We start from the raw sequence: 57,671 nt of genomic DNA on the forward strand, positions 1-57,671 counted from the left end.
ATCAAGTTCGGCGATTCGATCAAGTTCTCGATCGCGGCGACGGCCGACGGCGACAAGTTCACCATCGACCCGACCAGCGGCGTGCTGAAGTTCCTCGCCGCGCCCGATTTCGAAAATCCGACCGACGCCAATCACGACAATATCTATTCGGTCACGGTCGTCGCCACCGACGCGCGCGGCGCGGTCGATACGCAGACCTTGTCGGTATCGGTCACCGACGTCGTCGGCATCACCAAGACCGGCACGATCATGTCGGAAACGATCAACGGCACCGGCGAACAGGACGTGCTCGACGGCAGCTGGGGCAACGACGTGCTGAACGGGCTGGGCGGGAACGATCGCCTGATCGGTGGCCTTGGCAACGATACGCTGAACGGCGGCGACGGGAACGACATCCTGATCGGTGGCGATGGCCGCGACGTGCTGACCGGCGGGGCGGGGAACGACGTGTTCCGCTTCGAGAAATCGGGCGACTCTTCCACGCTCGCCTCGCAGCGCGACATCATCACCGATTTCCGGTCGGGCGCGGACAAGATCGACCTGTCGGCGATCGATGCCAACACGTCGATGCTGGCCCGCGGCGACCAGGCGTTCAACCTGCTCGCCACGCCCGGCGCGAAGTTCACCGGCGCGGCACAGCTGCGCTTCAGCTTCCAGATGATCGACGGCAAGGAATATACCGTCGTCGAGGGGAACACCGGGGCCGGCACCATCGCCGACTTCTCGATCGCGCTGCTCGGCCACCACAATCTGACGACGAACGACTTCTTCCTGTAAGGGACCGTTACGAAACCCGCGTTATAGGCCCTATTCCGACAGGCGGTCAGGGCCCGCATCCGGGGTTTCGAGGGTAGTGATGGCGGGCATCGGGTTTCAACTGGCGCGGGTGGCGCGCGAAGGCGGCGTGGGCGGGATCGCCGCCGCCGCCGTGCATGGCGCGATCATCAGTTCGGGACCATGGCTGTTGACCGCCGCGGGCATGATCCTGCTCGAACGCTGGACGGCGCACCACCTGCAAGGCCAAGCCGCACATCTAGTGCAGACGGTGCTGATCTATGCGTTCAGCGTGTCGGCGCTGGCGGCCGCGCCGGTCGGAATCGTCGCGACCCGACTGGTCGCCGACCGCCTGTTCGCGCGCGACAGCGCGGCGATCCCGGGCATCCTGCTGACCGCGCTGGCGGCAGGCGGCGCGATCGGCCTGACGGTCGGCCTCATCCTCTACGCCGGGCTGGGCGGACTGCCGCCGGCGACCGCGCTGCTGTCGGCGGTGACGCTCGCATGGTTGACGCAGATCTGGATCGCGGCACCGATGCTGACGACGCTCGACCGGTTCCGCGCGGTGCCGGCGGCCTATCTGCTGGGTATCATGCTCGCGACCGGGGCGTTGCTGCTGTTGCCGCATGCCGGGGCGACCGGCGTGCTGGCCGCCGTGGGGCTGGGCGTCGGCGCGACGCTGGCCGCGATCCTGATGCTGCTGCGGCGGCATTTCACCGGCGACGCCGTGCTGCCCGCTGCCGGCGCGATGCCGCGCCGATTGGCGACGATCATCTCGCTCGCCGGAATCGCCGGGGTGATCGCGATCTGGATCGACAAGTGGATTTTGTGGTTCGGCCCGGAAAGCGGCCAGGCGCTGGGGCTGCTCCGGCTGAACCCGATCAACGACGAAGGCAGCTTCCTTGGCCTGCTGACGATCGTACCGGGGCTGACCCTGTTGCTGATCGTCACCGAAACCCGGTTCGACCGCGCGTTCGGCAGCATGCTGGCGCGCTGTACCGGCACATCGACGATGGAGCGGATCGAGGAGGCGCGCACCGATCTGGTCCGCGTGATGCTCAACGGCATCCGCCTGCTGATACTGGTCCAGTTGCTGGTGGCGGCGCTGGCGTGGGTGCTGGCGGTGCCGTTGTTCGACCTGATCGGCGCCGATGTTCGCGCAATTTTCGCCTTTCGCCAGACCTCGCTCGGCGTCGTGTTTCACCTCGCCGCGATCGCGACAACCGTGGTGCTCGCCTATTACGACCTGTTCGGCCGGATTCTCGCGACGTGGGCGGCATTCGCGATCGGCAGCGCGATCGCGACATGGTTGCAATTCGATGCGGGGCTGGCGGCGTTTGGCTGGGGCTATATGGCGGGCGCGGTGGTCGGTGCCTCGGTCGGTATCGCCATGGTGGCGGAGGCTAGCGTGAACCTGACCTATCTGTTGTTCGTCGGCAATAATCCGGCGGTGGTCGGCAATGGCGGACGCTGGCTGTGACGATGATCGGACGGCGGCGATTGATGGGCCTTGGCGCGGGCACGATGGCGCTGACCCTCGCGCTGCGCCGCCGCGCGGACGGCAGCCCGCCGCCGCGCACGCGCTGGGCGGTCGATTATGGCGCGGCGAGCGTACCGGCCATCGCCCGGACGTACGACCTGCTGGTCCTCGAACCGCATCATGCCCGCCCGATCGCGCCGCTGCGCGGTCCCGGCGCACGGCTGCTCGGCTATGTCAGCTTTGGCGAGGTCGAACGGCAGCGACCCTATTTCGCCGAACTGGAACGGGCAGGCGCGCTCGGGGCACCCAATCCCAACTGGCCCGATGCGCGGTTCGTCGACCTGCGCCATCCGGCATGGACCAGCGCGATCGTCGACACGATCGTCCCGCAAATTCTGGCAAAGGGCTATGACGGAATCTTCATCGATACGATGGATAACGCCGAAGCGATGGAACGGCAGAATCCGATCGGCAACAAGGGCATGGTGCAGGGCGGGGCGGCGCTGATCGCGGCGGTGCGCGCGCGGTTTCCCGCCATCCGCATCATGCTGAACCGGGGCTATGCGCTGCTCGACGCGGTGGCGCCCAGCATCGACCATGTGCTGGGCGAAGCGATGGCAAGCCGGTGGAACTTCACGACGAAGGCGTATGAGCCGCTGTCCGACAGCGATTGGCAGTGGCAGGCCGATCGGCTGCGCCACGCGCGGACGCTCCATCCCGCCCTCGCGCTGCATACGCTCGATTACTGGGACCCGGCCGATACCACGGCGGTCGCCGCGCTGTACGACCGCGAACGCGCTGCCGGCTTCCTGCCCTATGTCTCCACGCTCGCGCTCGACCGACTATGGCCGGAGCCGCGCCGATGAGGGCGGCCGCCTCCGAACGCTGGCTGGCGATCGGCGTGCCGGCGATCGTCGGCGGGGCGACGCTGGCCGCCGCGCTGATGCTCCTGCCGGGGCAGCTGGAGGTGCGCCATGCCGAACGGCGCGCGCATCCGCAGCTGTCGGGCGCATCGGTGGCCGTCCCGCCGCCGGCGGTTCCGCTGTCGGTGATCCCGGCGGATCGCCCGCCGCCCTTGCCCCAGATCGCCGCCCAAATCCGCACCGCCGATGCGGCGACGCTGGCCGCGCTGACCAAACAGCTGATCGACGCGGGGGAACGCGTCACGACGCTGCAGGTCGCCTATGACCTTGCCGCCGCCGGGCGCGGCCCCGTTGCCTTGGCCTTTCTGGCGGCGCGGCCCGATGGCGACAGCGCGGAAAGCTGGCCGCTCAGGATGGATTTGCTGGCCAAGACCGGACGTCGGGCGGAGGCGGCCGCGCTGCTGGCGCGCACCGTCGCCACGCCGGGCGGCGTGCCCGCGCCGGCGATCGTCGCGGCGGCCTATGCGCTCGACCGGCCGGACCTGCTGGTGACCGCCGCCGCGCGCGGTGCGATTCCCCGCCCCGATCCGGCGCTGACGCTCGATCTGGTCCGGCGACTGGCGGCGAAGGGGCAATATGACCTGATCGCGACGCTGGACCGGGTGGGCAGCGACTGGCGGCGCGGCGATCCATGGACCGCGATCCGCGTCGCACAGGCACGCGGCGACCGCGATGGCGCACTGGCGGCGGCGGCGCTGTTGCCGGCAGAACAGGTGGAGGCGGCGCGCGAAGCGATCCTGACGCAGGCGGGCGACACCGCCGGATTGCGGCGGCAACTCCTCGCCCGTGCGGAGGGTCCCGGTGCCGACCTGCCGACCCTTGCCGAACGGCTGATCGCGCTTGGCGCGCGCGACGACGCCGCCACGCTGCTCAAGCGCGCGGCGGCGCAGGGGGGGACCGACACCGCGCCCGCCCGCCGGCTGCTCTACCTGCTCGGTCCCCGGCCGGGGGAAGGCGATCTGGCCTGGCTGCGACAGCGCGCCACGTCGGGCAGTGCCGAGGAACAGCGCCAGTGGCTGACCGCCTATGCCGAACGCGACCGCCCGGCCACGGCGCTGGCGTTTCTCGGCCGTCACCCGCTGGCCGATCGGACCGAGACGCTGTTGACGCAATTGACGCTCGCCAATGCGGTGGGTGACGGCGCGGCGGGGCGGGGACTGCTCGCCCGGCTGCTCGACGGGCGGGCGCTGTCGGTCGAACAGCTGCGTGGCGTCAGCGCGGCGACTCCGCGGCGCGTCGATCCGGCACAGGCCGCCGCCCTTGCGCGCGCGCGGATCGCCGCCGGGATCGCGGCCCCGCGCGACCGGATGGACCTGGCGTGGAGCGCGTGGAACGGCGGCGATGCCCCCCGGACCATCGCGTTGCTGCGCGACCAGCTGGACGATGCGCCGGGCGATGTGGTCGCGCTGCGGCTGATGGCCGATGCGCAGGCAAAGGCGCATGGCGCGAGCGCCGCCCGGCCGTGGCTGGAACGCGCGCTGGCGGCGACGCCGGAGAATGGCCGCGACCGGGCCGAACTGCTCGACCGCCTCGGCCGGACGCGCGAGGCGGTGGCGATGGTCGAACGGCTGCGCGCGGCCGACCCCGGAGACCGGGCGCTCGCCAATTTGCAGACCCGCCTGCTGATCGCGCGCGGCGAACCGGGTCGCGCACGGGCGGTGCCGGCCCCGTGATCCTGCTCGCGCTCCTTGCCGCCGCCACGCCGACGCTGCGCGTGCCGCCCGACCTGCTCCACGATACGCAGATCGCGGGCGGTGCGACGCAGCTGGTCTGGCAACCGGGCACGACGATCACGGCCGAGGAACAGGACCGCGAGCTCGTCGTCCGGTTCGACCGGCCGATCGACGATGCGACGATCGACGCCTTTCGCCGGGCCGGTGGCGCGGCGATCGGCGACCTGCGCTGGAACGACGCCAGCCTCGTGCTGCGCCCGGCGATCGGGTGGGACATGGCATGGCGGCAGGACGGGGCGCTGATCGCGGTCGATTTCGCCGCGCATGGCGATGCCGTCGCTGCCGATGCGCCCGAACCGCCGGTCGACCTCGACACCCGGCTGCTCGCGATCGAGGCGGATGTGGCGGCGGGATATCCGGGGCAGGGCCGCCGCGCGGCCGAGGCGCTGGCCCGCGCGCAACCCGATGACCCGCGCGTCGGGCGCATCCTTGCCGATGCCCGGGGCGCCGATGGCGATGTGCGCGGCGCGGCGGCGGCGTATCGCCGGATCGGCGCGACCGATCCCGTCGCGCGCCGGGCGCGGGCCTTTGCCCCCGGTGTCGCCAGCATCGGAACGACGCTGCGCAGTGGCGGCGACCTGTCGCAGGTCGAAACGGCGGCGCGGGTCGATGCCGCGCTTAACGACCGTCTGACGCTGGGCGGCGGTGTGCGCGCGGTGGCGAGCCGGGTGGATGCGGACACGCGGACGCTTCGTCATACCGCCCCGGTGGTCGATGTCGCCGCGACGGTGCGGGTCAGCGACGACACCCGGATGCAGGCGGTGCTGTCCGGCGCGCTCGACAGCGGCGTGACCGGCGGCGGCGCACGCGTGGTCGCCGGATCGGCCGAGGCGCAATGGCGCGCCGCGCTGCTGCTGCACCAGCCCGATTATTCGACCGTCGAACAGGCGATCGGCGGCGGCTATCTGTCGCGCATCTCTGTCGGCGGCACCTATCGCATCGCGCCGGGTCTGGTCGGCCAGATCGATGTCGGCGGCAACCGCTACGGCCTTGCCGGGCTGGACCCGACCAGCGACACGCTGACGCTTTCCGGCGGGCTGGACTATATCCTCAGGCGGGGGGGGCTGGCGTTCGGGCTGACCTATCGTCTGGACGGCGAATATGTCCAACGGCTGCGGCGGACGGCGGTCGATCTCGTGAACCGCGAAAACCATACGCTGCAGGGGCTGGTCAGCGGGTCGATGGGGCGGGCGCAGCTGACCGGCCTCGCGGGCTGGACGGTCGATCGTTTCGGCGGTAACGGGCCCAGCGCCAGCCTGGGGCTCGACCTGCCGGTCGCGACGGCCTGGCGGATCGAGGCCAGCGGCGGGATCAGCTCGATCGCGCGGCCGGGCTTTCCGGGGCAACAGGTTTTCGCACGCGCGCTACTCAGCCGCGGCCTAGGGAGTGGACGATGACCGGGCGGATTCCCCGCATCGCGCGGGTCGCGGCCGAACTGGCGGTGGGGTTCGGGGCGCTGGTCGTAATCGACCGGGTTGTCGGCCATGGCAACGCCTTTGCCGATATTCAGCCCAATCCGCTGTGGCTGCCGGTGCTGGTCATGGCGCTGGCCTATGGCACACTGCCCGCGTTGGCGGCGGCGGCGATCGCATCGGGCCTGTGGCTGCTCCATGCCGGTTCGGGCGGCGGCGAGCGCGACTATCTCGACCACCTGCTGCACCTGTCGCTGCCGCCGCTGCTGTGGTTCGTCGCGGCGGTCATCATCGGCGAGGTGACGATCCTGCGCGTCGGGCGCTATCGCCTGCTCGACCGGCGCGCCGGGATCGCGCAGCGCAACGTTGCGCGCCTGACCGACGCGTTCCACCGCCTGGCGCGCACCAACCGCGCCTTGCAGGTCGAGGTCGCGACCGACGCCCGCACGCTGGGCCATATCGTCGCGACCGCCACCCGGCTGAGCGCGATCGAGCCGACCGAGCGTCGCGCCGCACTGGCCTCATTGATCGCGATGGCCGCCCGCAGTGAGGATTTCACCTGCTACCGCTTTGCCGGGGCGGAGGCCCGCGCGTGGCTGCGCGGTGCGACCGCGATGACCCGGCCCGACATCCTGCCCGACGCGCTAGCGATGCAGGTGCTGCGGCGGAGCGAGCCGATCCATGTCGGCCATCGTACCGATCGCGTCGTACTGGACGGGATGGGCGTAATCGCCATTCCGCTGATCGAACGGGACGGCGGATCGGTCGTCGGCTGCCTGGTGATCCACAGCCTGCCCTTCGCCGCGCTGGGCGCCAATGCCCTGGCGGAAATGGCCGAGATGGGGGGGTGGCTGGCCCCGTTGATCGCCGCACGCGAACGAAATGCTGCCACCATGGTCGCGCCGTCGGGCCGGGCGGCATGAAGCCGATGCTGCCGATCGCGGCGGCAATCGATGTCGCGGTCGTCGGCCTGGCCCTGAGCTCCGGCGAGGCGGTGCTGCTGTTCGTCCACGTGCCGCTCGTCGTACTGGGCTATGTGCTGTGGTTGCGACAGGGGCGCTCGATCGGATTTGCCGCCGCGATGGCCGGCATCTTCGGCCCGGCGGCGCTGATAGGGGTCGGCGGGATCGTCGCCCGCCTGCCACGCACGAGCCGCCCGCCGCTGCCGCTGCCCGACCGCGTGATCCGCGCGCGACCGGCGCGCCGGGGTGCCAGCCTCGCCGTTGCGCGGATGCTCGACGGGCGGGTCCTCCACGCCGAACCGGACACGCTCCATTCGCTGGTGACGGTGATGCGCCACGGCAAGGTCGCGGATCGGCGACGCGCGCTGGAAACGGTGGTCCGCTCGTTCCAGCCTGCGCTCTCGCCGCTGATCGCGCTGGCCCTTACTGACAGCGACCAGACGATTCGCGCACTGGCCGCCGCCGCGTCGGCGCGGGTGGTGCAGAACCTGTCCGATGGTCGCGCCATGCTGGAGGCGAAGGGCGCGGATGGCGAAGCGCGCGCGACGCTGATCGCGCTGCTGGCCGACCATGCGCGCGCCAACCTGCTGCTGTCGGATTCGCAGCGGGCGCATCTGCGCGACGACGCGCTGGCGCTGCTGGACGATGCCACCCCCCACGCGGTGCGGATCGAGGCGCTGTGGGCCGCCGGCGACTATGCCGCGATCGACGCGCTGGTCGCAGCGGCCGATCCGACTCCGGTGGAGGACGACCGGATGGTGCCGGCGACGGCGTGGTGGCGGAACAGCGCGGCTGCATGAGCGTACCCGACGACGCCGATATCTGCCTGATCGTCGAGGGGGCCTATCCCTATGTCGTCGGCGGCGTGTCGGGATGGTTGCAGGACCTGATCGCCAGCCTGCCCGACATTCGCTTTGCGATCGTCGCGATCAAGCCGTCGGCCAGCCCCCTGCCGTTCCAGCTGACGCCGCCGCCGAACGTTGTGCAGGTGGTCGAGATCGCGCTTGCCCCCGAAACCGCGATGCCGCGCGGGTTGCCGCGCGGACGCGCCACCGCGATCGCCGACGCGCTGGTCGATTTCGTCGCGGTCGGCGGCGGTGACGCGCTGGCACGGCTCATCGACCTGCTCGACGTCGATGGCCGGCGACCGACGCCGGGCGACATCCTTGCCCATCCGGCCTGTTTCGCCCGGCTGAAGCGGCATTATCAGGCGCTGCTGCCCAAGGCATCGTTCCACCATTATTTCTGGGCGATGCGGGTGCTGCTGGGCGGGTTGCTCGCGGTGCTGACCGCGCCGTTGCCCCGTGCCCGCGCCTATCACACGATCTCGACCGGGTTCGCCGGGTTGCTGGCGGCGCGCGCGGCGAAGGAAACCGGGCGACCGGCGTTCATCACCGAACATGGCATCTACCTGCTCGAACGGCAGATCGAGGTGATGATGGCCGAATGGATCGGCGATCAGGTCGATACCGGGCTGGAGATGGATCGCAGCGTCCGCGACCTGCGCGACCTGTGGGTGCGCGCCTTCACCAGCTATGCCACCGCCTGCTACGACGCGTGCGACCCGATCGTCGCGCTCTATGGCGAAAACAACGCGGTGCAGCGGCGACTGGGCGCGGCGGCCGACCGGGTACAGGTGATCCCCAACGGTATCGATGCGCGGCGCTTCGCGCACCTGGCCGACGCGCGCGACCCGGCGCACCCGCTGGTCGCGCTGCTCGGCCGGGTGGTGCCGATCAAGGATATCAAGACCTTCATCCGTGCCTGCGCCATCGCCCATGCGCAAAAGCCGCATCTGCGCTTCGTCGTGCTGGGTCCGGAGGACGAGGACCCGGAATATGCCGCCGAATGCACGCGCTTGGTCGCCGACCTGCAACTGGGCGACGTGCTGACCTTTGCCGGGCGGGTCAGAATCGAGGACTGGATGAACCGGATCGACCTGCTAGTGCTGACCAGCCTGTCGGAGGCGCAACCGCTGGTCATCCTCGAAGGGGGGGCGTGCGGCATCCCGGTCGTCGCCCCTGATGTCGGCAGCTGCCGCGAAATGATCGAGGGGCGCGGCCCCCATGATCCGGGCCATGGCGGGATCGTGACCCCGCTGGTCAATCCGCAGGCGACGGCGGCGGGCATCTGCGCGATCGCCGGCGAACCCGATGTCCGCCACGCGATGGGGGAGGCGATGCGCCGCCGGGTGCTGCGCGATTACGACCATCCGACCATCATCGGCGCGTATCGCGACCTCTACGGCGAGCTGGCGGCGCGGTAGCGGGCAGGCGCGCCGCCGCCGGCGCTGCTATCCGGTGACCATCGTATCGTTCAGGTCCGCGATGACCGGATTGGGCAGCAGCGGGAGCTTGTCGCCAAGGCTCCCTTGCGGCGGCGGAGTCGTTGCCGGGCGCAGGACCGGATCGACCGCAACCGACAGCGGCGGTTGCGGGGTGAAGCTGCTGGAGGGCAGCTGCGCGCGATCGATCGCCGCCATCACCGGATCGATCGGCCCGATCACCGCAGCCTTCGCCGCGCGCGCGGGCACGGCGGGGTCATAGGCCGGCACTCCTTGCGCCAGCAACGCTGCCTGCAACCGGCCCAGCGTCGCGAGCAACCGCGCCTGCGCCGCATAGGCCGAATAGGTGGCGTTGGTCAGCACCAGCTGCGCGTTCAGCAGGCGTTGCTCCGAATCGAGCACTTCGAAGTTCGAACGGAACCCCTCGGCGAACCCCCGCTGCACGCCGGTCAGCGCCTCTTGCGCCGATTGGGTCGCGATTCTCCCGGCCGCCGCCGCGCTGGTCGCCGCCAGCGACTGGTTCCACGCATCCTGCGTCTGGGCCAGTGCCTGTCGCCGGGCGCTTTCCACCTCGAAGCCGAGCCGTTCGCGGTCGGCCTGCGCCGCGCGGATGCGTGACCCGATCACCCCGCCGGCGATCAGCGGCATGGTGAGCGTCACCCCGCCGCTGGCCTGCGCACCTAGGTCGCGAGTCTGGAAACTGTTCGCGGTGCGATAGCCATAGCCGCCCGACAGCGCGACCACGGGCGCGCGTTCGGCCCGTTCGGCGGCGATCCGCGCATCCCCGGCGCGCGCCGACAGCAACGCTTCGCCGATCGCCGGGCTTTCCCGCTGGGCAATGGCGAAGGCGGCGTCCAGCGAGGGTGGCACGCCGTTGAGCACCGGCGGTTCGCCCAGCGTCCCCGGCATCCGCCCGACGACCGTGGCGAAACGGGCGCGGCTGACCTGCAGATTGGCCTGGCTCTGCGCCAGCTGCGCGCGGATGATCTCCGCCTGCGCGCGTGCCTGCGCGATGTCGGTACGGGTCAGGTCGCCGCCGCGTTCGCGGGCGATCGCCTGGGCCACCTGCCGGTCATAGCTGTCGAGCGAGCGGCCCTGGATCGCGACCAGATCGCTGTCGCGCCGGACGGCGACATAGGAATCGACCACTTCCAGCAGGATCGCATTTTCGACCAGGCGCAGCCGTTCGCGCGCGGCCAGAACCCGCGCCTCGGCGATCGACACCTGCGCGGCGGTGCGCCCGCCGTTCAACAGGATCTGCTGCGCGCTCAGCGTCGCGGCCATCGTCCGGCTGCGATTGGTGACCAAATCGTCGAGCACGTTGCGCTGATCGGCCGAGCGATATTGCAAGTCCATGTTCAGCCCGACCGTGGGGCGATACGGCGCGCCGGCCTGCACGATCGTTTCGTCGAGGCTGCGCAGTTCGGCGCGCTGCGCGTCGAGCGTCGGGTTGCTGCGATACGCATCGGCGATCGCCGCAACCAGCGCATCCTGCGCCTGTGCCGCGGGAGTGACGGACACTGCCGCCGCCACCGCCAGCGGCACGATACGAAGATCAGCGTTCATGGAGCGACCTCGAAAAGGCTTCGGTCAGCGGATCGAGCAAATATTGCAGCGCCGTGCGCGCGCGCAGCTTCACCGTCACCTGCACCGGCACGCCCGGCCGGATGCCGGTATCGCGCCCGCGCACCGCCTCGATCTGCGCGATCTGGCTGCGCGGCACGGTGATCTCCGCGCTGAAATAGCTGCGCCCGCTGGCCTCGTCGCGCAGCGCGTCGGCGGATACGGTGGCGACGGTGCCGAGCAGGATCGGCAGGTCGCGTTCGTGCAGCGACAGAAACTTCACCTCCGCCTCGCGCCCGGGCGCCACCCCGTCGATATCGGTCGGCAGGAACGTCGCGCGAATGACCAGCGGCGCGGCGTCGGGCACGATGTCGAGGATCGGCTGTCCCGCCTGGATGACGCCGCCGACCGAGAATACCCGCAGCCCGACCACCCGCCCGCTGACCGGCGCGCGGATGTCGGTGCGCGCCAGCTGTTCGCGCGCCGCCGCCCATTTGGGCAGCGCCTCGTTCAGCTGGAACTGGGTGTCGCGCAGCAGGGTCGCCGAATCCTCGACATAGCGGCGGCGCGTCTGCACCTGTTCGGCGCGCGCCTGCCCGATCTGTTCGCGCGCGGCCGCCACGCGGGACGAATAGTCGCCATCGGCCCCGTCGAGCTGCTGGATCGACCGCTCGATCGCTCGCACCGTATTGCGCGAGACATAGCCCTGGTCGGCCAGCTGGCGTGTACTTTCCAATTGCTGCTGGAGCGACTGGCGCTGGCGTTCGGTCGCGCGCGCCTGTGCCGCGAACCCGCCCGACTGGCGCGCGACGCCCGCCGCCTGCTGCTGCAACACCGCGCCATTGGCGGCGAGCGCGGCGGCGCGGGCGGTGGCCTGTGCGGTTTGCAGCGACTTGGCGCGTTCGACCAAACGCCGGTCGTCGCCGGTCGCACGGGCGAATTCGTCGGGCCAGCGGATCGCGCCGCCGCGCACATCCGCCTCTAGCCGGGCGCGTTGCGCCTGCAGGTCGATGACGCTGGCGGCCAGCGCGCGCTCGGTTGCGGCAACCTCCCCGCCGTCGAGCCGGAACAGGAGCTGACCGGCGGCGACATGCTGTCCGTCGCGCACGTGCATCGCCCGGACGATCCCGCCGTCGCGGTGCTGGACCGTTTGCCGGTTGCCGGCGACGACGACCTGGCCTTCGCCCGCCGCCGCCGCGTCCAACCGGGCAAATGCCGCCCAGCCCAGCGCCACGACGAAGAACAGGATCGCGACGATCGCGCCCATGCGGACGGCAGACCGGGGCGAATCGTCGAGCGCCAGCTCCCGCGCGATCCGCGCATGGACCGCGTCCTGCCGGCGATCGGCCGGAATGATCGTGCCGTCCATCAGCCAGCTCCCCCGGCGGTCATCGGCGGCGGCACGGCACCTTGCGCCGGGGCGGGGCCGCGGATCACGCGGTCGCGATCGTCGAACAACTGGATGCGTCCGTCCTTCAGCAGCAATATCTTGTCGACCGCCTGCAACAGCCCGGTGCGGTGGGTCGACACCACGACGGTCGCGCGGCGCGCGCGCAACGCTTCGATCGTCTGCACCAGTCGCGCCTCGCCTTCGCTGTCGAGATGGGCATTGGGTTCGTCGAGCAACAGGATCGCCGGATCGCCATACAGCGCGCGGGCCAGCGCCACCGCCTGCCCCTGACCCGCCGACAGCCCGGCCCCGTCCGCCATCGTCAGCATCGTGCCATAGCCCGCCGGCAGCCCCAGGATCAGGGGGTGCGCGCCCGCCTGCATCGCTGCCGCGACCACGCGGTCGTCGATGTCGGGACCATCGCCCGCCAATACCGCCTGAAATCGGGAAATATTGGCATGGACCGTCGTCGGGAACAGCGAGGGCGACTGCGGCATATAGCCCAGGTGCCGGCCCAGCTGTTCGTGGTTCCAGTCGGGCAGGCTGGCCCCGTCGATCCGCACGTCGCCGCTGTCGGGCGACAGCGCGCCGGCCAGCGCGCGCAGCAGCGTCGACTTGCCCGCCCCGCTCGGCCCCACCAGCGCGACGACCTGTCCCGGTTCGATCGAAAAGCTGATGTCGGACAGGATCTCGCGGTCGCTGTCGGGCGCGCGGACGGTCAGCGCGCGCACGTCGATCCGCCCCTCGGGCACCGGCAGCTTGGTCGCGGTAGTGCCGGGTTCGGGCAGGGCGCAGAACGCGCTGAGGTTGCCCCATGCCTGGCGCGCGCTGGCCAGCGGTTTCAGCGCGCCCAGTATCTGTTCGACCGGCTGCAACGCGCGGCCGAGCAGCAGCGAGGCGGCAAAGATCGCGCCGCCCGAAATCTCCTGCCGAATGGCCAGCAATGCCCCCAGCGCCAGCGCCAGCGATTGCAGCAACAGGCGCAGGAACTTGGTGATGCCGAGGAACCGCGATTGCGTCGCCGCGATGTCGGCCTGCCGCCGAACCAGGTCGGCCCGTTCCAGCAAATGCCGCGTGACCAGCGCGTTGCGCATCCCCAGGACGCGCGCGACCTCCGCCATCCGGATCGAAAAATCCTGTTCGCGGTTGGCCAGCATCGCGCGGCCATTGGCATCGCGCATCGCCGTGGCCGTCGTCCGGTCCCCGGCCCAGGCAAGGGCGGCGAGCAGCAGCGAACTGAGCAGCGCCAGCACCCCGATCCAGGGATGCAGCAGGAACGAGATCGCGATGTAGATCGGTGCCCACGGCGCATCGAACAGCGCGATCATGATCGGCCCGGCCATCGTGCCGCGCAGCGTGTCGAAATCGCGCAGCGCCTGCAACTGCCGGCCGGTGCTGCCGACATCGCTGCCCATGATCCGCATCAGGATGCCGGGGGCGGCGCTTCGTTCCAGACGCATCGACGCGCGCAGCAGCAGCCGCATCCGCACCGCATCCAGCACCGCGAACACCACCAGCGACACGCCCAAAATCAGCGTCAGCAGCAGCAGCGTCGCCTCGCCCCGCGTCGGCACCACCCGGTCATAGACCTGCAGCATGAAGATCGACGGCACGAGGTAGAGGATGTTCACCAGACCGGAAAACAGCGCCGCCGCCCACAAATGGCGACGGCACCGCCGCAGCGTGTCGTGCAGCAGATTGCCGGAAGGGGACGACGAAAGGGTAGGCGACATGCGTGGCGTTATGGCGGCGAAAGGTTAAAAGCTGCCTTGCAGGGGGGACATCGATCCGGTGCGGGGAAGCCGCAGTCCCGTCGCTATCCCTCGACGTCGCAGGCGAAGCGGAAACTATTGTCGAGCGCCTGCGCCAGCACCAGCGTGTGCAGCCCGGCCGCGCGGGACGCGGAACACAGCCGGTCGCGCGCACCGCCGCTATTGTTGCGATAATCGCCCTTATATTCGGCGACGAACACCGGCTTGGCGGCGGCGGTGAACGGCTTGAGCTGTCCGCATTCGTCGAACTCGTGGCATTGTTCGTTGACCGCGAAGTCGAACACCCCCTCCAGGTCCGCAATCTGGTCCAGATCGTTCTTCAACCCGATCGCCAGACCGCGCGCATGGGCCTCGCGCGCGAGGAAGCGGTTATAGTCGAGTTGCTGCGCGGCGGTGATGCCCAGACCGTTGCGGTTGGCATAGCCATCGACATTGTCGGGTTCGACGCCGTCGCACCCCTTCGACCGGGCAAGGTCGAGCCGGCCCTGCATCACGGCGCGCACCGTGGTCGACGTTACCGACAGCCAGCGTTCGCCGACCCAACCGTCCAGCGCCGAACCCCGGTCGGACGCGGCGAACTTGCCGTCGTCACTGCGCCAGTTTTCGGACGACCCGGCCGAGAAATAGCAGATCACCCGCCGCTTCGCCGCGTGCAGCTGGGCGATGGTGGTGACCGGCGTGTCGAACAGGTCGATGTCATAGGCGGTGACCGCATAGCGGGTATCGACGGTACCACTCAGCTGCCACTGCCACGTCGTCGCTGCGTCAGGACGCCACCAGCTGCCGGTCGTCGACGGGACGGGGGACGGGGTCGCGGTAGGGGTCGGGACGGGGGACGGGGTCGCGGTAGGGGTCGGGACGGGTGATGGCGTAGGGGTGGGGGTGGTCGTCACGATACCGTCGCCGTCATCCCCGCCGCCGCCGCATCCCGCCATGCCCAGCGCGACCATCATGCCCAGCACAGCCCGCCATCCGGCTCCCGATCGCATCGTCCATCCCCCTTGAGTCGCGACGCCGCTACGGCACGGCTCGGAGGATCGCAATCGATTCCACGAGACGCGGATCGGGCCTTCCCTGCCGGCCGGGTATTTGTAGGGCAATTCCACGGGTTAGCCGCGCGAGCGGACGGATCGCCGCGCGCCGGCTAGTACGCGGCGGGCAGGGCGGCGGCGTGCGCCGGCAGCGCCAGCGCGGTGCGGCGATAGGCGGCGCGCATGTCGGCCATCGCCGCCTCGACCGACGCGGCGTTCAGCCGGTCGACTGCCAGGTCATAGGCGGCGGGCCACCATTCCTGCCCGGTCAGCACCGCCGCCCAGCTCGGCACCTGAAAGACGTCGCCCTCTTGCGGGATCAGCCGCCCCTGCGCACGCCACAGCTCGATGCGGTGGGCCAGGCTGTCGGGCACGGTCATCGCCTGCACCATGCGCCAGAACGCGCTGTCGTCGCGCCGCGTCGCCTTGTAATGCAGCACCACGAAATCGCGCACGGCGGCAAACGCGCGGGCCATGTCGGCGTTATAGGCGTCGCGTTCGGCGGGATGCACCGCAGCACCCGGAAACAACGCCAGCAACCGCAGGATGCCGTGCTGGATCAGGTGGATGCTGGTCGATTCCAGCGGCTCGACGAACCCGGCGGCAAGGCCCAGCGCGACGACATTGTGCGACCATGCCCGCCGCCGCATCCCCGTGGTGAACGACAGCGACCGCACATCGCCGCACGGCGCGCCGGGGGCATGCGCGCGCAGCAGCGCCTCGGCCGCATCGGCGGTGGTGAAGGCGCTGGCAAACACATGGCCGTTGCCGGTGCGATGCTGCAACGGGATGCGCCATTGCCATCCGGCGGGATGCGCGGTGGCGCGGGTATAGGGGGGTAGCGGATCGATCCGTCCGGTCGGCATCGCCAGCGCGCGATCCATCGGCAGCCAGTGCGACCAGTCGTGATAGCCGGTGGCGAGCGCCCCTTCGATCAGCAGCCCGGCGAACCCCGAGCAATCGACGAATAGGTCGCCCGCGATCCGCCGTCCGTCCTCCAGCAACAGCGCGGTCACGTCGCCACGCTCGCCGTCGCGATCCACCCGGACGATGCGCCCTTCATGGCGCACGACGCCCTGCGCCTCGCTCACCCGGCGCAGCAGCGCGGCATAGAGCGTCGCGTCGAAGTGATAGGCATGGGCGATATGCGCGAGCGGGGTGCGATCCCCCGGCGCCGCAATGCCGAAACGCCCCTCGCGTGCGGCAACGGTACACATCGAATAGTCGGTCAGCCGGGTGGTACCGCCCCGCGCGCGGTGGCGCAGCCAGAGCTGGTGAAAGGGGACGCCGTGGAAATCCTGCCCCGCCGCGCCGAACGGATGGAAATAGCGCGCGCCGATCCGGCTCCAGTCGACGAATTCGATGCCCAGCTTGTAGCTGCCCATCGTCTCGCGCAGGAACCGGTCCTCGTCGATGTCGAGCATGGCGTTGAACGCGCGGATCGGCGGGATCGTCGCCTCGCCCACGCCGACCGTCCCGATCGCATCGGACTCGACCAGCGTAACGGTGCGGCCGATCGGTCCCAGCGCGCGCGACAGCGCCGCCGCGGCCATCCATCCGGCGGTGCCGCCACCGACGATGACGATCCGTCGTACCCCGCCCGGCGCTTCGTCGACCACGCGTACCCCCTCCGTCCTGCAATCCGCCTGCCGATGCCCTGTCCCGCTATCCAGGCTTAAGCGGCTAATATCGTTACTCGAAACAGGCACATACGCCCGAACCATGCAAATTACGGCCCATTCTTGATATATTATAACAGTTGCGTTTTTGCAACGGTCGATCCGAACCAGACATATATCGGCAACAAAAGCCTCTTGTAAGTATGACAAATCGCGCATAGCCATTTGTCAGACAGAAAAAGAATATCCATGGGGGAGGAATCATGCGTCGCTTCACGCTGATGGCGTCGGTCGCCATCGTGCCGTTCATGCTGTCCGCAGCACCGGCATTTGCCCAGACGTCGCCGACCGAAAAGCCCGCCGGCGCCGATGCCGGCGCGACGATCGAAGTGCCCGACGCCACGAAGAAGGACGAGGAGCAGGGCGAGATCCTGGTGCGCGGCCTGCGCCGCAGCCTTGCCAGTTCGCAGGCGATCAAGCGCAATTCGGACGCGATCGTCGACGTGATCGTCGCCGACGATATCGGCAAGCTGCCCGACTATACCGCCGCCGAAAGCCTTGCGCGCATCGCGGGCGTGCAGGTCGAACGCTTCAGCGACGAAGTGAACACCGTCCTGATCCGCGGCCTGCCCGACGTCGCGACGTCGGTGAACGGCCGCGAACTGTTCACCGCCGAGCTGCGACGGGTTCAGCTGCAGGATTTCCCGGCACAGGCGATCGCCAGCATGGAAGTCTACAAGTCGGGCACCGCCGATCTGGTCGAACCGGGCCTTGCCGGCCTCGTCAACGTGCGCACGCGGCGCCCGCTCGACTTCAACGGCCGGGTGATCGCGGGCGGCTTCCGGGGCACCTACAACGACCAGAGCCGCAAGTATGATCCGGGCGGCAACGTGCTGATCTCCGACCGGTGGAAGGTCGGCGATGGCGAAATGGGCATCCTCGCCAACATCACCTATGCGCAGTCGCAATATTATAACGGCGTCCGCTACAATGACGGCTATGTCCGCGACTCATTCTATTCGGATTATCTGACGCAGGGACGCAAGGTCCGCGAGAACCTGCCGAACGGCCTGTTCTATTTCCCGAACAATGTCGGCCTGTATAATGACGGCGGCAAGCGGTATCGCCCGTCAGGCAACTTCTCGCTGCAATATAAGCCGACGCCCGATATCGAACTGTATGTCGATGGCATCTATCAGGGCTATCGCGGGCGCGGCTATGCCGACAATTTCAACGTGCCCGTCGAAAACTGGGGGCCGAATTCGACGCCGCCGGTGTTCACCAATGTCGTACTGCTCGAAGGGCAGTCGTTCAGCGACATCAAGCTGCGTCCGGGGCAGAATCCCGGCTTCGATCCGGCAAGCGTGCCACAGGCCGCATCGCTGACCAAGTCATCGGGGTCCGAGGCGCAGGGGTATCGCAGCACCAAGGCGGACGAGACCAACACCTATCAGCTCGCGACCGGCGGCCGCTGGACGACGGATCGCGCAACGCTGTCGACCGACCTCGCCTATACCTGGAGCCGCTACAACTCCGACAGTTTCAGCCTCGATTTCCGTACCGTCGGCGCCAAGACCGTCGACATCAATTTCAATCGCGATGGTGGGGCGGCGTTCAATTTCCCGACCTGGGATCCGTTCAATCCCGCGAACTACATGTTCCGCGGCTATTACGAAGACACCTATGACGTGAAGGGCGACGGGTGGCAGTGGCGCGGCGACCTGGCGCTCGACACCGACTGGGCGGTGTTGCCCAAGCTGCAATTCGGCCTGCGCGCCACGCAGCGCCACAGCGAGCGGACCTTTCAGGGCAATCGCTACGCCGACCTGACCGACGCGATGATCCCCTATACCTCGCTGCCGGTCGGCGAACTGCAACGCACGATCGATCCGTTCCGGGGCAGTGCGCAAGGGTTCGTGTCGTACCTGCAACCCTCGCGCGCCGGCATTTTCGACAACCGCGAGGCGCTGCGTAAATACACCTACGACACGCTCGTCCGCCTCGTCGCGCAATTCCCGACCAGCCAGTATTTCAAGGACCGGCTGACCGAATGGTCGACCGAGGAGATTCAGGTGTCGCCGACCTCGGGCTGGTCGGCCGACGAGCGCAGCTATGCGGCCTATGTCCAGGGCAAGTATGATTTCGCGCTGGGCGGTATCGAGGTCGACGGCCTGCTCGGCCTGCGCGCGGTGATGACCAACGGCACCAGCACCGGCACCTCGTCGATCTGCACGCTGAACGATGGCGGCACGCCGACCGATCCGCGCGATGACACCTGCACCCGGTCGCTGTCGCAGCGTACCGAGAAGCAGGATTATCTCGACCTGCTGCCCAACCTCAGCGCGCGTATCCGCTTCACCCCGAAGCTCCAGCTTCGCCTGGGCTATACCAAGACGCGGACGAAGCCGAATTTCGGCGACCTCAATCCGGGGCTGAACATTCAGCCGGTGATCTATCAGCCGTGCCTCGATGCGACCTCGCCGAACTACAACCCGAACGATACGACGAGCTGCCGGATTCCGGGGCGGATCTATCCCAATTATTCGGGGTCGCAGGGCAATCCGTCGCTGAAGCCGTTCACCTCGACCAACTACGACGTCAGCCTCGAATGGTATTTCTCGCGCACCGGCTTCGTCAGCGTTGCGGTGTTCCAGCGGGATATCTTCGGCTTCACCACCAACGTCACGCGCTTCCGCGACGATCCGCAATACGGCATCCTGCAGCTGACGAACCCGATCAACGCGGCCGATGCCAACATCAAGGGGGCCGAGGCCAATTTCCAGACCTTCTTCGACTTCCTGCCCGGCGCCCTGAGTGGTCTCGGCGTGTCGGCGAACGTCAGCTACCTGACCGGCAAGAACCGTTATCCCAACGGCTATGATCCGCAGACCGACACCTTCAAGGGGCCGGGCGAGTATCTGACGATCCCCGGCCTGTCGAAATGGACCTACAACGCGGCGGTCTTCTACGAAAAATCGGGGCTGGTCACGCGGCTGTCGTACAACCGGCGCTCAGACTGGGTGAACAGCTACGACACCGATCCGCAGACCGGGTTCCAATATGCCGGCCGCAGCACCTATGCCCGCGACCGACTGGACGCCGGCATGAGCTACGATCTGAACAAGAACATCACGCTCAGCGCCGATATCGGCAACATCCTGGCGCGGCCGTTCCGCAACTATGTGAACTTTCAGCCGGGCCGGACCTCGCCGATCGATGTCCGCGACGAGGGGCGCTATTACGGGGTCGGCCTGCGCTTCCGCTTCGGCGACTAACGATCGCGAACAGGAGGTGGCCTGATGCCTGTCGCGGCATCAGGCCACCGCCACGGTTGCCCTCGATCACAGCCGGATGGTGGTCAAGGACGTGCCAACGCGGCGTTCTGCGCCAGGTCCGATAAGAATGATTATGTAAAGCGGGCTATTCCTCGACCAGTTCGACCACCTCGAACGCATAGCATTGCCAGCCCCGTTGCCGCGCGGCTTCCTCGGTCGCGGCGCGTTTCCCCGTCGCCTCCTTCAGCGACGCGGCATGGCCCCAGAAGACTTCGGTCCTGCCGTTTTCCAGCACCGCGACGATCCGCCAGAAATGGGTGAAGGGCGCGGTCGTCGGGCCGATCGTCTTGACCCAGCCATCGGCCATCGTCGCGGTCAGCCGCCGCTTGCGCCGCGCCACCGGCTATCGCCCCGCCAGCAGCGCATCGACCCAGGCGGGCACCAGTTCGCTCGCCGGCCCGAGGCGGCTTTCGTCGAAGCGCGCCGATCCGGCCGAGCGTTCGAGGTTCAGCTCCAGCGTCGCCGCGCCCCGGTCGCGCGCCCATTCGACGAAGCCGGCGGCGGGATAGACCGCGCCCGACGTGCCGATCGACACGAACAGGTCGCAGTCGCCGATCGCCGCGACGATGCGGTCCATCGCATAGGGAATCTCGCCAAAGAATACGATGTCGGGCCGCAGCGCCGCCGCGCCGCACGCCGCGCAGACACTGCCCGGCGGCAACGGCCCGCTATGCGGCACCCGCGCACCGCACGCGGCACATAGCGCGGAACACAGCTCGCCATGCATGTGCAGCAGCCGCTGCGCCCCGGCGCGTTCGTGCAGGTCGTCGACATTCTGCGTCACGATCAGCAGCCCGCCGGCCCACGCCCGGTCGAGCGCGGCCAGCGCATGGTGCGCGGCATTGGGCGCAACCCCGGCCAGCGCGGCGCGGCGCAGGTCGTAGAAACGGTGGACCAGCGCCGGATCGTCGCGCAGCGCCTCGGGCGTGCACACCTCCTCGACCCGGTGCCCCTCCCACAGCCCGCCGGGCCCGCGAAAGGTGGCGATGCCGGATTCGGCGGAGACGCCCGCCCCGGTCAGGACGACGATATTGCGGATCGCGTGCATCGCCGATGCATAGGCCGACGGGGCCTCCACGGGAAGGTCCGGGGGCTATCCGCCGGCGCGGTACCAGGCAATCGGCAGCGCGTCCGGCACCGACAGGCGCGGGACCGGTCGGGCCGCCGCCGCCGCGATCCATGCCGCGCCGCCGTCGCGGTGCCGGATCGATCCGTCGCCGCGCGTCGCCACCCGGCCATAGACCGGCCGTTCGGCATCCGCCGGGCTGCCGCCGAACATCGCGGCGATGTTGCCGTAGGTCGACGGATCGCGCCCGTCGAGGCTGAGCCGGTCGTTGAGATAGCAGGCGGTGGCCCATGCGACCTCCGGACTCGGCGTCATCGCGATGATCCGCTTGGCCCAGTACATCCGCAGATTGTTATGCATCCAGCCATCGATCACGAACTGTTTCTGGCACGCATTCCACAGGGCGTCGCGCGTCTCGCCGTGCAGCATCGCGTCCAGCGTCTCCCCCTCCGGCCGGGGATCGTCCGCATGTGCCGCCAGCGTCGCCACCGCCCAGTCGGCCACCCGGTCATAGCGTTGCGCGCCGCGCAGCATCCGCGCCTGCCAGTGGAACCATTCGCGCCAGCCCAGCAGCTCGTCGGCGAACTTCGTCTTGTGCGTCTTGCCCGCCGTCGCGCCGTCGACGGCAGCCATCACCTCGCGCGGGCCGAGGATGCCGAAATGGAGATAGGGCGACAGGCCGCTCGCCCCGCTGTCGCGCGTCGCATCGTTGCGGGTGGCGGCATAGCCCGGCAGCACCGTGTCGACCAGACGCCGCAGCCGCGCCTCGGCCGCCGCGCGTCCCGCCGGGAATTGCGTGCTCGGCGGCAGGCTGTGGTCGATCGCCAGGTCGGCGATCAGCGCGTCCGGGTCGTGCGTCGCCAGATCGTCGGGCGCGAACGGTAGCGGCCCGGTATAGGGCGGTACCACCGGCACCTCGGCCGTGCCCCGCGCCCAGGTTTCGCGTGCCGGCTCGTGTCGGCGCAGGAACCCCGACCGGCCGCGGATATCGCTGCCGAGCACGGCGGGCGGAACAAGGCACGCGGCGTTGACGGCATAGACCGGCACGGTCGCGCGGGCGGCGACGCGCGCCGCCTGCCACCGCGCGACGAACACCGGCTGATCCTCGACCACGATCGCGCCCGCCTCGGCGCCGAGGCGGTAGACCAGCCCCTTCTCCCGCCGCCCCTCGCGGTCGACATGGCTGACGCAGGCGATGCCGCGCGCGGCACAGCCGGCGGCCAGATCGCGTGCCGCCCCCAGCAGGAAATGGTGCAGCCGGTCGGAGGCATAGGGATAATCCTCGCGGATGCCGTGATAGACCAGCACCGGCAGGCCCAGCGCATTGCCGAGGCGCAGCGCGGCATCGATCACCGGATTGTCGACCGCGCGCAGCGCCTGTTGCAGCCAGCACAGGACATAGCGCGCGCCGTCGCCGACCGGCAGGCGATCGTTCAGCGCCCCCACGCGCGGGGCCTCCGCCCATTCCCGCAAGGCGTCCGGCAACATGGTCGTATCTTCCCGGCCCACGCGGCCCTCCCCTATCGGTATCCGCCGCTACAGCGAGCGATCCGCGCAGACGTTCCGCAACCCGCCACCGGGTTCGCGCGTCTTGCCGCGACGGCACGCATCGCCGCACGGGAAAAGGAACCTGCCATGCCGCCCCGCTGGTCCATCGCGCTGGCCGCGATCCTACTCACCGGGCTTTCCGGCACCGCACAGGCCACGCCCGAATGCCGCGTGCGCATCCTGCGCCCGGTCACCGATGATCTCGGCAATCGCTGGCGCACAGGCAAGATCCTGCCGACGACGCTGGAGCGTGAGACGCGCGGGCGGACCTATTTCTGCGCGGAACACGGGTCGTGCATCCCGGCGACCATCAACCGCAAACCCGCCGCGCGGCTGCTCGACTGCACCCGCGGGCGCGCAGTCTCCCCCGGCGACTATCTGCTGGTCCCCGTCCGGCACCGCCGCAGTTGACGTTTACACCACGTCGTCGAGGCTGAACGCGTCGCGATCCTCGTCATAGGCGAAGACCTCGGCATAGCGGCCCCATAGCGTGACCGTGCGCAGCGTTTCGGCGGCGAAGGCGGGGGACATATGGTCCTCCAGCTCGTCGCGAAACCGTTCGGCGCGAGCGGGCTGTCCGGCGCGGTCGTCCAGCACCTGCCGGATATGCGCAGCCAGCGGCACCTGCGCGAGCAGCGCGGCGCGGAACAGTGCCTTGCGCGTGTCGACATCGGCCCCGGCATAGGCGCGCGCGTTGGCCGTCAGCACCAGTTCGGCCCCGCGCAACTCGGCAAAGCGCAGCAGCTGCAACGCCTCGGCGATCGGGAACAGTTCGTCGATCTCCAGCTGCAACTGGTCGGCCAGTTCGGCCATCGGCGCCCGCCCGTCGAACGGCGGCGCGTCGACCTCCTCGATCAGCCCGGCCAGACTGTTGGTCGACACGCGCGGCAGGACCATGCCCCGCCCCGGCGCCTCCCCTTGCCCCGCCGGCGCCACCGCCACCTGCGGCGCGCGCTCGGTCATCCGGGCATAAATCGCATCGACCAGCGCGCGAAACGCGGGGTCGAGCCGGTCGCGCGGATGCGCCAGCGTCACCGGGATTTCCGCCGCGATCCGCCCCGGATTGGACGAAAAGACGAGGATGCGGTCGCACATCAGCACCGCTTCCTCGATATTGTGGGTGACCAGCAGCATCGACCGGATCGGCATCCGCCCCTCGAACCACAAATCGAGCAGGTCGGTGCGCAGCGTCTCGGCAGTCAGCACGTCGAGCGCGGAGAAGGGTTCGTCGAGCAGCAGCAGCGTCGGATCGACCACCAGCGCGCGGGCGAGGCCGACCCGCTGGCGCATGCCGCCCGACAGCTCCTTGGGATAGGCATTCTCGAACCCGTCGAGGCCAATAAGGTCGATCGCCGCCAGCGCACGCACGCGACGCTCGGCAGCGGGTACCGCCTGCGCCTCCAGTCCCAGTTCGACATTCTGCAGGACGCTCAGCCACGGGAACAGCGCGAACGTCTGAAACACCATCGCCACGCTCGGGTCGTGCCCGGCGGGCGTCGGGGGGAACTGGATCGTGCCGGTATCGGGCCGGATCAGCCCGGCGATCGTGCGCAGCAGCGTCGACTTGCCCGATCCCGACCGGCCGAGCAGGCCGACGACCTCGTTTTCGCTGAGCGTCAGGTCGACGCCCGCCAGCACGGCGCGACCGCCCGTGCCGGGGTCGCCATAATGATGGCCGACGCCGGTGACCTGAACGATCGGGGCGGCAGTACGGGGATGGGTGGTTGCCATGATGAATTCCTCAGGCAAGCCGCAGCCGCCGCTCGGCATAGCCATAGAGCGGACGCCACAGCAGGCGGTTGAAGGCGATGACGAAGAGCGACATGACCGCGATGCCCAGCGTAACGCGCGCCATGTCGCCGGCGGCGGTCGCCCGCGCGATATAGCTGCCAAGGCCGGCGGCCTGCAGGTGGTCCTGCCCCCACGACACCGCTTCGGCGACGATGCTGGCGTTCCACGACCCGCCCGACGCGGTGAGCGCGCCGGTGACGTAATAGGGAAAGATCGCCGGGAGCCCCAGGCGTCGCCACCACGACCAGCCCGTCAGGCCGCTCAGCTGCGCCACTTCGCGCAGGTCGTTGGGAATGGCGCTGGCGCCCGCGATCACGTTGAACAGGATATACCACTGGGTGCCCAACACCATCAGCGGCGACAGCCAGATATCGGGGCTGAGGTGCCAGCGCAGGATCGCGATGACCGCGACCGGGAACAGGACGTTCGCGGGAAAGGCCGCGAGGAACTGCGCCACCGGCTGCAACCGCGCGGCCCAGCGCGGGCGCAGGCCGATCCACATGCCGACCGGCACCCAGATCAGGCTGGCGAGCGCAATCAGCGCCAGCACGCGGACCATGGTGAACAGCCCCAGCGTCAGCGCGGCGCGCGCATCGCCCCAGCTGAGCCGTGTAGACAGATAGCCCGCGACCAGCCACGTGCCCCCGCCGACCGCCAGCGCAATCAACGCGCGCCACACCCCGAGCGACCGCGCCGTCGTATGGCGTGGCTCCGACCGCACCGGCCGCGCCGCACGCCGGGGCAGCGACGGCAGCCGGTCGATCGCGCGGCGCAGCGTAGCAGCGATCACTCCAGGCAGGCCTGCGCGCCGGAACAGGTCGTACAACCACGATCGCGGCCGGGTCTGCGCGGCGGTCTGTTCGAACCGGAACCGGTCGGCCCACGCGACGACCGGGCGGAACATGATCTGGTCATAGGCGAGGATGACGATCGCCATCGCCGCCACCGCCCAGGCGACGCTGCGCACGTCGCCCGCATCGATCGCCAGCGCCAGCCACGATCCGATACCGGGCAGCAGCACCCGCGTATCGCCGACGCTGATCGCTTCGGATGCGACGACGAAGAACCATCCGCCCGACATCGACATCATCGTGTTCCACACCAGCGCCGGCGTCGCGAACGGCAGTTCGAGCCGGACGAAACGCCGCCATGGCGACAGGCCGAAGCTGGCCGACACTTCCTTCAAATCCTCGGGCACGGTGCGCAGCGACTGGTAGAAGCTGAACGCCATGTTCCACGCCTGGCTGGTAAAGATCGCAAAGATCGCCGCCAGCTCGACGCCCAGCTGTCGCGCAGGGAACAGCCCCATGAAGAAGCTGACGGTAAAAGTCAGGAACCCCAGGATCGGCACCGATTGCAGGATGTCGAGCGCGGGGATGATGAGCATTTCCGCGCGCCGGCTCTTGGCCGCAAGCGCAGCGGCGGCAAAGGTGAAGGCAAGGCTGGCCCCCAATGCCGCGAACATGCGCAGCGTCGTGCGCAGCGCATAGCCCGGCAGCAGCGCGGGATCGAGCGTGACCGGCGCGGTGCGCAACCGTGCCAGCGGTTCGGCCATCCCCTCCGCCCCGCGCGCGACCAGCACAGCGATGGTCGCGAGCAGGACGAAGGCGGCGATATCGTTCCACGGGATCGCCGCCCCGCGCCATGCCCGCCGGCGGGCCTTTGGGCGCAACAGCGGTACGGCGGCGAAGTCGGTGCGGTCGATCACAGGATGGCACTCACGGTCCAGGTTGCGCCGACGACCCCCTCGGTCGCGCGCAACCGCGTGCAGAAGCGTTCGAGCGCTTCGGGTTCGGCGGTGGTCGGGATCAGCGTCGCGGCGATCTCGATACTGTCGTCGGTGTCGGTCACGACGTCGATCGACTGCACCGGATAGCCGATCGCCTCCAGCCCGTCGGCCAGCAGGTCGCGCGCCAGCGTGACGCGTTCGGGCAGGCAGACGACATGCGCGCGGTACACCGCCTCGGTCGTGGCGGCATCGACGGGCTGGCGGTTGATGTAGTTGACCAGCGGGCGCAGCATCGTGTTGCCGACCAGCACGATGACGGTCACCCCCGCCGCCTCGGGCAGCAGCCCCGCACCGCAGAACGCGCCGATAGCGGCCGACGACCACAGGGTCGCGGCGGTGTTCAGCCCGCGAACCTGCGCGCCTTCCTTCATGATGATCCCTGCGCCCAGGAAACCGATGCCCGACACGACATAGGCGACGACATGGACCATGCCGCCGACCCCGGTCAGCCGCCCGCCCAGATGGACGAACGCCGCCGCGCCGACCGCGCCCAGCGCCATGGTGCGCAGGCCGGCGGTACGCTGCCGGATCTGGCGCTCCAGCCCGATCAGCCCGCCGAACAACAGCGCGGTGCCGAGCTTCGCCAGCACGACCGCGAAGTCGTGGCCGGTGGTGACGAGCTCGGTCACCGCCACGCCCCATCCCAGAAGCGCCACGCATTGAACCCCGCGCGCGACAACCGCGCCGACAGCCGCAGCAACCGGGCAAAGGCCGGGCGATCGACCCGGCGGGCGCGCATCATCGCGCGGAGGATGGCGAGCGTCAGCGCAGCGGCCGCCAGCCAGCAGCGCGCCGGCAGGAGCGGTTCCCACCAGCGGATCGGCGCCGGGCCGCGCGGCGCCACGTGGCACACGGCATTGGGCGATAGCGCGCGGGCGTGCAGGCACCGTTGCGCGGAATATCTGGTCGACATGGCGACCCTCCTGTTCGGTATTCGACCGGTCGGAGGGGCGGGCGCAGCGACGGGCTAGCGGCGCTCCCTCGATCCGGTCGTGCCCGGCGTTGCCGGCAGTGCGATCGTCTCGCTACTGTCCGCGTCGTCGGGCATGGGGGTGGATCGGGATGGCATGGAGGTTCCTGGGAGCTTCCTGTTGGTATCGCCGCCCTTGCGGTGACAGGGCGGGCCGTTATGGGATTTGCGCGTCCACATCAACACGTGATTTCGGACGACATACCACAGTATATTCCCGATATACCTTGGTATATATCACAGTAAAACGCCACGGCGTCGAAAGGAAAACCGGGATCATGGCGGTCGTCGCGGCGTATCTCTATCGTAATGGACAGCAGGTTCGCGCGGTTACGATCGACGAACATGTGCATTGTCCCGACGACAAGTCCGAATTCGTCTGGATCGGACTGATCGATCCGACGGCGCAGGAGCTGCAGGAACTACAGGCGCGCTACGGCCTGCACCCGCTGGCGGTCGAGGATGCGCTGAAGGCGGACCAGCTGCCCAAGGTCGACGTCTATGCCGACCAGCTCTTCGTCGTCGCGCGCACCGCCCGCCTCGACGGCGATGCGATCCGCTATGGCGAGACCGCGATCTTCGTCGGGCACAGCCACATCATCACCGTCCGCCACGGGTCGCTGCGCGACCATCGCCACCTGCGCGCCCAGCTGGAGGCCAGCCCCGACCTGCTCGGCCACGGCGTCGACTATGTGCTGCACGCGGTGCTCGACTTCATCGTCGACGGCTATTTCCCGGTCATCGAGGCGATCGAGCGCGAGGTGGAAGCGATGGAGGCGCAGACGCTCGACACCTTCCTCGGTCGGGCGGACATCGCGCGCATCTTTGCCATGCGCCGCGAACTCAGCCGGTTCCAGCGCATCCTGATCCCGATGCAGGAGGTGGCGACCAAGCTGGTCCGCATCGACCTGCCGTGCATCGACCCCAATACCCGGCCCTATTTCTCCGACGTGCGCGACCATGTGCGCCGCGCGCAGTCGATGGTCGACGGGCTGCGCGAGGTGCTGACCTCGGTCTTCGAATTCAGCAACCTGCTCGAACAGCAGCGCACCGGCGCGATCACCCGCCAGCTTGCCGCATGGGCCGCGATCCTGGCCGTGCCGACCGCGATCGCCGGCATCTACGGCATGAATTTCGAACATATGCCCGAACTGAAGACGACCTATGGCTATTTCGTCGTGCTGGCCGTGATCGCCGCCGCCTGTACCCTGCTCTATATCCGTTTCCGCAAGGTCGGGTGGCTGTGACCTTTCCGGCCCGCGCCGCCGCGCCGTCGGTGGTGGCGCTGATGGCGGCGGTGTTCGTCGCCGATACGCTGACCGACCTCGAAATCACGGTCGCGGTCTTCTATGTCGTGCCGATCCTGCTGTCGGCACGCGCGCTGCCCCGGCGCGGTGTCCGGGCGCTGGCGGTCGGCTGCGTCGCGCTGGCCGCGCTCAGTTCGCTGCTGACCGCGCATGGCGCGTGGGAGGCGGGGCTGACCAACCTGGCGATCAGTTCGGTCGCGATCCTCATCACCACCCAGCTTACGCTGCGGCTGCTCGCGGCCGAGGCCGCGTTCGGCGAGGCGCGGGCGCAGCTGATCCGCGTGTCGCGGGTGTCAAACCTCGGCGCGCTGGCCAGCTCGATCGCGCATGAGGTGAACCAGCCCCTGGGTGCCATCGCCAGCAGCGCGGGTGCGGGCGAACGCTGGCTGGCCGCCGATCCGCCGGGGCTGGAGCAGGCGCGCGCCTCGCTGCGGCGCATCGCCGACGATGCGCGGCGGGCCAGCGCGATCGTCGTGCGCATCCGCCGCCTGTCGCAACGCCACGCCGTCACCCGCATGCCGGTCGATCTGAACGAGGTCGCACGCGACGCGCTGGCGCTGACCGCGCGCGAACTGGACGCGGGGGGAATCGTGGTGCGCGCCGACCTGGCCACCGACCTGCCCCCGGTGGCGGGCGACCGCATCCAGCTGCAACAGGTCGTCGGCAACCTCCTGTCGAACGCCGTCGAGGCGCTGGCCGATATCCCGCGCGAACAGCGGACGATTACGCTGTCGAGCGAGGTGGCGGCGGACGGGCGGGTCACGCTGTCGGTCGCCGACAGCGGCATCGGCATCCCCGCCGAACATCTGCCGCATATCTTCGATTCGCTGTGGACGAGCCGGGAGGGCGGCACCGGCCTGGGCCTCACCATCGCGCAGACCATCGTCGAGGCGCATGGCGGCAGGATCGCGGCGCATCCCGCAGCGCCCGGCACCCGCATGGCGATCACCCTGCCTGCATCGGAGGAACCGCGATGACCGCCCCTGCCCCCGTCATCCGCATCGTCGACGACGATGATTCGATGCGCGCCGGCATCGCCGACCTGCTCGCCTCGGTCGGGTTCGCTACCCGCGCCTTTTCCTCGGTCGCCGATTTGGTGGCAGGCGATGCCACGGGGCCGGGCTGCCTGATCCTCGACATCCGCATGCCCGGCGAAGGCGGCCTCGCCTTCTTCCAAAGCGCCGCGTTCGCGGCGGTAGCGTTGCCGGTCATCTTCGTATCGGGCCATGCCGATATCCCAATGGCGGTGCAGGCGATGCGCGCGGGCGCGGTCGATTTCCTCGCCAAGCCGTTCGCCGACCAGGCGCTGATCGACGCGGTCAACCGCGCGCTGGCGATCGACCGCGACCGGCGCGCGACGCTGAGCGACACGGCGGCGCTGCGCGCGCGGTTCGCGACGCTGACCCCCGGCGAGCGCGCGGTCGCCGAACTGGTCGCCGCCGGCCTGCCCAACAAGACGATCGCCGCGCGCCTGGGCGTCAGCGAGATCACGGTAAAGGTCCGCCGGGGCCATGCAATGCGCAAGGTGGGCGCGGCCACCCTGCCCGATCTGGTCCGCGCGACCGACCGGATCGCCCCACCCCAAGCCGACACGCCCTGACCCCATCCGCTCCAATCGAGTTTTCCGCCAAGTGTGAACGAGACAATCGCTTATCGTCGGCGCGGGGAAGCGGTTAGGCTCCGCGCCAAGCAGATGGAGAGCTGACACATGGATGCGAAAACCGGAGAGATGAGCGGCTGCCCGATCCACCAACCGAATACGGTTCGGTCGCTGGTGGGCCGCACCAACCGCGACTGGTGGCCCGACGCGCTGCCGCTGGAAGTGCTCAACCAGGGTGGCACCTCGCCCGACCCGATGGGCCATGAATTCGATTACGCCGAAGCCTTCAAGCAGCTCGACTATGCCGCGCTGAAGGCCGACCTGACCGCGCTGATGACCGACAGCCAACCGTGGTGGCCGGCCGATTACGGCAATTATGGCGGCCTGTTCATCCGCATGGCGTGGCACGCCGCCGGCACCTACCGCACCGCCGACGGGCGCGGTGGCGCGAACAGCGGGCAGCAGCGTTTCGCCCCGCTCAACAGCTGGCCGGACAACGGCAACCTCGACAAGGCGCGTCGCCTGTTGTGGCCGATCAAGCAGAAATACGGCAAGCATATCAGCTGGGCCGACCTGTTCATCCTGGCGGGCAATGTCGCGATCGAATCGATGGGCGGCCCGGTGTTCGGCTTCGGCGGCGGTCGTGCCGACGTGTTCGAACCGGAAAAGGACATCTACTGGGGGTCGGAAGAACAGTTCGTCGGCCATCCCGACAACAAGACGCGCATCCTGCCCGAGGAAGAGCTGGAGCTGGAACAGCCGCTCGCCGCGATCCAGATGGGCCTGATCTATGTCAATCCCGAAGGCCCCGGCGGCGTGCCCGATGCACTGCAGTCGGCGCGCGACATCAAGGAAACGTTCGCGCGCATGGCGATGAACGTCGAGGAAACCGTCGCGCTGACCGCCGGCGGCCATACCTTCGGCAAGGCGCATGGCGCGGGCGATCCGACGCTGGTCGGGGAATCGCCGGAAGGTGCCGATATCTCGCTGATGGGCCTTGGCTGGACCAACAGCTTCGAAAGCGGGATGGGGCAGCACACCACCACCAGCGGCATCGAGGGCGCGTGGGTGAATACGCCGACCGAATGGTCGGGCAACTATTTCCGCCTGCTGCTCGATTACGAATATGAACTGGTGCGCAGCCCGGCGGGTGCCAAGCAGTGGCAGCCGATCAACCAGCGCGAAGAGGACATGGCCCCGGCGGCGCATGATCCGAACCTGCGCGTGCCGACGATGATGACCACCGCCGACATGGCGCTGAAGGTCGATCCCGAGATGCGCGCCATTTCGGAGAAGTTCAGGAACGACCATGAAGCGTTCAAGGACGCCTTTGCCCGCGCGTGGTTCAAGCTGACCCACCGCGACATGGGGCCAAAGGTCCGCTATCTGGGCCCGGAAGTGCCGGAGGAAACGCTGATCTGGCAGGACCCCGTGCCCGCCGGCACCACCCCATCCGATGCGGACGTGGCGGCGTTCAAGGCGAAGATCCTCGATGCCGGCTTCACGGTCGGGCAGCTGGTGAAGACCGCCTGGGCCTCGGCCTCGACCTATCGCCGGTCGGACCATCGCGGCGGCGCCAATGGCGCGCGCATCGCGCTGGAACCGCAGCGCGGATGGAAGGTGAACGAGCCGGAGGAACTGTCAGCCGTCCTCGCCAAGATCGGCGAGCTGAAGGGCAGCCTATCGCTCGCCGATGCGATCGTGCTGGCGGGCAATGCGGCGGTCGAGAAGGCGGCGAAGGATGCGGGTTTCGCGGTCGACGTCCCCTTCACCGGCGGTCGCGGCGACGCGACGCAGGACTGGACCGATGCCGACAGCTTCGCGGTGATGGAACCGGTCGCCGACGGCTTCCGCAATTACCTGAAGACCAAGCACAGCGTGAAGACCGAGGAGCTGCTGCTCGATCGCGCCTCGCTGCTCGGCCTGTCGGTGCCGGAAATGACCGTGCTGGTCGGTGGCCTGCGCGTGCTGGGTGCCAACTACCGCGACGCACCGGAAGGCGTGTTCACCGACCGTAAGGGGCAGCTGACCAACGACTTCTTCGTCAACCTGCTGAACAACGACACCTTCTGGAAGGTGGTCGACACCAGCGCCGACGAGGAATTCATCGGCTATGACCGTGCCGGCAGCCACGAACGCTGGCGCGCGACGCGCACCGACCTGATCTTCGGGTCGAACAGCCAGCTGCGCGCGGTGGCCGAGGTCTATGCCGAGAATGGCCATGAGGAAAAGTTCGTGCGCGATTTCGTCGCGGCCTGGACCAAGGTGATGAACGCCGACCGGTTCGACGTGCCGCAGCAGGCGGATAGCGTACAGCCCGCCGGGATTGCCGAACCGGCCTGATCCACGGCACAACGCAGCGGCGCGGGAGCGATCCCGCGCCGTTTTGCTGTCCGGGGCCTGATGCGATGCGGTGTTTTTTCGACGAACGGCAGCTGGGCCATGCCCCGACGCGCGAATTTCACAATGGCGGATGGACCGACCATGCCGAGATTCCCGCACGCGTAGCGACGATCGCCGCGACGTTGCCGGCGATCGAGCCGCCCGCCGACCATGGCACCGCGCCGATCGCGGCGGTGCACACCGCGCGCTACCTCGACTTCCTGCAAAACGCCTGGGTCGACTGGACGGCGGCGGGGCGGGTCGGCGATGCGATCGGCTATGTCTTTCCCGTCGCGCGGCGTCGCCCGCTCGACCTGACGCGCATCGACGCGCGTTTGGGCGCGTTCAGCATGGACGCGTCGACCCCGATCACCGCGCATAGCTGGGACGCGGCCTATTGGGGGGCGCAGTGCGCGCTGTCCGCCGTCGATGCGCTGGCACAGGGCGCGCAGCACGGTTTCGCGCTGTGCCGCCCGCCCGGCCACCATGCCGGGGCAGATTATCTGGGCGGCTATTGCTTCCTGAACAATGCCGCGATCGCCGCGCGCCATGCCGTGGCGCAGGGGTTGGGACCGGTCGCGATCCTCGACGTCGATTATCATCACGGCAACGGGACGCAGGATATCTTCCTCGACGATCCCACGGTGTTCTTCGCATCGATCCATGCCGACCCGACGACCGATTATCCGTTCTACTGGGGCCATGCCGATGAAACCGGCAAGGGCGCGGGTGCAGGCACCACGCTGAACCTGCCGCTGCCGCGCGGGACCGACTGGACAGCCTATGCCCCTGCGCTCGACACCGCGCTGGCGGCGATCCGGGCGTGGGGGGCGCGCACGCTGATCGTGTCGTTCGGCGCAGATACCTTTGCCGGCGATCCGATTGCGGGCTTCGCACTACAGACCGCCGACTTCGCCACGATGGGGCAGGCCATCGCCGCCGCCGGCCTGCCGAGCGCGATCGTGATGGAAGGCGGCTATGCGGTTGACGCACTGGGCACGAACGTCGCCGCCTTCCTTGCGGGGTTTATGGATTAGGGCCGGAACACCGTCTTGAGGTTCATGAACTCGTGCAGCCCGAACGGCCCGAGTTCGCGGCCATGGCCCGACCGCTTGATCCCGCCGAACGGAGCTTCCGGCGACGACGCCAGCATCTGGTTGATCGCGGTCATCCCCGCCGCGATGTCGCGGACGAAGCGGTCCTGTTCGACCACGTCGTTGGTCCACACTGCCGAACCGAGGCCAAACGGGATGGCATTGGCGATGTCGATCGCCTCGTCGATATCGGCCGCGCGGAAGACCATGGCGATGGGGCCGAAAATCTCCTCCGCCATCAACGCGCTGTCCAGCGGCACGTCGGTCAGGATGCCGGCGGTGAGGTACGCGCCGGGCAGGTCGGGCTGCTCCCCGCCGAACAACAGCGTCGCGCCCTGCCGCTTGGCCTCTTCGAGCTGTTCCAGCACCGTATCGCGCTGTTCGAAGCTGCTGAGCGGCCCCATGTCACTGGCGGGATCGGTCGGGTCACCCGGCTTCACCGCGCGCATCGCCGCCGAAAACCGGTCGAGAAACGCGTCGTAGATATCGGCATGGACGATCATCCGCTTGGCGCAGATGCACGACTGGCCGCTATTCTGGATGCGGCCGGTCACCGCCGCCTTCACCGCCGCGTCGAGATCGGCCGACGGCATCACGACAAACGGGTCCGACCCGCCAAGTTCCAGCACCACTTTCTTCAGGTTGCGCCCGGCCTGTTCGGCGACGGAAATCCCCGCCCCCTCGCTGCCGGTCAGCGTCACGGCGACGATGCGGTCGTCGGCGATCAGGTCGGCAATCGCCGAGGACTTGATCGCCAGATTCTGGAACAGCCCCTCGGGCGCGCCCGCGTCGCGCGTCATTTCCTCCATCAGCGTGGCGACGCCCTGCACGATGCTGGCATGTTTCAGCAGCGCGACATTGCCCGCCAGGATGGTGGGGGCAAGGAAACGCACCGCCTGCCAATAGGGGAAGTTCCACGGCATGATCGCCAGCACCGGCCCCTGTGGCAGCCACGTGACCTCCGCCGTGCCGCCACCGGTCAGCGCGCTACGCTGCGGCTCCAGCATCGCCGGGCCGTGATCGGCATAATGGCGGAACGCGGCGGCGCATTTGTCGACCTCGGCCAGCGCGGATGTCAGCGTCTTGCCCATTTCGTCGGTCGCCATGCGGGCAAGCCGGTCGCGATTGGCGTCATAGGCATCGGCGATCCGGCGCAGCAGCGCGACACGCTCGGCGATCGGGGTCAGCCGCCAGCGGGCATAGGCGTCGGCGGCCAGCGCGATCTTGTGGTCGAGCTGGTCGGCGGTCAGTTCGGCATGGGTGGCGAACTGTTCCCCGGTGGCGGGGTTGGTGCTGTGGAACATGCGGCTCCGGGGGGATGAAGGTTGCGCGGATCGACCCTCAACGCCGGGGGCGGGCACGGGTTGCGACGGCGCGATACCAACGGTTGGGAAAATTCGCCGCGGATTGGCGGCGCATACCACAGCTACAATTGTAGTCATAGCGTAAGCCATTGATATTGCTTGTTCCGTAAAACTGGCACGGCGGATGCAAAGTAGTTGGCATCACCGGAAGCAACGCCGGAATACAGGGAGAAAGCACATGACCGCCATCCGTTTCGCCGCTTCGATCGTCCTCGGCCTGGTTGCCACCACCTCGGCATTTGCCGCCGAACCCAATGCCGCGCCGACCCCGACCCCGGTCGCCGCCGCCGGCACCACCGCCGCCGCGCTGCCGATCGCGATCACGCTGGCCGCCGGCCCCGCCGCCGTCGCGTACAAGGCATCGCCGAACGCCCGCTACTGCTTCAAGACCGAAACCACCGGCAGCCGCATCCTGACCCGCGTGTGCAAGACCCGCAGCGATTGGGAAGCCCGCGGCGTCGACCTCGACCGCGCGCTCGCCGGCCGCTGATCGGCACCCGCCCCAAACGCCCCGCACCGCCCCTGCTGCACCCGCAGCGGGGGCGGTGTCGCGTTACCAGCCCATGGTGCCGGGCGCGCCCTTGAACGGGCCGGCCAGGTCAGGGGTGATCCACCCGCCGTAAAATCCGCCGGGCTGCGGCACGACCCGAACTCCGTCGACGGTGCAGTGATCGAACGGCGCGGCGTAGAAGGCGATATGGTCGGCAAGGATGCGGAACGCCGGGGTCGGATCAGCATAGCTCCACCCGACGCGGTCCAGCACAGCATCGCCCACGACCACGTCCCAATAACGCGCCTGCCCCTTCCATTCGCACAGCGACCGCCCCGGCGCGGAACGCAGCAGCTCCATCGCGATATCGGCGGGCGGGATGTAATAGCTGGGCGGGTGGCTGGTCTCCAGCGTGCGGACGGCGCGGGTCGTGTCGGCGATCACCTGTCCGCGATGCTCGATGCGGATGCGCCGGTCGCAGGTTTCCGCGATCGCCGGGCGCGGAAAGTCCCACACGCTCACCTGCCCCAGCGCGACGGGATCGCGGCGCGGGGTCATCGTACCCACCGTTGCAGCGTCGGGCGGACATGCAGGAAGCGCAGGTACAGCGCCTCCAGCCAGCGCAGCACCACCCGGTTACGCGCGGCAAGGCCGAACGGGCGCAGCAGCGGGATCGCCCGCCACATCGCGGCGAATGCCGCCGCACCCGACACGATCCGCCCGGCCTCGCGGGCATGAAAGCGTGCGAGCAACAGCCGCCGATCGATCGGGCATGCCGCCTGCGGATCGCCGACATTCACGAAATCGATCCGCCGCCCGCGATCGAGCCGCCGCATCAGGGCGATCTCGCGCAGGCACAGCGGGCAGGTGCCGTCATACCAGACGGTCAGCCGGTCAGACATGGTTCAACTGATAGAAGACCAGCAAGGCGAGGATCGCCATCATCAGCACGACCCCCAGATAGGTCATCAGGATCTTGGCGGGGCGGGACATCGGACGCAACCTTTCCGGGCGGCACGCCGCCCTTTCCTGTGTCGCGTCGCAACATGGGGACCATGGCCATCGTCGCACCTGTACCAACGGGCAGCCGGCAACGGCACGCCCGGTAATATGCCTCACTTCCAGTGATTTGCGCGAACCGAACGGCGCCAGCCTGCCCCAAGGGGCGGCAACCCGACGCACCACCCGCCGGTTGGTTCCCATGAGCGGCAATGACAGGAGCACGTCATGCATCATCCACGAACCCGACCGACAGCGGCGGCAGTCGGCATCACCCCCGACAGCGTGATCGCCGGGCGCGATGCGATGCTTCGCGAACGTGGCGCATCGTTCTTTGCGACGCGCGGCGGCCTCGCCCTCGACCACGACCGGTCGGGGCATCGCCGCTTCCAGTATCTCTATGAAGACCTGTTGATGTGAAGGAGTGCGAACGATGCGCAGGATCGAACAGAAGGAACGGACGGCGATTAAATGGGCAGCACTGATGTTCGTGCTGTTCTGGGTCGGCATCCTCGCGTTCCGCATCCTCACCATGGCGACCCAGGCGAAGGCGGAAGGCTATTTCACCTGACGGCGTAGGCGCAGGGGTTCTCCCCTGCCCTACAGCCCGTGTTCCACCGCAAGGCGGATCGCCTCCGCCACGGTGCGACAGCCCAGCGCCTGCAACATCTCGGCACGGTGCAGCTTCACCGTGCGTTCGCTGATGCCCAGTTCATAGGCGATCTGCTTGTTGAGCAGCCCACGCATCACTCCGTCCAGCACATCGCGCTGGCGCGGGGTGAGCGCGGCGATGCGCGCGGCGGCATCGCTGTCGGGGCGGGTGCCAACCTCGATCTGCGACCCCAGCATATATTGCAGCGACCCGTCCTCGGCAAAGATCGGGGCGAGCATCACCGCGTTGCGGAACGGGGTGCCGTCCTTCTTGTAGTTCAGTACCTCGACCAGCGTCGCGCGGCGTTCGCGCACGGCGGCGCGCAGTTCCTCGGTCGCTGCTTCCTCGGTATCCGGCCCGCGCAGGAACCGGCAGTTGCGGCCGAGGATTTCGTGTTCGGCATAGCCGGTCAGGTCGATGAACGCCTGGTTGCAGGCGACGATCGGCGTGTCGGGGAGATTCGGATCGCTGACGACGGCGGCGACGGCACTTCCGGTAATCATCTCGCCTGGGGACATCGTGCTGACCGAACCGACCGGCGGCCCCGATTGGCCGCTTCGTACTCGCCTTTGCACCGCTAAACGCCGAGGAGCAACATCGTGTCCATCCCGTGCGTTGCATCGCAGCGAAAGCGGGTAGCGAACTTAAGGAACAGGCATGGGCGATATCGCGATCATCGGGGCGGGCATGGCGGGCCTGAGCTGCGCCACCGCACTCAAGGCGGCGGGGCGGACGGTCGCGCTGTTCGACAAGGGCCGCCGGCCGAGCGGTCGGATGGCGAGCCGGGTGACGGACGACTTCGCGTTCGATTTCGGCGCGCTCTACATGACCGCGCGCGACGAGAGCTTCGTCGCGCAACTGCGGGGATGGGAGGCGGCGGGCATCGTCGCGCGCTGGCCGGCGGCGGGTGACGATGCGTGGGTCGGCACGCCGACGATGGAGGCGCCGCTGGTCGCGATGGCGCAGGCGCTCGACGTGCGCTGGTCGACCCATGCCCATGCGCTGTGCCGCGACGACGCGGGCTGGTGGCTGCAGCTGGAGGCGGAGGTGGCCGGGCCGTTCTCGGCGGTCGTGCTGGCGCTGCCCGCCGAACAGGTCGTACCGCTGGTCGCGGAACGGGACGATGCGCTCGCCACGCTGGCGCGCACGCACGCTTCCGCGCCATGCTGGACGGTGATGCTGGGGTTCGACCGTCCGATCGACGCGCCTGCGCTGCTGGAGCGGGACGGGATAATCGACCGCGCGGCGCGCAACCCCGCCAAGCCGGGGCGCAGCGGGGGTGAGGCATGGACGATCCACGCCGACGCCGACTGGTCTGCGCAGCATATCGAGGCGGAGCGCGAGTGGATGGTCGAACATCTGACGGCGGCCTTGGCAAGCCGCGTCGCGGGCCTGCCCGAACCGGTGTACGGCGCGGCGCATCGCTGGCGCTATGCCCGCTCGGACGGCGCGGGGATCGGCTGCTATCATGCCGACGGCCTCGGTGCCTGCGGCGACTGGCTGATCGCGCCCCGGGTCGAGGCGGCGTGGTTGTCGGGGCAACAGCTGGCGGCGGCGATGTAGCGGAAAGTAATGACATTATCCCCCCCCCCCGTTCGTCTTGAGTAGCCACTGAGCTTGTCGAAGGGGCGTATCGAAGGACCGGGCCACAGGTGCTTCGATACGGGTCTTCGACAAGCTCAGCCCCTACTCAGCACGAACGGAGGTTTTTGCGGCGGCGATGGGTTAGGCGTCACCGCGTACCGATCCCGTCCTGTTCCGCAACCTATTCCGGTTCGCGCGCGTTACGATTTGGCTGCGGCGGAATCCGCGCAGCATCCGGGGGCTGACAGGAAATATCATCATGGGCGACACGTCCGATTTCGAACTATCGCGCCGGGGCGTGCTGACCGCGGGTGCGGCGGGCGCGGCGCTGGCGGCCAGCCCGATGGCGGCGGCGGCACAGGGTGCAACGCCCGCCGCCGCCCCGCCAACGATGCCGGTGCGGCTGAAGGTCAACGGACAGGTCCGCGAACTGACGCTCGACACGCGCACGACCCTGCTCGACGCGCTGCGCGAACACCTGAACCTGACCGGCACCAAGAAGGGCTGCGACCATGGCCAGTGCGGCGCGTGCACGGTGATGGTCGAGGGCAAGCGGATCAACAGCTGCCTGACGCTGGCGGTAATGCACGAAGGCGACGCGATCACCACGATCGAGGGGCTGGGCACGCCCGACAAGCTGCACCCGATGCAGGCGGCGTTCGTCAAGCATGACGGATACCAGTGCGGCTATTGCACGCCGGGCCAGATCTGTTCGGCGGTCGCGGTGCTGGACGAGATCAAGCGCGGCGTGCCGAGCCATGTGCAGGGCGACCTGACCAAGCGGCCGCAGGCGACGAACATGGAACTGCGCGAACGGATGAGCGGCAATATCTGTCGCTGCGGCGCCTATTCCAACATTGCCGATGCCATGGCGGAGGTCGCGGGCGCATGAGAGCTTTCACCTATGAGCGCGCGAAGGACCCGGCCGAGGCCGCGCGCATCGTCGCCACCCGCCCCGGTGCCAAGTTCATCGCGGGCGGCACCAACCTGCTCGACCTGATGAAGCTGGACATCGAAACGCCCGCGCATCTGGTCGACGTACAGGACCTGAAGCTCGATCGGATCGAAAAGACGTCGGACGGCGGCCTGCGCATCGGCGCGCTGGTCAGCAACACCGATCTGGCCGCCGATGACCGCGTGCGGCGCGACTATGCCGTGCTTACCCGCGCGATCGTCGCGGGTGCCAGCGGACAGCTGCGCAACAAGGCGACGACGGCGGGCAACCTGCTGCAACGTACCCGCTGCCCCTATTTCTACGACACCAACATGGCCTGCAACAAACGCAAGGCGGGGTCGGGCTGTGCCGCGATCGGCGGCTATTCGCGGCAGCTGGGCGTGATCGGTGTGTCGAACGCCTGCATCGCGACCTTCCCCGGCGACATGGCCGTCGCGATGCGCGTGCTGGATGCGGTGATCGAGACGATCGACGGCAACGGCACGACGCGGCGCATCCCGATCGCCGACTTCCATCGGCTGTCGGGCGACCGGCCCGACCTCGACACGGTATTGCAGCCCGGCGAGCTGATTACCGCCGTCACCCTGCCCCGTCCGTTGGGCGGCAAGCATTTCTACGAAAAGGTCCGCGACCGCGCCTCCTATGCCTATGCATTGGTGTCGGTCGCCGCCGTGATCCAGCGCGACGGCACCGGCCGCGTCGCGTTCGGCGGCGTGGCACCGCGCGCGTGGCGGGTGGAGGCAGCCGACGCGCTGTTGCCGCAGGGCGCCGCCGCCGTCACCGCGCGCGCGTTCCAGGGCGCGACACCGACCAAGGACAATGCATTCAAACTGCCGCTCGCAACCCGCGCGCTGGCCTCCGTCATCGCGCAGGCGAAGGGGTAATTCCATGAAGTTCGAAACCCCCGCCGGCACCAACCCGATCGACCGGCAAGCGGTCGTCGGCCGTCCCCGCCCCCGCATCGACGGCCCGAAAAAGGTCGCCGGCCTTGCCCCCTATGCCTTTGAACATGCCCGCGACGTGCCCGAAGCCGCCTACGGCGTGATCGTCGGCGCGGGCGTGGGCAAGGGGACGATCCGCTCGATCGACCTTTCCGCTGCACGCGCCGCACCGGGCGTGCTGGCGATCGTCACCGCCGACAGCGCGGGTCCCTTGGGCAAGGGGCGGATGAATACCGTCAAGCTGCTCGCCGGCCCCGCCATCGACCATTATCACCAGGCGGTGGCGGTGGTCGTCGCCGAAACCTTTGAACAGGCGCGCGCCGCCGCCAACCTCGTCCGCGTCGATGTCGCCCGCGCCAAGGGCCGGTTCGATCTGGAAGAGGGCCTGAAATCCGCCAAGCCCGCGCCGGGCGACGATGGCAAGCCCGAGGCACGGGTCGGTGATTTCGAGGGCGCGTACGCCAGCGCGCCGGTCAAGCTCGATGCCGAATACACCACCCCCGACCACAGCCATGCGATGATGGAGCCGTTCGCTTCCACCGCGCGCTGGGAAGGAGACCGGCTGACCATCTGGACCTCGAACCAGATGGTCGACTGGGGCCGCGGCGACCTGGCCAAGACGCTGGGCATCCCCAAGGACAAGATCAGCCTGCAATCGCCCTATGTCGGTGGCGGCTTTGGCGGAAAGCTGTTCCTGCGCGCCGATGCGGTGCTGGCGGCACTGGGCGCGAAGGCGGCGAAGCGCGCGGTCAAGATCGCGATGGCGCGGCCGATGATGGCCAACAACGCCACCCACCGCCCCGCAACGCGCCAGCGCGTCCGCATCGGCTGTACGCCGGACGGCACGATCACCGCGATCGGCCATGAAAGCGGATCGGGCGATCAGCCGGATGGCGGCCCCGAAGCAGCGGTCAACCAGACGAAGCTGCTCTACGCCGGTGCAAATCGCCTGGCGGCGATGCGGCTCGCGGTACTCGACCTGCCCGAAGGGAACGCGATGCGCGCGCCGGGCGAGGCACCGGGCATGATGGCGCTCGAAGTCGCGATGGACGAAATGGCGGAAAAGCTGGGGATGGACCCGGTGGCGTTCCGTATCAAGAACGACACGCAGGTCGATCCGGCAAACCCGAAAAAGCCGTTTTCACAGCGCCAGCTGGTCCGCTGCCTGACCGAAGGGGCCGAACGCTTCGGTTGGGCCAAGCGCAATCCGAAGCCCGCACAGGTCCGCGACGGCAAATGGCTACGCGGGGTCGGCGTCGCATCGGCGTTCCGCAACCATGTGAACATGAAATCGGGCGCGCGGGTACGGTTGGAAAACGGCCGGGTCGTGGTCGAAACCGACATGACCGATATCGGCACCGGCAGCTACACGATCATCGCCCAGACCGCCGCTGAGATGATGGGCGTCGGCGTAGAGGCGGTCGACGTGCGCTTGGGCAACAGCGCCTATCCGGTCTCGGCCGGGTCGGGCGGGCAATGGGGCGCGCCCAACAGCACGGCGGGCGTCTATGCCGCCTGCGTCGCGCTGCGCGGGCAGGTGACGCAGAAGCTTGGCCTCAGTGCCGACGCGGTGTTCGCGGACGGCAAGGTGACCGGCGGCGGGCGTTCCGTTCCGCTGAGCGACGCCGGCAGCCTTAGCGCCGAGGACAAGATCGAGTTCGGCGCGCTCGACAAGCAATATGCCTTTGCCACCTTCGGCGCGCATTTCGTCGAGGTCGCGGTCGATGCCTATACCGGCGTCACGCGGGTGCAGCGGATGCTGGCGGTGTGCGCCGCCGGGCGGATCATCAACCCGACCTCGGCGCGCAGCCAGGTGATCGGCGCGATGACGATGGGCGTCGGATCGGCGTTGATGGAGGAACTGGCGGTCGACCCGCGCTTCGGCCTGTTCGTCAACCACGACCTCGCCAGCTACGAAGTGCCGGTCCATGCCGACATCCCGCACCAGGAGGTCGTGTTCCTCGCCGAAGCCGATGACAAGGCGAACCCGATGAAGGCGAAGGGCGTCGGCGAACTGGGCCTGTGCGGCGTCGGCGCGGCGGTGGCGAACGCGGTATACAATGCCACCGGCATCCGCGTGCGCGACTATCCGATCACGCTCGACAAATATCTCGACCGGTTGCCGGCGGTGGTCTGACCGATGTTGGTCGTCGTCGCTGCCCGACGGGGCGATGACGGAAGATCGAGCCTGATTCCGCCACCCCGGGCTTGACCCGGGGTCCCGCCGCTTCTGCTACCGTGGAAAAAGAAACGTCACCCCGGATCAGGTCCGGGGTGACGTGCGGGGGGAAGGAGTTTCGCCCCCCTCCCCTTGCCTTTGTGCCTCAACCTATCGCTGCCCCTCGACGGTGCGGCGTTCGCCGTCGACCATCCGTTCGATCGGCATGTCGCTGATCGGGCCGGGCGACTGGTCCTGGCGATTGTGGGCGAACAGCCAGCGACTGGCCAGTCCGGCAACAACCGCGCCCGACAGCGGCGCAATCCAAAACAGCCACAGCTGCGACAGCGCCCATCCGCCGACCAGCAGTGCCGGGCCGGTGCTGCGCGCCGGGTTGACCGACGTGTTGGTGATCGGGATCGAGATCAGGTGAATGAGCGTCAGCGCAAGGCCGATCGCCAGCGCGGCGAACGGTACGGCCGAACGGCTGTCGGTCGCGCCGACGATCACCAGCAGGAAGCCGGCGGTCAGCACCGCTTCGGCGACGAACGCGCTGGTCAGACCATAGCCGCCGGGCGAATGTGCGCCATAGCCGTTGGCGGCAAGCCCGCTGGCGGCAAGGTCAAAGCCCGGCTGCCCCGATGCGAGCAGCGCGACGACCGCCGCGCCCAGCGTCGCGCCGACCAGCTGCGCCGCGATATAGCCCGGCAGGTCGCGCGCCGGAAACCGTCCCGCGACGACCAGCCCGACACTGACCGCCGGGTTGAAATGCCCGCCGGAAATGAACCCGACGGCAAAGGCCATGGTGAACACGGTCAGGCCAAAGGCGAGGGCGACGCCCAGCAGCCCGATCGAACCGGGAACATTGCCGCCCGCCGCCAGCACGGCGGCCCCACAGCCGCCAACGACGAGCCAGAAGGTGCCAAAGGCTTCCGCCGCCAGGCGGCGCGCGGCGGCAATCGGCCGCGGACGATCGGGTGCAGTCATCATGCGCTCCAGGAAAAATACGGAGAAAGATAACGGGCGGCGGAACGCCGGAGCGATCCGCCGCCCATACCGGCCAACTGGGCCGGTTACGCGTTACTTGCCGCGCAGGGTGTTGATGATCGCGATGGCGAGCACCCCGCCCAGCGTCGCTGCGGCAAACGGACGTTCACGGATGAACCGGCGCGCTTCGTCGATCAGCGGGCCGACCGATCCCTCGACGGCGTTTTTCGCATCGCCATAGGTCTTCTGCACCGTACCGCCCAGCTGGTCGGCCTTGCCCTCGCCGCGCAGCTTCTCGTTGCCGGTCGCAGCGCCGATGCCTTCCTTCAGCTTGCCGCCGAGGTTGGTGGCCGAACCGGTGAGCGTGTCGATATTCATTGCAGGACTCCATCAGGTTGCGGGTTGCGGGTCGATGGTCATGCCGGGGTAATTGCCCGGCGTGATCCAGCGCCCGTCCGCCATTCGCCAGTATCGACCGGGGCGATGCCAGTACCGCCCTGCCGAATCCCCTGACGAAGACGACGCCGCATCAATTGATCGCGCGCTGAAAATATCCTGGTATCTTTGTACTAGTGACGGCGTATTTTTGCGTCCTCGCCCCGCCCTTTCGCGAATACTGGCCCGTGGCCGGCCCATACCGGGCGCGGGATCGACGCTTCGACATGGATCGGGTGTTTGATCTGCCAGCCAGCTGCAATTTCCCCCTCACCCGCCAGCAAAATCCGACTGCGCGACAAGACTGAATCAATCCGCTCAATCGCTTGCCGGATTGAAGCTATTCGTGGCATAACCGCCGCATCAGGGTTCAAACGGGCGGATGCTGCGCAGCATGAATGCAATCACGGCACAGATCGGCGATCTGGCGGACGCGGGCGAGCGGATGATCGAGCGGCTGCGGCGCAAGGCGTTCCTGCCCGAAAGCCGCAAGGGGCTCAACGTCCGCTTCGGCATCGCCGAGGCAGCGCAGCTGCTTGGTTGTTCGACCAACCGCATCCGCATGGCGGAAGAGGACGGGCGGCTGCCCCCTGCCCCCGCCGCCGATAATGGCCGACGTCTGGGCTACAGCGTCGAGGAACTGCTGCACATGCGCGACGTGCTGGGCGCGTCGCCCGCGCGGGCGCCGCTCGACGTGCCGGCGGTGATCGCGGTGCAGAACTTCAAGGGTGGGGTCGGCAAATCAACCGTCACCACCCACCTCGCCCATTATTTTGCGGTGCAGGGATACCGGGTGCTGGTGGTCGATTGCGACAGCCAGGCGACGACGACGACCCTGTTCGGCTTCAACCCGCATTTCAACATCACCCGCGAAGAGACGCTTTACCCCTATCTCTCGATCGATCCGACGCAGAACGACCTCTCCTATGCGGTCAAGGCGACGCCGTGGCCGAATGTCGACCTGATCCCGTCGAACCTCGAGCTGTTCGACGTCGAATATGAGCTGGCGGCGGCGGGGTCGGACGGCGCATCGGTGCTGGCGGCGCGGTTTCGCAAGCTGAAACAGGGGCTGATCGACCTCGCGCGCCATTACGACATCGTGCTGCTCGACCCACCGCCCGCACTCGGCACGATCAGCCTCGCCGTGATGCAGGCGGCGAACGCGCTGCTCGTGCCGCTGGCGGCGACGACGCCCGATTTCTGTTCGACGGTGCAGTTCCTGTCGATGATGGATCAGGTGCTGCAGCAATTGGGGACGGCGGGGATCGAGGTCGATTACAGCTTCGTACGCCTGATCTGTTCGAAGTTCGACGGCAACGATCCGTCCCACGCGATGGTGCGCGCGATCATGGAGCAGAGCTTCGGCCCGGCGCTCCTGCCCGTCCCGATCCTCGAATCGGCGGAGATCAGCCATGCCGCGATGCGGATGATGACGGTCTATGAGCTCGAAAAGCCGATCGGCACGCCCAAGACGCACAAACGCTGCCGCGCGAACCTCGACGAAGCGATGGGGCAGATCGAGCAACTGGTGCGGCAGGGCTGGGGGCGGGTCGCGCCAGCGAGCGAAGAGGAGGTGGTTAGTGCAGCGGCGGGTTGATAGCGCGCAGCGCGGCAAGCGTACGCAAAGCGCTAGCCTGCTTAACCCGCCCGGCCGACGTGCCAGCAGCCCGTTTGACGTGTTCGCGCAGGCGGACACGGCGGAGTTGTGTGACGCAACGCCCGCCCCTTCCCCCGTACCCCCGCGCAGGCGGGGGTCCAGAGCCACGTCCGTCGTCTTGTCGTTACCCTGGACCCCCGCCTGCGCGGGGGAACGGCAAGCTTCTGGGTACGCCGCTACGCCCGCCCCCACTTTCCTACAACGAAAAGTTCTGCGTATGTTCCGCGCGGAGGTACCCCATGGCGCGTAAGCAATCCGATTATCTGGCCGCGTTGCTCGACGATGGTCCGGCCGACACCCCCGCCCCTGCCCCGCCCGAACGCGGGCCCGAACGGCTGCGCGGCACGACGCTGTTGGGTCGCGAATCGGCGCTCGCGCGGGTGGCGTCGGGGGAAGTGCGACAGGTCACGCAGCTGCTGCTCGATCCGGCACGGGTACGGATCTGGCCGGGCAATGCGCGCTCCTATGCCCACCTGACCGAAGCGGGGTGCCGCGAACTGATCGATTCGATCATCGCCGAGGGTGGGCAGAAGGTGCCGGCGGTGGTCCGCCGGGTCGAGGGCGATCCGGCCTATGATTATGAGGTGATCGCCGGCACGCGGCGGCACTGGTCGATTTCGTGGCTGCGCGCGCACAGCTATCCTGACATGCAGTTCGTGGCGCAGGTCGCGACGCTGGACGACGAGGCGGCATTCCGGCTCGCCGACCTGGAGAACCGCGCGCGGGCCGATGTGTCGGACCTCGAACGCGCGCGCAACTATGCAGCGGCGCTGAAGACGCATTATGGCAATCACGCGACGCGGATGGCCGAGCGGCTGAAGCTGTCGAAGGGCTGGCTGTCGAAGATGCTGCGGGTGGCGACGCTGCCCGATGCGGTGGTCGCCGCGTTCGCCTCGCCGGCCGAGGTGCAGCTGAAGGGCGGCTATGCGCTGGCGCAGGCGCTCGATGACAAGGGGCAGGCGGCGGCGATCCTGGCCGAGGCGAAGGTCGTGGCGCGCGAACAGGCGGCGGCACGGGCGAAGGGTACGGCCACCCTGCCCGCCCCCGACGTGCTGCGCCGGCTGCTCGACGCGCCGTCTCGCGGGAATACGAAGGTGCCGCCGCATGTGTGGACCTTGCAGGCGACGGGCCGGCCGGCAATGAGCGTGCAGACGTCCAACCGGCAGGGCGTGACGCTCCGCCTCCATGCCGGATCGGGCGCAAGCGTCGATGATCTGGCCATGGGGTTGCGCATCCTGTTGACCGAACTGGAGGCGCAGGGGCGCGGGCTGCAGCGGTGATGCACGAAGTTTCCCCGGGGAAACTTTTCGGGCGGTACGCCGTGTCGTCGGCGGGGCGTCGCACGACCGCCCTGCCCGCAGTATTTCCGCGACCTTCGCGCTCCCGCGTGAGCCTTATCGTTAGGACGAGGCAAGTTTCCCCAGGGAAACTTTTGGTCCACTACCTCGCGGTAGCCGGGTCGTTGCTGCCGCACATAAGCCTTGGGACTTCACCCCTCCCCGGCCCGCGCGGAAAAGTTTCCCCGGGGAAACTTTCGGGCAAAGCCGCATGACCCGCCCCCCCCCCGACAAGAGCAGCGAACAGTTCGACCTGTTCCTCCCCTATCTCGCCGACCTGCCGCTTCGCGATCAGCGCGAGATGATGGAGCGGCCGTTCTTCAGCCTTGCCAAATCGAAACGGGTCAAGCCGATCGATTACCAGAGCCCCGACGGCAAGCTGTGGGTCCATGTGTCGGCCAATGCCGATTACGGCATGGCGACGATTTGGGACGCCGACATCCTGATTTATTGCGCGAGCGTGCTGGCCGACATGGCCAGGCGTGGGGTCAATGACGTGCCGCGCAAGCTGCACCTGATGCCCTACGACCTGCTGCGCGCGATCGGGCGGCCGACGACGGGCCGCGCGTACGAGCTGCTGGGCCAGGCGCTCGACCGGTTGGTGGCGACGACGATCAAGACCAATATCCGTGCGGAGAACCGGCGCGAGGCGACGTTCAGCTGGCTGGATGGCTGGACGCAACTGGTTGATGAAAAGACCGAACGGTCGCGCGGCATGACGATCGAACTGTCGAACTGGTTCTGGGAAGGGGTGATGATGACCGGCGGCGTGCTGTCGATCGACCGCGCCTATTTCGACCTGACCGGCGGGCGCGAGCGCTGGCTGTACCGCGTCGCGCGCAAACATGCCGGCGGCGCGGGCGAGGCGGGCTTTGCGATCTCGATGCCGACGCTGTTCGAGAAATCGGGCGCGGAAGGGCAATATCGACGCTTCAAGTTCGAGATCGCCAAGATCGCCGAGCGCGACGAGCTGCCGGGCTACACGCTGCTGCTGGAACAGGGCGAGGGCAAGCGCGAACCGATGGTCCGCATGCGTCGGCGCAGCGACGCGGTGCGTACCGCCAGCGTCGCGCCCTCCCCCGCCCCTGCCCCCGTGCCGGCCACCAGCCCCGCGCCGTCGCCCGCACGTACCGAGGAATTGGTCGATGCCGCCGCGATGATCCGCGCGTCGATCCGGGGCCTCGCGGCGCGCGCGCATGATGGCGAGATCAGCACCCAAACGCTGGAGATGCTGCGCGGCGAATGTCCGGGATGGGACTATCACCAACTCCACGCCGACTTTCGCGCATGGATCGACGGCGATCCGGCCCGCACCCCGGTCAACTACCAGGCGGCGTTCATCGGCTATGTCCGGCGCTTCGACGCGAAGCACCGCCACGAACTGGGGCGGTAGCGGCGGCGGCTTGCGTCGAAGCGCGGCCCCCTGCCCCCGACGGGTGGCGGGACCGCGCGACGGCCGGGCGTTGCGGCCGTCCGGTGACGGCTTCCCCGCATTGGCCCCAAGGGCTTGCCGACAGGGATCCGAAGCGCCTCACCTCCCCGCAAGGAAGCAAAGGCTGGAATCTGCCAGCTCCCGGCAACAAAGGAGCCGGTTGAGGCCACCTGCGTCGGCTCGACGATGCTGGTCGAACCGACTAGCCATAATCTCGGAGACACGTACCCCCGCGCAGGCGGGGGTCCAGAGCCGCAAACGACGCCCTTCCCTTCCCTTGGCCCCCCTGCGCGCGAAGGTACGGCCTGCGTGCTGATTGGACACAGGGTTACCGGCAAGACAGGCGTCGCGCCCCCCTGAAAGCGCGGAAAGTGGTTCTCTTGCACGGACGCGGATCGACGCAACAAGAAGTGGGATTGCATCCGCCAACCGGCCGATTACCCGAAAAGCGTTCCCGAAGTGTCGGCTGTGGTGACCCACCCGAACCGCATCCGTGCCATTATCGGACAGCGGTCGCCAGGTTTGAACGAGTTCGTCGCCTGCCCGGTGCGAATTGATTCAAACACACCGTTGGTTTCGCCCGACTGCGGCAGGCATCGACACTCCGGGAACGCGGTTCGACCTTTCGGGAACGGTTGCCCGACACATCAGGAACGGGACCGTCGATCCTTCGGGAACGAAATGCCGATCCTTCGGGAACGGGTGCCGCGCCGCGAATCGCAGGAACCTGCGGGGTTGAGCAGCGTCCACCGCCCCTTAACCCGCTAACCTTCTAAGAAACCGTCTAACCAGCGGGATGGGTTTGATTCTTTTGGTGGAAGAAGGGCAGGGACACCCGGCTGCACCGGAACTGCACAACCTCTGCGCGAAACCTCCCGCAGCGGCGGACCACCCGTCGACCGCCCCCTTCTATCCCCGTGGCTCCTGTCGTCAAAAGGGAGCCGCACGATGCGCTTCAGTTTCCTGTCGAAGATCGCCGCCACGGTCGCGGTCGTCCTGTTGTTCCACTGGCTGTTCCCCGATGGGTTCGAGGGCGCGCGGGTCGGTGCGCTGGCCGCCGCGTGGCTGACGCTGCTGGTGATGGCCCGGCGCGATATCCGGCATAGCCGCGCGGCGTGGGGGGCGGTCGGCGCGGCGCTGCTGTTCGCCGCCATGTTGTTTGACGATCCGGGGCCGCTGGCATGGGGGCTGTTTTGGGCTGCGCTGTCGGTCGCCGCGTTGTTGCCAAAGGTGCGGGCGTTCGACGATGCGTGGCGTTGGGCCGTGCGGCTGCTGTTCCACGGGCTGAGCACGCCGTTCGCATTGCCGTTTGACCTCAAGCGGATGGGGGCCGTGCGGGGCAGGGGCGTGTCGCCGGTGCGTGTCGCCGCCGTGCTGGCGCTGCCGATCCTCGGCAGCGTCCTGTTCCTGACGCTCTTCGCTAGTGCCAACCCCTTGATTGAAAACGCCTTTAGCACAGTCCAACTGCCCGAAGCATGGCAGCTGACGCTATGGGCGGTGGTCGCCCTGGCGGCATGGCCGGCGTTTCGCCCGCGCGGGGCGGTCTTGCGGATCGCGGCATGGCTGCCCGAGCCCGAGCCGCGGATTCCGGGCACGTCGCTGCCTTCCGTCATGCTGGCGCTGGTCGTATTCAACCTGATCTTTGCCGTGCAGAACGCACTCGACGTCGCCTTCCTGTGGAGCGGGGCGGGGCTGCCCGATGGCATGAGCGCGGCGGAATATGCCCATCGCGGCGCCTATCCGCTGATCGTCACCGCCTGTACCGCCGGCGTGCTGGCGCTGGCAATGCTGCGGCCGGGCAGTGCCAGTGCCGGCAACCGCTGGGCGCGGCGGCTCGTGACGCTGTGGGTCGCGCAGAACCTAGTGCTGGTCGCCTCCAGCGCGCTGCGCACGATCGACTATATCGACGAATCGATGCTGACCGCGTGGCGGATCGCGGCGCTGTTGTGGATGGCGCTGGTCGCGCTGGGGCTGGTGCTGATCGGATGGCGGATTCTGGGGGCCAAGAGCGCGCGGTGGCTGGTCAATGCCAATGCGCTGGCGGCGGGACTGGTGCTGAGCGTCTGCGGCGTCGTCGATCTGGGCGCGGTGGCGGCGGCCTATAATGTGCGGACCAAGCAGCCCGAGGCGATCGACCTCGAATATCTGCTCTCCGTAGGCGATGGCGCGCTGCTGCCGATCCTGGCGTTGGAGCGGCGGCCGATGTCCGCGGCGACGCGCGAGGCGGTGCGAAGCGTGCGCGAAGAGCTGTTCACGAATCTCGCCTGTCGGCAGGCGCACTGGGGTAGCTGGACGCCGCGCGGGGCACGTCGTCTGGACGCGGCGCTGACCTTGCTAGGTGCGCCGGCCAGGTTGCCCGGTCGCTGTGGTGCCAGCCTTCCGAACCGGGTGCAGCCTTGACCTGCGCCCCGCTGGCGCTGATCCAGTGTCCCATGCCGCGCACGATCCTGATCGCCGATGACGACCCGCATATCCGCCAGCTGCTGGCGTTCGCGTTTGCCAAGGCGGGGCTGTCCACGATCGAGGCGGGCGATGGTGAGGCGGCGCTGGCCATTGCGGCTGCGCAGGCGCCCGACCTGATCGTCCTCGACATCAACATGCCGCGCATGGACGGGATCGAGGTGTGCCGCCGTCTGCGCGCGAGCAGCGACGTGCCGATCCTGTTCCTGTCGAGCCGCGACGACGAGATCGACCGTGTGCTGGGGATCGAGCTTGGCGCCGACGATTATGTGGTGAAGCCGTTCTCCCCGCGCGAGGTCGTGGCGCGGGTGATGGCGATCCTGCGCCGCGTCGGCACGCGCCCGCCGGCGGTGGAGAGCGCCGCCGCGCCGCTGGTCCATGGCCGGCTGCGCCTCGACCCCGATGGCTGGCAGGCGAGCTGGGGCGATGCGCCGGTTGCGCTGACCGTCACCGAATTCGGCATCTTGCGCACGCTGGCGACGATGCCGTCGAAGGTGTTCAGCCGCGATGCGATCATCGACCGGCTGCACGGGCCGGGCTTTGCGATCACCGACCGCACGATCGACAGCCATGTCCGCAACCTGCGCGCCAAATTTGCCGAGCTGGGCGCGAACGACGTGGTGGAGACGCGCGCCGGCGTCGGTTATCGCCTGGGGCAATGCGGCGCGTGATCGCTGCCGTGAAGGCGGTGGTCCGGCGGCACTGGCCCCGGCTGCGGCTGCGCACGATCCTGCTCGCGACGTTCGTGTTCGTGGCCGCACTGCCGGGGTTCGGTGCGCTGTTCCTGCGCGTGTACGAAAACAGCCTGCTGCGCCAGACCGAGACCGAGCTGGTGGCGCAGGGCGCGGTGCTGGCGGCGGTGGCGGCGCGCGACTGGCCGGGCGGGGAGGGGGCGGGGATCGTCCGGTCGGGCTATGGCTCCGCGCTCGACCTGCGGCTGTCGCGCATCCTGCCCGAACGGCCGGCGGCGGTGGCGATGCCGGGCGCGGACCCGCAGGCGCAGCGCTGGGCCGAGCGGCTGTCGCCGGTGCTGGCGATGACGGCGGCGACGACGCTGGCATCGATCCAGCTGCTCGATCCAGAGGGGCGCATCCTGGCGCGCGGGGCGGCGGGCAGCGGCTATGCCGATCTGGCGGAGGTGCGCGCGGCGCGGGCCGGACAGGCGGTGACGACCCTGCGCCGCAACGCCGCCTATCGCCCCGACTATCCGTTCGAATGGCTCAGCCGCGCGTCGAACCTGCGCATCCATCATGCGCGCCCGGTGATCGTCGGCGGGCGGGTAGTCGGCGTGCTGCTGCTGGCGCGGTCGCCGCGCAGCCTGTTCGTGGGACTGTACGAGGATCGCGGCAAGATCGCGTTCGGCATCGTCGCGATCTTTGCGACGCTGGTGGGCCTGAGCGGGCTGTTGTCGCGCGGGATCGTGCGCCCGGTCGAGGCGCTGCGCGATGCCACGCGCGCGGTGGCCGGCGGTGGCGGTCATGTGCCCGACCCGCCCGCCACCGCTGCGATCGAGATCCAGGCGCTGTACCGCGATTTCGGCACGATGGCGCAGGCGATCGCCCACCGGTCGCGCTACCTGCGCGACTTCGCCCATGCGGTCAGCCATGAATTCAAGACGCCGCTGGCCGGCATCCGCGGCGCGGTCGAGCTGTTGCAGGACCATGGCGACATGGGGCCGGACGACCGTGCGCGCTTCCTCGCGAACATCGCCGCCGATGCCGACCGGCTGAACCTGCTGGTCAGCCGGCTGCTGGAGCTGGCCCGCGCCGACATGGCCACGCGCGAGGCGGGGGCGGCGACCGACCTGGACGACGTGCTGGCGCAGGCGGCGGATGCCAGCGTGCTGGCGGTCGCGCTGCCGCCCCAACTGCTGCCCGCCGTTGCGGTGCCGCGCGGGGTGGTGGAGACGGCGCTGTCGACGATGATCGACAACAGCCGACAGGCAGGCGCGACGCACATCGCGATCACGGCGGCGGTGGCGGACGGTTCGGTCGTGCTGACGCTGGCCGATAACGGCCCCGGCATCGCCGCCGGCGATCGGGAGCGGGTGTTCGAGCCGTTCTTCACCACCCGCCGCGCCGCGGGCGGCACCGGGCTGGGGCTGTCGATCCTGCGCTCGCTGGTCGAGGCGCATCGCGGCAGCGTCGCGCTGGTGCCGGGGGAGGGGGCGGTGTTCCGGTTGGTGTTGCCGGTGGCGGGGTAGGGGGCGCGGTTCCATGCTTTGGCCCCTATCCGTTCGTGCTGAGTAGGGGCTGAGCGAAGTCGAAGACCCGTATCGAAGCACCTTGCCACGAGCGGTCCTTCGATACGCCCCTTCGACAAGCTCAGTGGCTACTCAGGACGAACGGATGGGGATAGACCTTAAGAGAGCGCTTCCCTGTCCATATAAGGACATAAACTTGCCTATAGGCCTGAAATAGGCCATATAAGGCCGATGCTTTACACTCCCGTCGAACTTGCCACCGCGCTGGGCGACCGCATCCGCGCCCGGCGCAAGGCGATGGGCATGACCCAGGCTGACAGCGCAAGCCGTGCCGGCGTGTCCTATCGCACCTGGCGGCGGATGGAGGGGGAGGGGAAGGCGTCGATCGACGATCTGGTACGCGCGGCGATCGCGCTGCGGTGCGAGGATGCGCTGGACGCGCTGTTCCCGCCGCCCGCCGCCGTCAGCATGGACGCGCTGCTGAGCGACCAGCGAAAGGTGAGGCGGTGAGGCTCGCCCCCGGACAGCCGCTGCATGTCGCGCTGCATGGGGAGGCACCGGCGGCGCGGGTCGCGATGGCGGGTGGCCTTGCCCAGCTCGAATGGACCGCGCCGGCGATCGCCGATGGGCGGCGGCTGTCGCCGCTCCACTATCCGCCCGAACCGGGGTTGCAGGCGGCACGGACGCGCGCGTTCGACGGGCTGCACGGGTTCCTGGCCGACAGCCTGCCCGAAGGCTGGGGCGCGCTGCTGATGCGGCGGCGGCTTGCCGCGCTGGGCGTCGATATGGGGCGGCTGTCGGCGCTCGACCGGCTCGCGCTGGTCGGCGATCATGGGCGCGGGCGCCTGACCTTTGCCCCGGCGACGACACCGGTGGCGGAGGCGGAGACGATCGACCTCGATGCGCTGGCGGCGGAGTCGCAGGCGATTTTGCGCGGGGAGGGCGGGGCGCTGGGCGACCTGCTCGCCGATCTGGGCGGCGCATCGGGCGGCGCGCGGCCGAAGGTGCATGTCGGCTTTGGCCCCGATGGCGCGATCAGCATCGGCGACGGCGAATTGCCGCCGGGCCATGCTGCGTGGATCGTGAAGTTCCGCGCGCACGCCGATCCGGTTGATATCGGCCCGGTCGAGCAGGCCTATGCCATGATGGCGCGCGCCGCCGGGCTGACGATCGGCGAAACCCGGCTGATCGCGGCGCGCCACGGCCCGCCCTGGTTCGCGGCGCGGCGGTTCGACCGGCCGGGGGCGGGGGCGCGGGTCCACATGGTGTCGCTGGCCGGCGCGATCGAGGCGTCGCCGCAGGTCGCGGGCACGATCGATTATGACATGTTCCTGCGCGCCACGCGGGCGATCACCCGGGACGAGGGGGATGTGGTCGCCGCCTTTACCCGGATGGTGTTCAACGTGCTGGCGGGCAATCGCGACGACCATGGGCGGCAGCATGCGTATCTGATGGACGAGGCCGGCGACTGGCACCTCGCCCCCGCCTACGACCTGACCTTTTCCGACGGGCCGGGCGGCCAGCACGACCTGGCGGTGGCGGGGGAGGGGGCGATGCCTACGCGGGGCCATGTCGATCGGATCGCGGCGGTGCACGGCATCGCGCCGAAACGGGTCGCGGCCATCGTCGAACAGGTGGCCGATGCGGTCGCGGGATGGCGCGACGCCGCGCGCGACGCCGGGGTCGGCCGCGACACGACCGCGCTGGTCACCGCGAGGCTGGCGACGATCCGCGCTGGCTTTGCCGGGTAGCGCGGGGTGACGCCGGGGGGCGGGGGTCGTAAGGGTGCCGGCATGGCTGGCCTTTCCCCCCGACCCGGCGTGCTGCGCCGCTGGACGCCCGCGCGGTGGCGCGCCTTGTTGCGGGCACGGGGGCCGCGATCGGTGCAGTTCCGCACCCGCACCGCGATCCTGGCCGGGGCGATCCTGATCGGCATCGTCGCGACGCTGTTCGCGATCGCCTCCGACTGGGCGGGCGAGCTGTTCGGGCAATATGCCCGGCGCGCGCAATGGTGGCCGCTGCTGACCACGCCGCTCACCTTCATGCTGCTGGTCGCGCTCACCCGGCGGCATGCCCCGCTGGCACGCGGATCGGGCATTCCGCAGGTGATCGCCGCGCAGGCCGATCCGGGCCGCGCGACTGCCACGCTGATCTCGGTACGCACCGTCGTTGCCAAGGCGGCGTTGACGATCGGCGCGGTGCTGGGCGGCGCATCGGTCGGGCGCGAGGGGCCGACCGTGCAGCTGGCGGCGGCGGTAATGGGGGTGACCCACCGCGTGCTGCGCGTGCCGCTGCGGGGCGGGGTGCTGATCGCCGGTGGCGCGGCGGGGGTGGCGGCGGCGTTCAACACGCCGCTTGCCGGATTGCTGTTCGCGATCGAGGAACTGGCCTCGGCCTATGAACAGCGCGTCACGCTGCTGGTGCTGGCGGCGATCGTGATCGCGGGCATGGTCGCGCAGTCGGTGCAGGGCGACTATCTCTATTTCGGGGCGATCGGCGCGCATATGTCGCTGGGCGCCGCGTTGATGGTCGTGCCGGTTGCGGGCGTGCTGGGCGGCGTGTCGGGCGGGCTGTTCTCGCGCATTCTGCTGGGCGTCGCGACCGGGGGCAACCGGGTGAGCCGCTGGGCGCGCACGTTCCCCGTGCGGTTCGCCGGCGTGTGCGGCGGCGTGGTCGCGCTGCTGGGCGTTGCGACCGGGCTGACCTGGGGCACGGGCTATTCGGCGGCGCGGGCGATGATCGTCGGCGTCGACGCGCCGCTGTGGTTCGGGCCGGCCAAGCTCGCCGCGACCGCCGCGACGGCGATCGCCGGGCTGCCCGGCGGAATCTTCGCCCCGTCGCTGGCGGTCGGCGCGGGCGTCGGCAATCTGCTGCGCGAGGTGTTTCCGGGCGAACCGGCGAGCGCGGTCGTGATCCTCGGCATGGTCGCCTATTTCGTCGGTGTCGTCCGCGCGCCGCTGACCGCCGTCATCATCCTGACCGAAACGACCGGCAGCCGGGGGCTGATGCTGCCGATGTTCGCCACCGCCTTCATCGCCGATTTCGCCAGCCAGTGGGTGTGTCGGGAAAAGCTGTACCATGGGCTGGCGCAAGGGTTTGCCCTGCCACCGCCAAAGTAACCGCGCGCGCCTCCTGCGCGGCGATGCGCTGGGCCAAGTCGGCGACGGGTGGGACGATACCGGTCAGGAACAGCGCGGCGCGCGCCTCCGCCAGATCGGGATCGGCCATCGCCTGCGCCAGCACGGTGGCGAGCAGCGTCGCGACCGCATCCGGCGCGGCGGTGACGAAGGCGGGGGTGGCCGCCGGCCCGGTCATGTCGAGGATGCGCAGCCGCGCGGCGTCGGCGGGATCGTGGCGGGCGATCGCGGCAAAGGTCACTTCGTCGATCGCGGCGACATCCGCCTCGCCCACCCCCACCGCGCGCACGCTGGCGGCATGGGCACCGGTTTCGATCACCGCGCCGAAGAAGGCGTCGCCTCGGCTAAGCGGTGCGATCCGGTCGCGCAGCAGCGCCATGCCGGTGTTCGACCCCGGATCGTTGATCGCCGCCACCCGGCCGGACAGGTCGGACAGGATGCGCGCCGGATCGTCGCGGCGCACCACGATCAGGCTGCGATGCTCGCCCGCACGCTCGGTGCCGGCATAGACCGGATGGGCGAGCAGGCGCAGGCCGGGATGCTCGCGCGCCCACGGCCGGGTACAGATCATGCCAAGCAACAGCCCCGGATGCGACCAGATCGCATGCGTCGACTCCCCGCGCGTCAGCCGTTCGGGCACGCCGGGCAATCCATGGTCGCGCAGCCGGTCGCGGATGCCCGCCCATAGCCGGTCGTTGGCGTCGTGTTGCGCCGGATGGTCGTACATCCCCAGCCACGCGACATTATCCATGGGCGCGGTCCCGCAGCGCGGGGTGGCGCACCGCATCGTGCGGGGTGATCGCGAACCGGCGCAGCACCTCGCGATAGCCGCGATAGCGCGGTTCGGGCCGCTCGGCACGGGCGCGCTCGATCGTCGGCAGGCGATACCATGGCGCGGCGGGCACGGCATGGTGCGCGGCGTGCAGGTTGTTGTTGAGGAACAGCAGCGCCAGCGGCCCGCGCGACGCGACCGTGGCGGCGCGCGACGGGCCGGGGGCGTCGGCGCGGTGTTCGGCAAAACCACGCAGCAGCGACGCCGCCTGTCCCGGCAGCAC

Annotated in this window: 51 protein-coding genes (1 of these 51 running past the window's edge); 31 read left to right on the forward strand and 20 right to left on the reverse strand. The window is 69.0% G+C overall.

Features of this window, described 5'->3' with window-relative positions:
• The 8 genes from ASE58_RS18475 to pelF all read left to right on the forward strand — a co-directional run.
• Positions 1 to 777 (forward strand): calcium-binding protein (locus tag ASE58_RS18475; protein ID WP_200909390.1); only part of this gene is annotated, 777 nt, incomplete at its 5' end.
• Positions 778 to 856: 79 nt separating this feature from the next.
• Complete coding sequence (gene pelG, locus ASE58_RS16085; RefSeq protein WP_055823627.1) at positions 857 to 2,254, forward strand: exopolysaccharide Pel transporter PelG; 1,398 nt, start codon at positions 857 to 859, stop codon at positions 2,252 to 2,254.
• 2 nt (positions 2,255 to 2,256) lie between these two features.
• Positions 2,257 to 3,120, forward strand: coding sequence for an endo alpha-1,4 polygalactosaminidase (locus tag ASE58_RS16090; protein WP_055823629.1), 864 nt, complete (start codon positions 2,257 to 2,259; stop codon positions 3,118 to 3,120).
• Positions 3,117 to 4,850 (forward strand): hypothetical protein, encoded by a 1,734-nt coding sequence (locus ASE58_RS16095; protein ID WP_156347791.1) that lies wholly within the window; start codon positions 3,117 to 3,119, stop codon positions 4,848 to 4,850. The genes ASE58_RS16090 and ASE58_RS16095 overlap by 4 nt, the downstream gene beginning before the upstream one ends.
• On the forward strand, positions 4,847 to 6,307 hold the full coding sequence (locus ASE58_RS16100; protein WP_055823638.1) for a hypothetical protein: 1,461 nt from the start codon (positions 4,847 to 4,849) through the stop codon (positions 6,305 to 6,307). Before ASE58_RS16095 ends, ASE58_RS16100 begins: the two co-directional genes overlap by 4 nt.
• A complete protein-coding gene (locus ASE58_RS16105) occupies positions 6,304 to 7,245 on the forward strand; it encodes a hypothetical protein (RefSeq protein ID WP_055823641.1) in 942 nt (313 codons plus the stop codon). Before ASE58_RS16100 ends, ASE58_RS16105 begins: the two co-directional genes overlap by 4 nt.
• Positions 7,242 to 8,084, forward strand: a complete 843-nt coding sequence (locus tag ASE58_RS16110; protein WP_055823644.1) for a hypothetical protein — start codon at positions 7,242 to 7,244, stop codon at positions 8,082 to 8,084. The genes ASE58_RS16105 and ASE58_RS16110 overlap by 4 nt, the downstream gene beginning before the upstream one ends.
• Positions 8,081 to 9,550 (forward strand): GT4 family glycosyltransferase PelF, encoded by a 1,470-nt coding sequence (gene pelF / locus ASE58_RS16115; RefSeq protein WP_055823982.1) that lies wholly within the window; start codon positions 8,081 to 8,083, stop codon positions 9,548 to 9,550. The genes ASE58_RS16110 and pelF overlap by 4 nt, the downstream gene beginning before the upstream one ends.
• 27 nt (positions 9,551 to 9,577) lie before the next feature.
• On the opposite strand, the gene ASE58_RS16120 is transcribed toward pelF, so the two are convergent.
• From ASE58_RS16120 to ASE58_RS16140, 5 genes are all read right to left on the reverse strand, one after another.
• On the reverse strand, positions 9,578 to 11,134 hold the full coding sequence (locus tag ASE58_RS16120; protein ID WP_055823646.1) for a TolC family outer membrane protein: 1,557 nt from the start codon (positions 11,132 to 11,134) through the stop codon (positions 9,578 to 9,580).
• Positions 11,124 to 12,500, reverse strand: coding sequence for an HlyD family type I secretion periplasmic adaptor subunit (locus ASE58_RS16125; protein ID WP_055823649.1), 1,377 nt, complete (start codon positions 12,498 to 12,500; stop codon positions 11,124 to 11,126). Before ASE58_RS16125 ends, ASE58_RS16120 begins: the two co-directional genes overlap by 11 nt.
• Positions 12,500 to 14,254 carry a type I secretion system permease/ATPase gene (locus tag ASE58_RS16130; protein ID WP_055894797.1) on the reverse strand — a complete coding sequence of 585 codons (1,755 nt, stop codon included), beginning with the start codon at positions 14,252 to 14,254 and terminating at the stop codon, positions 12,500 to 12,502. Before ASE58_RS16130 ends, ASE58_RS16125 begins: the two co-directional genes overlap by 1 nt.
• An 83-nt stretch (positions 14,255 to 14,337) precedes the next feature.
• Positions 14,338 to 15,282: an endo alpha-1,4 polygalactosaminidase gene (locus ASE58_RS16135; RefSeq protein WP_055823655.1), complete on the reverse strand. Its 945-nt coding sequence runs from the start codon at positions 15,280 to 15,282 to the stop codon at positions 14,338 to 14,340.
• A gap of 155 nt (positions 15,283 to 15,437) precedes the next feature.
• Positions 15,438 to 16,943, reverse strand: coding sequence for a tryptophan halogenase family protein (locus tag ASE58_RS16140; protein ID WP_235513655.1), 1,506 nt, complete (start codon positions 16,941 to 16,943; stop codon positions 15,438 to 15,440).
• Positions 16,944 to 17,206: 263 nt separating this feature from the next.
• On the opposite strand from ASE58_RS16140, the gene ASE58_RS16145 reads away from it, so the two are divergent.
• On the forward strand, positions 17,207 to 20,218 hold the full coding sequence (locus ASE58_RS16145) for a TonB-dependent receptor (protein WP_235513656.1): 3,012 nt from the start codon (positions 17,207 to 17,209) through the stop codon (positions 20,216 to 20,218).
• Between the two features lie 145 nt (positions 20,219 to 20,363).
• Here the strand turns inward: ASE58_RS16145 and ASE58_RS16150 are convergent, their stop codons facing one another.
• Genes ASE58_RS16150 through ASE58_RS16160 form a run of 3 tightly spaced genes read right to left on the reverse strand, consistent with a single transcriptional unit; the run spans position 20,364 to position 22,853 of the window.
• Positions 20,364 to 20,618, reverse strand: a complete 255-nt coding sequence (locus ASE58_RS16150) for a hypothetical protein (RefSeq protein ID WP_055823658.1) — start codon at positions 20,616 to 20,618, stop codon at positions 20,364 to 20,366.
• Between the two features lie 3 nt (positions 20,619 to 20,621).
• Positions 20,622 to 21,326, reverse strand: a complete 705-nt coding sequence (locus ASE58_RS16155; RefSeq protein ID WP_055823989.1) for an NAD-dependent deacylase — start codon at positions 21,324 to 21,326, stop codon at positions 20,622 to 20,624.
• Positions 21,327 to 21,371: 45 nt separating this feature from the next.
• On the reverse strand, positions 21,372 to 22,853 hold the full coding sequence (locus tag ASE58_RS16160; protein ID WP_235515928.1) for a deoxyribodipyrimidine photo-lyase: 1,482 nt from the start codon (positions 22,851 to 22,853) through the stop codon (positions 21,372 to 21,374).
• 126 nt (positions 22,854 to 22,979) lie between these two features.
• Between ASE58_RS16160 and ASE58_RS16165 the strand changes: the two genes are divergently transcribed.
• Positions 22,980 to 23,303, forward strand: a complete 324-nt coding sequence (locus tag ASE58_RS16165) for a hypothetical protein (RefSeq protein ID WP_055823662.1) — start codon at positions 22,980 to 22,982, stop codon at positions 23,301 to 23,303.
• A gap of 3 nt (positions 23,304 to 23,306) precedes the next feature.
• Here the strand turns inward: ASE58_RS16165 and ASE58_RS16170 are convergent, their stop codons facing one another.
• From ASE58_RS16170 to ASE58_RS16185, 4 genes are read right to left on the reverse strand one after another with little or no spacing between them, the layout of a single operon-like run.
• Positions 23,307 to 24,623, reverse strand: coding sequence for an ABC transporter ATP-binding protein (locus tag ASE58_RS16170; protein ID WP_055823992.1), 1,317 nt, complete (start codon positions 24,621 to 24,623; stop codon positions 23,307 to 23,309).
• 10 nt (positions 24,624 to 24,633) lie between these two features.
• A complete protein-coding gene (locus tag ASE58_RS18045; RefSeq protein ID WP_443024679.1) occupies positions 24,634 to 26,355 on the reverse strand; it encodes an ABC transporter permease in 1,722 nt (573 codons plus the stop codon).
• A 32-nt stretch (positions 26,356 to 26,387) separates the two neighbouring features.
• Positions 26,388 to 27,101 carry an MgtC/SapB family protein gene (locus ASE58_RS18050; RefSeq protein WP_055823998.1) on the reverse strand — a complete coding sequence of 238 codons (714 nt, stop codon included), beginning with the start codon at positions 27,099 to 27,101 and terminating at the stop codon, positions 26,388 to 26,390.
• Positions 27,098 to 27,385 carry a hypothetical protein gene (locus ASE58_RS16185; RefSeq protein ID WP_055823664.1) on the reverse strand — a complete coding sequence of 96 codons (288 nt, stop codon included), beginning with the start codon at positions 27,383 to 27,385 and terminating at the stop codon, positions 27,098 to 27,100. The genes ASE58_RS18050 and ASE58_RS16185 overlap by 4 nt, the downstream gene beginning before the upstream one ends.
• 335 nt (positions 27,386 to 27,720) lie before the next feature.
• On the opposite strand from ASE58_RS16185, the gene corA reads away from it, so the two are divergent.
• The 5 genes from corA (at position 27,721) to ASE58_RS16210 (ending at position 33,768) form a co-directional block, all read left to right on the forward strand.
• Positions 27,721 to 28,689 (forward strand): magnesium/cobalt transporter CorA, encoded by a 969-nt coding sequence (corA, locus tag ASE58_RS16190; protein ID WP_055823667.1) that lies wholly within the window; start codon positions 27,721 to 27,723, stop codon positions 28,687 to 28,689.
• Entirely contained in the window at positions 28,686 to 29,726 is a 1,041-nt protein-coding gene (locus ASE58_RS16195; RefSeq protein ID WP_055823669.1) for a sensor histidine kinase, read from the forward strand. The genes corA and ASE58_RS16195 overlap by 4 nt, the downstream gene beginning before the upstream one ends.
• Positions 29,723 to 30,349, forward strand: coding sequence for a response regulator transcription factor (locus ASE58_RS16200; RefSeq protein WP_055823670.1), 627 nt, complete (start codon positions 29,723 to 29,725; stop codon positions 30,347 to 30,349). Before ASE58_RS16195 ends, ASE58_RS16200 begins: the two co-directional genes overlap by 4 nt.
• A gap of 108 nt (positions 30,350 to 30,457) precedes the next feature.
• A complete protein-coding gene (katG, locus tag ASE58_RS16205; RefSeq protein WP_055823672.1) occupies positions 30,458 to 32,692 on the forward strand; it encodes a catalase/peroxidase HPI in 2,235 nt (744 codons plus the stop codon).
• 65 nt (positions 32,693 to 32,757) lie between these two features.
• Entirely contained in the window at positions 32,758 to 33,768 is a 1,011-nt protein-coding gene (locus ASE58_RS16210; protein WP_055823675.1) for a histone deacetylase family protein, read from the forward strand.
• Here the strand turns inward: ASE58_RS16210 and ASE58_RS16215 are convergent.
• Entirely contained in the window at positions 33,765 to 35,129 is a 1,365-nt protein-coding gene (locus tag ASE58_RS16215; protein WP_055823678.1) for an NAD-dependent succinate-semialdehyde dehydrogenase, read from the reverse strand. The two genes, ASE58_RS16210 and ASE58_RS16215, sit on opposite strands and share 4 nt — an antisense overlap.
• 238 nt (positions 35,130 to 35,367) lie before the next feature.
• Between ASE58_RS16215 and ASE58_RS16220 the strand changes: the two genes are divergently transcribed.
• Positions 35,368 to 35,679 (forward strand): hypothetical protein, encoded by a 312-nt coding sequence (locus ASE58_RS16220; RefSeq protein WP_055823680.1) that lies wholly within the window; start codon positions 35,368 to 35,370, stop codon positions 35,677 to 35,679.
• Positions 35,680 to 35,742: 63 nt separating this feature from the next.
• Here ASE58_RS16220 and ASE58_RS16225 read toward each other — a convergent pair whose 3' ends face one another.
• Together ASE58_RS16225 and ASE58_RS16230 are read right to left on the reverse strand one after the other, a co-directional pair.
• Positions 35,743 to 36,237: a DUF427 domain-containing protein gene (locus tag ASE58_RS16225; RefSeq protein ID WP_055823683.1), complete on the reverse strand. Its 495-nt coding sequence runs from the start codon at positions 36,235 to 36,237 to the stop codon at positions 35,743 to 35,745.
• The gene (locus ASE58_RS16230; protein WP_055823686.1) at positions 36,234 to 36,581 is read right to left on the reverse strand and encodes a DCC1-like thiol-disulfide oxidoreductase family protein; all 348 of its coding nucleotides are present in this window, start codon (positions 36,579 to 36,581) and stop codon (positions 36,234 to 36,236) included. Before ASE58_RS16230 ends, ASE58_RS16225 begins: the two co-directional genes overlap by 4 nt.
• 325 nt (positions 36,582 to 36,906) lie before the next feature.
• Here ASE58_RS16230 and ASE58_RS18055 point away from each other — a divergent pair, with 325 nt between their 5' ends.
• Positions 36,907 to 37,098 carry a hypothetical protein gene (locus tag ASE58_RS18055; protein WP_156347792.1) on the forward strand — a complete coding sequence of 64 codons (192 nt, stop codon included), beginning with the start codon at positions 36,907 to 36,909 and terminating at the stop codon, positions 37,096 to 37,098.
• Positions 37,099 to 37,111: 13 nt separating this feature from the next.
• On the forward strand, positions 37,112 to 37,249 hold the full coding sequence (locus tag ASE58_RS18060; protein ID WP_156347793.1) for a hypothetical protein: 138 nt from the start codon (positions 37,112 to 37,114) through the stop codon (positions 37,247 to 37,249).
• 29 nt (positions 37,250 to 37,278) lie between these two features.
• On the opposite strand, the gene ASE58_RS16235 is transcribed toward ASE58_RS18060, so the two are convergent.
• Positions 37,279 to 37,833, reverse strand: coding sequence for a LuxR C-terminal-related transcriptional regulator (locus tag ASE58_RS16235; protein WP_082468177.1), 555 nt, complete (start codon positions 37,831 to 37,833; stop codon positions 37,279 to 37,281).
• Positions 37,834 to 37,987: 154 nt separating this feature from the next.
• Between ASE58_RS16235 and ASE58_RS16240 the strand changes: the two genes are divergently transcribed.
• The 4 genes from ASE58_RS16240 (at position 37,988) to paoC (ending at position 42,947) form a co-directional block, all read left to right on the forward strand.
• A complete protein-coding gene (locus tag ASE58_RS16240) occupies positions 37,988 to 38,893 on the forward strand; it encodes an NAD(P)/FAD-dependent oxidoreductase (RefSeq protein ID WP_156347794.1) in 906 nt (301 codons plus the stop codon).
• Positions 38,894 to 39,173: 280 nt separating this feature from the next.
• The gene (gene paoA / locus ASE58_RS16245; protein ID WP_055763950.1) at positions 39,174 to 39,806 is read left to right on the forward strand and encodes an aldehyde dehydrogenase iron-sulfur subunit PaoA; all 633 of its coding nucleotides are present in this window, start codon (positions 39,174 to 39,176) and stop codon (positions 39,804 to 39,806) included.
• Complete coding sequence (locus ASE58_RS16250; RefSeq protein WP_055823692.1) at positions 39,803 to 40,753, forward strand: FAD binding domain-containing protein; 951 nt, start codon at positions 39,803 to 39,805, stop codon at positions 40,751 to 40,753. The genes paoA and ASE58_RS16250 overlap by 4 nt, the downstream gene beginning before the upstream one ends.
• 4 nt (positions 40,754 to 40,757) lie before the next feature.
• Positions 40,758 to 42,947: an aldehyde oxidoreductase molybdenum-binding subunit PaoC gene (gene paoC / locus ASE58_RS16255; protein WP_055823696.1), complete on the forward strand. Its 2,190-nt coding sequence runs from the start codon at positions 40,758 to 40,760 to the stop codon at positions 42,945 to 42,947.
• A 192-nt stretch (positions 42,948 to 43,139) separates the two neighbouring features.
• Here the strand turns inward: paoC and aqpZ are convergent, their stop codons facing one another.
• Both aqpZ and ASE58_RS16265 read right to left on the reverse strand, forming a co-directional pair.
• Entirely contained in the window at positions 43,140 to 43,958 is an 819-nt protein-coding gene (gene aqpZ, locus ASE58_RS16260) for an aquaporin Z (RefSeq protein ID WP_443024678.1), read from the reverse strand.
• Positions 43,959 to 44,048: 90 nt separating this feature from the next.
• Entirely contained in the window at positions 44,049 to 44,333 is a 285-nt protein-coding gene (locus ASE58_RS16265; RefSeq protein WP_055763943.1) for a CsbD family protein, read from the reverse strand.
• Between the two features lie 451 nt (positions 44,334 to 44,784).
• Here ASE58_RS16265 and ASE58_RS16270 point away from each other — a divergent pair, with 451 nt between their 5' ends.
• From ASE58_RS16270 to ASE58_RS16310, 9 genes are all read left to right on the forward strand, one after another.
• The gene (locus ASE58_RS16270) at positions 44,785 to 45,987 is read left to right on the forward strand and encodes an AAA family ATPase (protein ID WP_055824006.1); all 1,203 of its coding nucleotides are present in this window, start codon (positions 44,785 to 44,787) and stop codon (positions 45,985 to 45,987) included.
• Between the two features lie 299 nt (positions 45,988 to 46,286).
• The gene (locus ASE58_RS16275; protein WP_055763942.1) at positions 46,287 to 47,327 is read left to right on the forward strand and encodes a ParB/RepB/Spo0J family partition protein; all 1,041 of its coding nucleotides are present in this window, start codon (positions 46,287 to 46,289) and stop codon (positions 47,325 to 47,327) included.
• A gap of 268 nt (positions 47,328 to 47,595) precedes the next feature.
• Positions 47,596 to 48,777 carry a replication initiator protein A gene (locus tag ASE58_RS16280; RefSeq protein WP_055823699.1) on the forward strand — a complete coding sequence of 394 codons (1,182 nt, stop codon included), beginning with the start codon at positions 47,596 to 47,598 and terminating at the stop codon, positions 48,775 to 48,777.
• A gap of 987 nt (positions 48,778 to 49,764) precedes the next feature.
• Positions 49,765 to 51,216, forward strand: coding sequence for a DUF4153 domain-containing protein (locus ASE58_RS16285; RefSeq protein WP_055823703.1), 1,452 nt, complete (start codon positions 49,765 to 49,767; stop codon positions 51,214 to 51,216).
• On the forward strand, positions 51,213 to 51,947 hold the full coding sequence (locus ASE58_RS16290) for a response regulator transcription factor (protein WP_235513657.1): 735 nt from the start codon (positions 51,213 to 51,215) through the stop codon (positions 51,945 to 51,947). The genes ASE58_RS16285 and ASE58_RS16290 overlap by 4 nt, the downstream gene beginning before the upstream one ends.
• Positions 51,935 to 53,479, forward strand: a complete 1,545-nt coding sequence (locus ASE58_RS16295; RefSeq protein WP_055823706.1) for a sensor histidine kinase — start codon at positions 51,935 to 51,937, stop codon at positions 53,477 to 53,479. Before ASE58_RS16290 ends, ASE58_RS16295 begins: the two co-directional genes overlap by 13 nt.
• 231 nt (positions 53,480 to 53,710) lie before the next feature.
• Complete coding sequence (locus ASE58_RS16300; RefSeq protein WP_055823709.1) at positions 53,711 to 53,989, forward strand: helix-turn-helix domain-containing protein; 279 nt, start codon at positions 53,711 to 53,713, stop codon at positions 53,987 to 53,989.
• Positions 53,986 to 55,230, forward strand: a complete 1,245-nt coding sequence (locus tag ASE58_RS16305; RefSeq protein ID WP_055823712.1) for a type II toxin-antitoxin system HipA family toxin — start codon at positions 53,986 to 53,988, stop codon at positions 55,228 to 55,230. Before ASE58_RS16300 ends, ASE58_RS16305 begins: the two co-directional genes overlap by 4 nt.
• 42 nt (positions 55,231 to 55,272) lie before the next feature.
• On the forward strand, positions 55,273 to 56,598 hold the full coding sequence (locus ASE58_RS16310) for a chloride channel protein (protein WP_055823715.1): 1,326 nt from the start codon (positions 55,273 to 55,275) through the stop codon (positions 56,596 to 56,598).
• Here ASE58_RS16310 and ASE58_RS17640 read toward each other — a convergent pair.
• Together ASE58_RS17640 and ASE58_RS16320 are read right to left on the reverse strand one after the other, a co-directional pair.
• Positions 56,510 to 57,367 (reverse strand): phosphate/phosphite/phosphonate ABC transporter substrate-binding protein, encoded by an 858-nt coding sequence (locus ASE58_RS17640; RefSeq protein ID WP_082468179.1) that lies wholly within the window; start codon positions 57,365 to 57,367, stop codon positions 56,510 to 56,512. The two genes, ASE58_RS16310 and ASE58_RS17640, sit on opposite strands and share 89 nt — an antisense overlap.
• On the reverse strand, positions 57,360 to 57,671 hold the final stretch of the coding sequence (locus ASE58_RS16320; protein ID WP_055823720.1) for a fatty acid desaturase. Its footprint extends 567 nt past the window's final position; the window shows 312 of its 879 coding nt (coding positions 568-879); its start codon lies beyond the right edge, outside the window; the stop codon is at positions 57,360 to 57,362. Before ASE58_RS16320 ends, ASE58_RS17640 begins: the two co-directional genes overlap by 8 nt.

Source organism: Sphingomonas sp. Leaf9 (assembly GCF_001421355.1).
In the GTDB taxonomy this organism is placed as follows: Bacteria; Pseudomonadota; Alphaproteobacteria; order Sphingomonadales; family Sphingomonadaceae; genus Sphingomonas.

Coding starts and splice junctions, on each gene's coding strand:
- ASE58_RS16125 (WP_055823649.1), bottom strand. CDS start 12,500: ATGGACGGCACGATCATTCCGGCCGATCGCCGGCAGGACGCGGTCCAT.
- ASE58_RS16235 (WP_082468177.1), bottom strand. CDS start 37,833: ATGATTACCGGAAGTGCCGTCGCCGCCGTCGTCAGCGATCCGAATCTC.
- ASE58_RS16270 (WP_055824006.1), top strand. CDS start 44,785: ATGAATGCAATCACGGCACAGATCGGCGATCTGGCGGACGCGGGCGAG.
- ASE58_RS16265 (WP_055763943.1), bottom strand. CDS start 44,333: ATGAATATCGACACGCTCACCGGTTCGGCCACCAACCTCGGCGGCAAG.
- ASE58_RS16145 (WP_235513656.1), top strand. CDS start 17,207: ATGCGTCGCTTCACGCTGATGGCGTCGGTCGCCATCGTGCCGTTCATG.
- katG (WP_055823672.1), top strand. CDS start 30,458: ATGGATGCGAAAACCGGAGAGATGAGCGGCTGCCCGATCCACCAACCG.
- ASE58_RS16230 (WP_055823686.1), bottom strand. CDS start 36,581: ATGTCTGACCGGCTGACCGTCTGGTATGACGGCACCTGCCCGCTGTGC.
- ASE58_RS16120 (WP_055823646.1), bottom strand. CDS start 11,134: ATGAACGCTGATCTTCGTATCGTGCCGCTGGCGGTGGCGGCGGCAGTG.
- ASE58_RS16280 (WP_055823699.1), top strand. CDS start 47,596: ATGACCCGCCCCCCCCCCGACAAGAGCAGCGAACAGTTCGACCTGTTC.
- ASE58_RS16130 (WP_055894797.1), bottom strand. CDS start 14,254: ATGTCGCCTACCCTTTCGTCGTCCCCTTCCGGCAATCTGCTGCACGAC.
- pelF (WP_055823982.1), top strand. CDS start 8,081: ATGAGCGTACCCGACGACGCCGATATCTGCCTGATCGTCGAGGGGGCC.
- ASE58_RS16285 (WP_055823703.1), top strand. CDS start 49,765: ATGCGCTTCAGTTTCCTGTCGAAGATCGCCGCCACGGTCGCGGTCGTC.
- ASE58_RS16110 (WP_055823644.1), top strand. CDS start 7,242: ATGAAGCCGATGCTGCCGATCGCGGCGGCAATCGATGTCGCGGTCGTC.
- ASE58_RS16095 (WP_156347791.1), top strand. CDS start 3,117: ATGAGGGCGGCCGCCTCCGAACGCTGGCTGGCGATCGGCGTGCCGGCG.
- pelG (WP_055823627.1), top strand. CDS start 857: ATGGCGGGCATCGGGTTTCAACTGGCGCGGGTGGCGCGCGAAGGCGGC.
- ASE58_RS16295 (WP_055823706.1), top strand. CDS start 51,935: ATGCGGCGCGTGATCGCTGCCGTGAAGGCGGTGGTCCGGCGGCACTGG.
- ASE58_RS16165 (WP_055823662.1), top strand. CDS start 22,980: ATGCCGCCCCGCTGGTCCATCGCGCTGGCCGCGATCCTACTCACCGGG.
- paoA (WP_055763950.1), top strand. CDS start 39,174: ATGGGCGACACGTCCGATTTCGAACTATCGCGCCGGGGCGTGCTGACC.
- ASE58_RS16185 (WP_055823664.1), bottom strand. CDS start 27,385: ATGTCGACCAGATATTCCGCGCAACGGTGCCTGCACGCCCGCGCGCTA.
- ASE58_RS16300 (WP_055823709.1), top strand. CDS start 53,711: ATGCTTTACACTCCCGTCGAACTTGCCACCGCGCTGGGCGACCGCATC.
- corA (WP_055823667.1), top strand. CDS start 27,721: ATGGCGGTCGTCGCGGCGTATCTCTATCGTAATGGACAGCAGGTTCGC.
- ASE58_RS16275 (WP_055763942.1), top strand. CDS start 46,287: ATGGCGCGTAAGCAATCCGATTATCTGGCCGCGTTGCTCGACGATGGT.
- ASE58_RS16200 (WP_055823670.1), top strand. CDS start 29,723: ATGACCGCCCCTGCCCCCGTCATCCGCATCGTCGACGACGATGATTCG.
- ASE58_RS16225 (WP_055823683.1), bottom strand. CDS start 36,237: ATGACCCCGCGCCGCGATCCCGTCGCGCTGGGGCAGGTGAGCGTGTGG.
- ASE58_RS16215 (WP_055823678.1), bottom strand. CDS start 35,129: ATGTTCCACAGCACCAACCCCGCCACCGGGGAACAGTTCGCCACCCAT.
- ASE58_RS16105 (WP_055823641.1), top strand. CDS start 6,304: ATGACCGGGCGGATTCCCCGCATCGCGCGGGTCGCGGCCGAACTGGCG.
- aqpZ (WP_443024678.1), bottom strand. CDS start 43,958: ATGATGACTGCACCCGATCGTCCGCGGCCGATTGCCGCCGCGCGCCGC.
- ASE58_RS18055 (WP_156347792.1), top strand. CDS start 36,907: ATGCATCATCCACGAACCCGACCGACAGCGGCGGCAGTCGGCATCACC.
- ASE58_RS16240 (WP_156347794.1), top strand. CDS start 37,988: ATGGGCGATATCGCGATCATCGGGGCGGGCATGGCGGGCCTGAGCTGC.
- ASE58_RS16135 (WP_055823655.1), bottom strand. CDS start 15,282: ATGCGATCGGGAGCCGGATGGCGGGCTGTGCTGGGCATGATGGTCGCG.
- ASE58_RS16250 (WP_055823692.1), top strand. CDS start 39,803: ATGAGAGCTTTCACCTATGAGCGCGCGAAGGACCCGGCCGAGGCCGCG.
- ASE58_RS17640 (WP_082468179.1), bottom strand. CDS start 57,367: ATGGATAATGTCGCGTGGCTGGGGATGTACGACCATCCGGCGCAACAC.
- ASE58_RS16090 (WP_055823629.1), top strand. CDS start 2,257: ATGATCGGACGGCGGCGATTGATGGGCCTTGGCGCGGGCACGATGGCG.
- ASE58_RS16155 (WP_055823989.1), bottom strand. CDS start 21,326: ATGCACGCGATCCGCAATATCGTCGTCCTGACCGGGGCGGGCGTCTCC.
- ASE58_RS18060 (WP_156347793.1), top strand. CDS start 37,112: ATGCGCAGGATCGAACAGAAGGAACGGACGGCGATTAAATGGGCAGCA.
- ASE58_RS16220 (WP_055823680.1), top strand. CDS start 35,368: ATGACCGCCATCCGTTTCGCCGCTTCGATCGTCCTCGGCCTGGTTGCC.
- ASE58_RS16170 (WP_055823992.1), bottom strand. CDS start 24,623: ATGGCAACCACCCATCCCCGTACTGCCGCCCCGATCGTTCAGGTCACC.
- ASE58_RS16210 (WP_055823675.1), top strand. CDS start 32,758: ATGCGGTGTTTTTTCGACGAACGGCAGCTGGGCCATGCCCCGACGCGC.
- ASE58_RS16310 (WP_055823715.1), top strand. CDS start 55,273: ATGGCTGGCCTTTCCCCCCGACCCGGCGTGCTGCGCCGCTGGACGCCC.
- paoC (WP_055823696.1), top strand. CDS start 40,758: ATGAAGTTCGAAACCCCCGCCGGCACCAACCCGATCGACCGGCAAGCG.